The sequence below is a fragment of the Pseudomonas sp. GB2N2 genome (genome assembly GCF_054897705.1).
This window is the reverse complement of record NZ_CM142701.1, coordinates 57672-112301: the sequence shown is the minus strand read 5'-3', so window position 1 is coordinate 112301 and position 54630 is coordinate 57672. Positions and strand designations below refer to the sequence as shown.

At 56.8% G+C, this 54630-nt stretch carries 58 protein-coding genes and 3 pseudogenes (2 of these 61 running past the window's edge); 27 read left to right on the top strand and 34 right to left on the bottom strand.

The features are described from left to right. A protein-coding gene (locus ACYZT4_RS00555; protein ID WP_461984420.1) for a GmrSD restriction endonuclease domain-containing protein crosses the window boundary here: on the top strand, nucleotides 1–1041 show its 3' portion. It extends 525 nt beyond the left edge of the window; only the last 1041 of its 1566 coding nucleotides appear in the window; its start codon lies off the left edge, out of view; it ends in the stop codon at nucleotides 1039–1041. A gap of 94 nt (nucleotides 1042–1135) precedes the next feature. Further along, nucleotides 1136–2317 (top strand): hypothetical protein, encoded by a 1182-nt coding sequence (locus ACYZT4_RS00550; RefSeq protein ID WP_461984418.1) that lies wholly within the window; start codon nucleotides 1136–1138, stop codon nucleotides 2315–2317. 171 nt (nucleotides 2318–2488) lie between these two features. Here the strand turns inward: ACYZT4_RS00550 and ACYZT4_RS00545 are convergent, their stop codons facing one another. The 3 genes from ACYZT4_RS00545 to dcm form a co-directional block, all read right to left on the bottom strand. Then, nucleotides 2489–2953 carry a very short patch repair endonuclease gene (locus tag ACYZT4_RS00545; protein WP_461988826.1) on the bottom strand — a complete coding sequence of 155 codons (465 nt, stop codon included), beginning with the start codon at nucleotides 2951–2953 and terminating at the stop codon, nucleotides 2489–2491. An 83-nt stretch (nucleotides 2954–3036) separates the two neighbouring features. Beyond that, complete coding sequence (locus ACYZT4_RS00540; RefSeq protein WP_461984416.1) at nucleotides 3037–4248, bottom strand: type II restriction endonuclease; 1212 nt, start codon at nucleotides 4246–4248, stop codon at nucleotides 3037–3039. A gap of 166 nt (nucleotides 4249–4414) precedes the next feature. Then, nucleotides 4415–5851: a DNA (cytosine-5-)-methyltransferase gene (gene dcm, locus ACYZT4_RS00535; RefSeq protein WP_461984414.1), complete on the bottom strand. Its 1437-nt coding sequence runs from the start codon at nucleotides 5849–5851 to the stop codon at nucleotides 4415–4417. Between the two features lie 577 nt (nucleotides 5852–6428). Between dcm and ACYZT4_RS00530 the strand changes: the two genes are divergently transcribed. Further along, nucleotides 6429–6938 carry a BRO-N domain-containing protein gene (locus ACYZT4_RS00530; RefSeq protein WP_461984413.1) on the top strand — a complete coding sequence of 170 codons (510 nt, stop codon included), beginning with the start codon at nucleotides 6429–6431 and terminating at the stop codon, nucleotides 6936–6938. Nucleotides 6939–7094: 156 nt separating this feature from the next. Here ACYZT4_RS00530 and ACYZT4_RS00525 read toward each other — a convergent pair whose 3' ends face one another. Further along, complete coding sequence (locus ACYZT4_RS00525; protein ID WP_461984411.1) at nucleotides 7095–7337, bottom strand: type II toxin-antitoxin system Phd/YefM family antitoxin; 243 nt, start codon at nucleotides 7335–7337, stop codon at nucleotides 7095–7097. 367 nt (nucleotides 7338–7704) lie between these two features. Here ACYZT4_RS00525 and ACYZT4_RS00520 point away from each other — a divergent pair, with 367 nt between their 5' ends. Further along, nucleotides 7705–8682: a hypothetical protein gene (locus ACYZT4_RS00520; RefSeq protein ID WP_461984409.1), complete on the top strand. Its 978-nt coding sequence runs from the start codon at nucleotides 7705–7707 to the stop codon at nucleotides 8680–8682. Here ACYZT4_RS00520 and ACYZT4_RS00515 read toward each other — a convergent pair. The 4 genes from ACYZT4_RS00515 to tnpB all read right to left on the bottom strand — a co-directional run bounded on the left by ACYZT4_RS00515 (nucleotide 8679) and on the right by tnpB (nucleotide 12216). After that, nucleotides 8679–9377: a DUF6933 domain-containing protein gene (locus ACYZT4_RS00515; RefSeq protein ID WP_461984407.1), complete on the bottom strand. Its 699-nt coding sequence runs from the start codon at nucleotides 9375–9377 to the stop codon at nucleotides 8679–8681. The genes ACYZT4_RS00520 and ACYZT4_RS00515 overlap by 4 nt on opposite strands. Before the next feature lie 166 nt (nucleotides 9378–9543). Further along, complete coding sequence (locus ACYZT4_RS00510; protein ID WP_461984405.1) at nucleotides 9544–10158, bottom strand: LysE family translocator; 615 nt, start codon at nucleotides 10156–10158, stop codon at nucleotides 9544–9546. Nucleotides 10159–10256: 98 nt separating this feature from the next. Next, nucleotides 10257–11819, bottom strand: a complete 1563-nt coding sequence (tnpC, locus tag ACYZT4_RS00505; RefSeq protein WP_461984403.1) for an IS66 family transposase — start codon at nucleotides 11817–11819, stop codon at nucleotides 10257–10259. A 61-nt stretch (nucleotides 11820–11880) separates the two neighbouring features. Next, the gene (gene tnpB, locus ACYZT4_RS00500) at nucleotides 11881–12216 is read right to left on the bottom strand and encodes an IS66 family insertion sequence element accessory protein TnpB (protein WP_461984402.1); all 336 of its coding nucleotides are present in this window, start codon (nucleotides 12214–12216) and stop codon (nucleotides 11881–11883) included. Nucleotides 12217–12842: 626 nt separating this feature from the next. On the opposite strand from tnpB, the gene ACYZT4_RS00495 reads away from it, so the two are divergent. Beyond that, nucleotides 12843–13160 (top strand): helix-turn-helix domain-containing protein, encoded by a 318-nt coding sequence (locus tag ACYZT4_RS00495; protein WP_461984400.1) that lies wholly within the window; start codon nucleotides 12843–12845, stop codon nucleotides 13158–13160. Nucleotides 13161–13286: 126 nt separating this feature from the next. On the opposite strand, the gene ACYZT4_RS00490 is transcribed toward ACYZT4_RS00495, so the two are convergent. Then, a complete protein-coding gene (locus tag ACYZT4_RS00490) occupies nucleotides 13287–14732 on the bottom strand; it encodes an amidase family protein (protein WP_461984398.1) in 1446 nt (481 codons plus the stop codon). Between the two features lie 139 nt (nucleotides 14733–14871). Beyond that, a complete protein-coding gene (locus tag ACYZT4_RS00485) occupies nucleotides 14872–15912 on the bottom strand; it encodes an MBL fold metallo-hydrolase (protein WP_461984397.1) in 1041 nt (346 codons plus the stop codon). A gap of 213 nt (nucleotides 15913–16125) precedes the next feature. Here ACYZT4_RS00485 and ACYZT4_RS00480 point away from each other — a divergent pair, with 213 nt between their 5' ends. From ACYZT4_RS00480 to ACYZT4_RS00465, 4 genes are all read left to right on the top strand, one after another. Continuing rightward, entirely contained in the window at nucleotides 16126–16734 is a 609-nt protein-coding gene (locus ACYZT4_RS00480; RefSeq protein WP_461984395.1) for a TetR/AcrR family transcriptional regulator, read from the top strand. A 245-nt stretch (nucleotides 16735–16979) separates the two neighbouring features. Continuing rightward, nucleotides 16980–18299, top strand: coding sequence for a methyl-accepting chemotaxis protein (locus ACYZT4_RS00475; RefSeq protein WP_461984393.1), 1320 nt, complete (start codon nucleotides 16980–16982; stop codon nucleotides 18297–18299). A gap of 89 nt (nucleotides 18300–18388) precedes the next feature. Next, nucleotides 18389–18928 (top strand): DUF1003 domain-containing protein, encoded by a 540-nt coding sequence (locus tag ACYZT4_RS00470; RefSeq protein ID WP_461984392.1) that lies wholly within the window; start codon nucleotides 18389–18391, stop codon nucleotides 18926–18928. A gap of 91 nt (nucleotides 18929–19019) precedes the next feature. Then, nucleotides 19020–19757, top strand: coding sequence for a CTP synthase C-terminal region-related (seleno)protein (locus tag ACYZT4_RS00465; RefSeq protein WP_461984390.1), 738 nt, complete (start codon nucleotides 19020–19022; stop codon nucleotides 19755–19757). A gap of 133 nt (nucleotides 19758–19890) precedes the next feature. On the opposite strand, the gene ACYZT4_RS00460 is transcribed toward ACYZT4_RS00465, so the two are convergent. Further along, a complete protein-coding gene (locus tag ACYZT4_RS00460; protein ID WP_461984389.1) occupies nucleotides 19891–20217 on the bottom strand; it encodes a DUF2025 family protein in 327 nt (108 codons plus the stop codon). 214 nt (nucleotides 20218–20431) lie between these two features. Here ACYZT4_RS00460 and ACYZT4_RS00455 point away from each other — a divergent pair, with 214 nt between their 5' ends. The 3 genes from ACYZT4_RS00455 to ACYZT4_RS00445 all read left to right on the top strand — a co-directional run bounded on the left by ACYZT4_RS00455 (nucleotide 20432) and on the right by ACYZT4_RS00445 (nucleotide 22432). Continuing rightward, on the top strand, nucleotides 20432–21559 hold the full coding sequence (locus ACYZT4_RS00455; RefSeq protein WP_461984386.1) for a glycerophosphodiester phosphodiesterase: 1128 nt from the start codon (nucleotides 20432–20434) through the stop codon (nucleotides 21557–21559). A gap of 102 nt (nucleotides 21560–21661) precedes the next feature. Beyond that, complete coding sequence (locus ACYZT4_RS00450; protein ID WP_461984384.1) at nucleotides 21662–21970, top strand: PepSY domain-containing protein; 309 nt, start codon at nucleotides 21662–21664, stop codon at nucleotides 21968–21970. Between the two features lie 156 nt (nucleotides 21971–22126). Further along, entirely contained in the window at nucleotides 22127–22432 is a 306-nt protein-coding gene (locus tag ACYZT4_RS00445) for a PepSY domain-containing protein (protein ID WP_461984383.1), read from the top strand. Nucleotides 22433–22456: 24 nt separating this feature from the next. Here the strand turns inward: ACYZT4_RS00445 and ACYZT4_RS00440 are convergent, their stop codons facing one another. Further along, nucleotides 22457–24082, bottom strand: a complete 1626-nt coding sequence (locus ACYZT4_RS00440) for a methyl-accepting chemotaxis protein (protein WP_461984381.1) — start codon at nucleotides 24080–24082, stop codon at nucleotides 22457–22459. A 283-nt stretch (nucleotides 24083–24365) separates the two neighbouring features. Here ACYZT4_RS00440 and ACYZT4_RS00435 point away from each other — a divergent pair, with 283 nt between their 5' ends. From ACYZT4_RS00435 to ACYZT4_RS00420, 4 genes are all read left to right on the top strand, one after another. After that, nucleotides 24366–25388, top strand: coding sequence for a transporter (locus tag ACYZT4_RS00435; protein ID WP_461984380.1), 1023 nt, complete (start codon nucleotides 24366–24368; stop codon nucleotides 25386–25388). Between the two features lie 222 nt (nucleotides 25389–25610). After that, nucleotides 25611–27224 (top strand): inorganic phosphate transporter, encoded by a 1614-nt coding sequence (locus tag ACYZT4_RS00430; RefSeq protein WP_461984378.1) that lies wholly within the window; start codon nucleotides 25611–25613, stop codon nucleotides 27222–27224. A gap of 190 nt (nucleotides 27225–27414) precedes the next feature. After that, nucleotides 27415–28281 (top strand): hypothetical protein, encoded by an 867-nt coding sequence (locus ACYZT4_RS00425; protein WP_461984376.1) that lies wholly within the window; start codon nucleotides 27415–27417, stop codon nucleotides 28279–28281. After that, on the top strand, nucleotides 28278–29000 hold the full coding sequence (locus tag ACYZT4_RS00420; protein WP_054044827.1) for a TylF/MycF/NovP-related O-methyltransferase: 723 nt from the start codon (nucleotides 28278–28280) through the stop codon (nucleotides 28998–29000). The genes ACYZT4_RS00425 and ACYZT4_RS00420 overlap by 4 nt, the downstream gene beginning before the upstream one ends. Nucleotides 29001–29133: 133 nt before the next feature. On the opposite strand, the gene ACYZT4_RS00415 is transcribed toward ACYZT4_RS00420, so the two are convergent. After that, nucleotides 29134–30030, bottom strand: a complete 897-nt coding sequence (locus ACYZT4_RS00415) for a LysR family transcriptional regulator (protein WP_461984374.1) — start codon at nucleotides 30028–30030, stop codon at nucleotides 29134–29136. Between the two features lie 121 nt (nucleotides 30031–30151). Here ACYZT4_RS00415 and ACYZT4_RS00410 point away from each other — a divergent pair, with 121 nt between their 5' ends. Then, nucleotides 30152–30910 carry an SDR family NAD(P)-dependent oxidoreductase gene (locus ACYZT4_RS00410; RefSeq protein ID WP_461984372.1) on the top strand — a complete coding sequence of 253 codons (759 nt, stop codon included), beginning with the start codon at nucleotides 30152–30154 and terminating at the stop codon, nucleotides 30908–30910. 84 nt (nucleotides 30911–30994) lie between these two features. Here ACYZT4_RS00410 and ACYZT4_RS00405 read toward each other — a convergent pair whose 3' ends face one another. Next, on the bottom strand, nucleotides 30995–31432 hold the full coding sequence (locus ACYZT4_RS00405) for a multidrug/biocide efflux PACE transporter (RefSeq protein WP_461984371.1): 438 nt from the start codon (nucleotides 31430–31432) through the stop codon (nucleotides 30995–30997). A gap of 88 nt (nucleotides 31433–31520) precedes the next feature. Here ACYZT4_RS00405 and ACYZT4_RS00400 point away from each other — a divergent pair, with 88 nt between their 5' ends. Then, the gene (locus ACYZT4_RS00400; protein WP_461984370.1) at nucleotides 31521–32375 is read left to right on the top strand and encodes a LysR family transcriptional regulator; all 855 of its coding nucleotides are present in this window, start codon (nucleotides 31521–31523) and stop codon (nucleotides 32373–32375) included. Between the two features lie 118 nt (nucleotides 32376–32493). Here the strand turns inward: ACYZT4_RS00400 and ACYZT4_RS00395 are convergent, their stop codons facing one another. From ACYZT4_RS00395 to ACYZT4_RS00385, 3 genes are all read right to left on the bottom strand, one after another. Then, on the bottom strand, nucleotides 32494–33729 hold the full coding sequence (locus ACYZT4_RS00395; RefSeq protein ID WP_461984369.1) for an RNA polymerase sigma factor: 1236 nt from the start codon (nucleotides 33727–33729) through the stop codon (nucleotides 32494–32496). 56 nt (nucleotides 33730–33785) lie between these two features. Next, the gene (locus ACYZT4_RS00390) at nucleotides 33786–34130 is read right to left on the bottom strand and encodes a YciI family protein (RefSeq protein WP_461984367.1); all 345 of its coding nucleotides are present in this window, start codon (nucleotides 34128–34130) and stop codon (nucleotides 33786–33788) included. A gap of 76 nt (nucleotides 34131–34206) precedes the next feature. Then, nucleotides 34207–34632: a YybH family protein gene (locus ACYZT4_RS00385; RefSeq protein ID WP_461984366.1), complete on the bottom strand. Its 426-nt coding sequence runs from the start codon at nucleotides 34630–34632 to the stop codon at nucleotides 34207–34209. A gap of 140 nt (nucleotides 34633–34772) precedes the next feature. Between ACYZT4_RS00385 and ACYZT4_RS00380 the strand changes: the two genes are divergently transcribed. Continuing rightward, nucleotides 34773–35258 (top strand): GNAT family N-acetyltransferase, encoded by a 486-nt coding sequence (locus ACYZT4_RS00380; RefSeq protein WP_461984364.1) that lies wholly within the window; start codon nucleotides 34773–34775, stop codon nucleotides 35256–35258. A 78-nt stretch (nucleotides 35259–35336) separates the two neighbouring features. On the opposite strand, the gene ACYZT4_RS00375 is transcribed toward ACYZT4_RS00380, so the two are convergent. The 5 genes from ACYZT4_RS00375 to ACYZT4_RS00355 all read right to left on the bottom strand — a co-directional run bounded on the left by ACYZT4_RS00375 (nucleotide 35337) and on the right by ACYZT4_RS00355 (nucleotide 37784). Then, nucleotides 35337–35678 carry a hypothetical protein gene (locus ACYZT4_RS00375; RefSeq protein ID WP_461984362.1) on the bottom strand — a complete coding sequence of 114 codons (342 nt, stop codon included), beginning with the start codon at nucleotides 35676–35678 and terminating at the stop codon, nucleotides 35337–35339. After that, nucleotides 35671–35937, bottom strand: coding sequence for a type II toxin-antitoxin system Phd/YefM family antitoxin (locus ACYZT4_RS00370; protein ID WP_461988825.1), 267 nt, complete (start codon nucleotides 35935–35937; stop codon nucleotides 35671–35673). Before ACYZT4_RS00370 ends, ACYZT4_RS00375 begins: the two co-directional genes overlap by 8 nt. A 98-nt stretch (nucleotides 35938–36035) precedes the next feature. Continuing rightward, nucleotides 36036–36524, bottom strand: coding sequence for a GNAT family N-acetyltransferase (locus tag ACYZT4_RS00365; RefSeq protein ID WP_461984361.1), 489 nt, complete (start codon nucleotides 36522–36524; stop codon nucleotides 36036–36038). A gap of 44 nt (nucleotides 36525–36568) precedes the next feature. Further along, entirely contained in the window at nucleotides 36569–37054 is a 486-nt protein-coding gene (locus tag ACYZT4_RS00360; protein ID WP_461984359.1) for a GyrI-like domain-containing protein, read from the bottom strand. Between the two features lie 67 nt (nucleotides 37055–37121). Then, on the bottom strand, nucleotides 37122–37784 hold the full coding sequence (locus ACYZT4_RS00355; RefSeq protein WP_461984357.1) for a LysE family translocator: 663 nt from the start codon (nucleotides 37782–37784) through the stop codon (nucleotides 37122–37124). A 141-nt stretch (nucleotides 37785–37925) separates the two neighbouring features. Here ACYZT4_RS00355 and alaC point away from each other — a divergent pair, with 141 nt between their 5' ends. Together alaC and ACYZT4_RS00345 are read left to right on the top strand one after the other, a co-directional pair. After that, complete coding sequence (alaC, locus tag ACYZT4_RS00350) at nucleotides 37926–39143, top strand: alanine transaminase (RefSeq protein WP_461984355.1); 1218 nt, start codon at nucleotides 37926–37928, stop codon at nucleotides 39141–39143. Between the two features lie 203 nt (nucleotides 39144–39346). Beyond that, nucleotides 39347–40225: an RHS repeat-associated core domain-containing protein gene (locus ACYZT4_RS00345; protein WP_461984353.1), complete on the top strand. Its 879-nt coding sequence runs from the start codon at nucleotides 39347–39349 to the stop codon at nucleotides 40223–40225. Nucleotides 40226–40299: 74 nt separating this feature from the next. Here ACYZT4_RS00345 and ACYZT4_RS00340 read toward each other — a convergent pair whose 3' ends face one another. Both ACYZT4_RS00340 and ACYZT4_RS00335 read right to left on the bottom strand, forming a co-directional pair. Next, nucleotides 40300–41652, bottom strand: a complete 1353-nt coding sequence (locus ACYZT4_RS00340) for a GntP family permease (protein WP_461984351.1) — start codon at nucleotides 41650–41652, stop codon at nucleotides 40300–40302. 78 nt (nucleotides 41653–41730) lie between these two features. Beyond that, nucleotides 41731–42264: a gluconokinase gene (locus tag ACYZT4_RS00335; protein ID WP_461984349.1), complete on the bottom strand. Its 534-nt coding sequence runs from the start codon at nucleotides 42262–42264 to the stop codon at nucleotides 41731–41733. Nucleotides 42265–42479: 215 nt separating this feature from the next. Here ACYZT4_RS00335 and gntR point away from each other — a divergent pair, with 215 nt between their 5' ends. The 3 genes from gntR to ACYZT4_RS00320 all read left to right on the top strand — a co-directional run bounded on the left by gntR (nucleotide 42480) and on the right by ACYZT4_RS00320 (nucleotide 44892). Further along, complete coding sequence (gntR, locus tag ACYZT4_RS00330; RefSeq protein WP_461984348.1) at nucleotides 42480–43511, top strand: HTH-type transcriptional regulator GntR; 1032 nt, start codon at nucleotides 42480–42482, stop codon at nucleotides 43509–43511. Between the two features lie 20 nt (nucleotides 43512–43531). Then, a complete protein-coding gene (locus tag ACYZT4_RS00325) occupies nucleotides 43532–44164 on the top strand; it encodes a glutathione S-transferase family protein (RefSeq protein ID WP_461984346.1) in 633 nt (210 codons plus the stop codon). 179 nt (nucleotides 44165–44343) lie between these two features. Continuing rightward, nucleotides 44344–44892: a hypothetical protein gene (locus tag ACYZT4_RS00320; RefSeq protein ID WP_461984344.1), complete on the top strand. Its 549-nt coding sequence runs from the start codon at nucleotides 44344–44346 to the stop codon at nucleotides 44890–44892. A 51-nt stretch (nucleotides 44893–44943) separates the two neighbouring features. Here the strand turns inward: ACYZT4_RS00320 and ACYZT4_RS00315 are convergent. From ACYZT4_RS00315 to ACYZT4_RS00290, 6 genes and pseudogenes are all read right to left on the bottom strand, one after another. Further along, nucleotides 44944–45375, bottom strand: a pseudogene (locus ACYZT4_RS00315) (methyl-accepting chemotaxis protein); the annotation flags it as partial. A gap of 159 nt (nucleotides 45376–45534) precedes the next feature. Continuing rightward, nucleotides 45535–46158, bottom strand: a pseudogene (locus tag ACYZT4_RS00310) (PAS domain-containing protein); the annotation flags it as partial. Between the two features lie 628 nt (nucleotides 46159–46786). Then, nucleotides 46787–47800, bottom strand: coding sequence for an ABC transporter substrate-binding protein (locus tag ACYZT4_RS00305; RefSeq protein ID WP_461984342.1), 1014 nt, complete (start codon nucleotides 47798–47800; stop codon nucleotides 46787–46789). Next, a complete protein-coding gene (locus tag ACYZT4_RS00300; protein WP_461984340.1) occupies nucleotides 47797–48330 on the bottom strand; it encodes a sigma-70 family RNA polymerase sigma factor in 534 nt (177 codons plus the stop codon). The genes ACYZT4_RS00305 and ACYZT4_RS00300 overlap by 4 nt, the downstream gene beginning before the upstream one ends. A gap of 184 nt (nucleotides 48331–48514) precedes the next feature. Beyond that, on the bottom strand, nucleotides 48515–49306 hold the full coding sequence (locus ACYZT4_RS00295) for a phosphate/phosphite/phosphonate ABC transporter substrate-binding protein (RefSeq protein ID WP_461984338.1): 792 nt from the start codon (nucleotides 49304–49306) through the stop codon (nucleotides 48515–48517). A gap of 50 nt (nucleotides 49307–49356) precedes the next feature. After that, nucleotides 49357–50298, bottom strand: a complete 942-nt coding sequence (locus ACYZT4_RS00290) for a fatty acid desaturase (protein WP_461984336.1) — start codon at nucleotides 50296–50298, stop codon at nucleotides 49357–49359. A 335-nt stretch (nucleotides 50299–50633) separates the two neighbouring features. Here ACYZT4_RS00290 and ACYZT4_RS00285 point away from each other — a divergent pair, with 335 nt between their 5' ends. Together ACYZT4_RS00285 and ACYZT4_RS00280 are read left to right on the top strand one after the other, a co-directional pair. Next, entirely contained in the window at nucleotides 50634–51071 is a 438-nt protein-coding gene (locus ACYZT4_RS00285) for a GNAT family N-acetyltransferase (RefSeq protein ID WP_461984334.1), read from the top strand. Nucleotides 51072–51132: 61 nt separating this feature from the next. Beyond that, a pseudogene (locus tag ACYZT4_RS00280) lies at nucleotides 51133–51954 on the top strand (class I SAM-dependent methyltransferase). A 137-nt stretch (nucleotides 51955–52091) separates the two neighbouring features. Here the strand turns inward: ACYZT4_RS00280 and def are convergent. The 3 genes from def to ACYZT4_RS00265 all read right to left on the bottom strand — a co-directional run bounded on the left by def (nucleotide 52092) and on the right by ACYZT4_RS00265 (nucleotide 53946). After that, nucleotides 52092–52631 (bottom strand): peptide deformylase, encoded by a 540-nt coding sequence (gene def, locus ACYZT4_RS00275; protein ID WP_461984332.1) that lies wholly within the window; start codon nucleotides 52629–52631, stop codon nucleotides 52092–52094. Beyond that, complete coding sequence (locus ACYZT4_RS00270; RefSeq protein ID WP_461984330.1) at nucleotides 52628–53584, bottom strand: YihY/virulence factor BrkB family protein; 957 nt, start codon at nucleotides 53582–53584, stop codon at nucleotides 52628–52630. The genes def and ACYZT4_RS00270 overlap by 4 nt, the downstream gene beginning before the upstream one ends. A gap of 170 nt (nucleotides 53585–53754) precedes the next feature. Beyond that, on the bottom strand, nucleotides 53755–53946 hold the full coding sequence (locus tag ACYZT4_RS00265; protein ID WP_461984328.1) for a CsbD family protein: 192 nt from the start codon (nucleotides 53944–53946) through the stop codon (nucleotides 53755–53757). Between the two features lie 200 nt (nucleotides 53947–54146). On the opposite strand from ACYZT4_RS00265, the gene ACYZT4_RS00260 reads away from it, so the two are divergent. Next, a complete protein-coding gene (locus tag ACYZT4_RS00260; RefSeq protein ID WP_461984327.1) occupies nucleotides 54147–54524 on the top strand; it encodes a hypothetical protein in 378 nt (125 codons plus the stop codon). Between the two features lie 34 nt (nucleotides 54525–54558). Here ACYZT4_RS00260 and fadD1 read toward each other — a convergent pair whose 3' ends face one another. Continuing rightward, nucleotides 54559–54630 carry the end of a long-chain-fatty-acid--CoA ligase FadD1 gene (gene fadD1, locus ACYZT4_RS00255; RefSeq protein WP_461984325.1) on the bottom strand. Its footprint extends 1629 nt past the window's final position, so only the last 72 of its 1701 coding nucleotides appear in the window; its start codon lies off the right edge, out of view; it ends in the stop codon at nucleotides 54559–54561.

Here is a 54630-nt window from a genome sequence, read left to right as displayed (position 1 = left end):
CCAATTCAATGGGTAAAAGGTGATGCAGACAAAGCAGAAAGCTCTTTTTTTAAAATCAACACTAAAGGAACACCGCTCGATAGTATTGAAGAGCTGCTACTGAAAAGCAGAAAAAAACCTATATCCATTGCTGCTCGCGCAATAATTAGAGCAGGAAAAGGGCACAGATATTGGTCGTCCTTTGAGAAAACAAAAGCAGAAAGAATTGAAGAGATTTCGGGCAGACTTCATTCAATTCTCTTTGATCCAGAAATCAAGAGCCCAATAAAAACCTTGGACCTTCCTCTCGGTGGACCAAAGGGTGTAAGAACCGCATTACAAACTTTGATTGACATCGCTCTAATTGCCACAAGAAATCAGCAAGGCACACCCAAAAACGTTTTCGATACTGATGATGATGAAGATGGAACGGCCACAATCCATGTACTAACGAAAACATATGGTTTGGCCGGACGAATTACAGGCAATGAAAATGGAAGTTTAGGCTTACATCCAGCTGTATACTTTTATGGACCTACAGGACGACATTCCGGCCCCATGTTTATGGGGACGATGACGCTCGTAGGCAGAAAACTATCAAATAACGATAAGACTTTTTTTAATAAATTTACGCAGGCTCGATCAAAGCTTGAACACATACTTGTACATCACAAAGATTTAATAGCCACGATTATACAAAAACACATTGGCCCCAAGCGGGTCGACAAGTATGCAGACTTATTGAACGATCTTATTGACCATCTGAACGCTGGCGAGGATCTCAATGAGCTAGAGATAGTTAGAATATCAGGACTTGACGGCAAGATTTTTGTTGGCAGTGGCAGTGACGCCACAAAGAGCTTTAGCGATGATGCAAAAAGTGAAGCCTTTATAATGACAGCACTTCGCAGTTCTATTAAGTGCCCCATTTGCGAAGGATATTTAGATACGGACAAGTCTGTTTCTTATGACCATATAGTTAGAGCTCGCGAAGGGGGGAACGGCCGCTCTGACAACTGCAACCTCACACACCCTTACTGCAATCAGTCAATAAAAAGTTGAAAAGCGGATATGGGTAGCAATCATAGGACCATCGCACCCAGCGACAGCAGATTAATTAAATCTATTGTCAGTACGAGATAAGAGCGCGCGAAACATGCAAAACGAAAAGATATCTCTTCCAAGAAAAGCAGACTGCGTACAATATACCCCTTTAGGCTACTTTCCAGAGGAAGTGGACTTTGAAAACCTGACCAGCAACGAATCACTTTTAACTAGAGAAAAACACCAACTTCTAGAAGGCTTAGTGATTGAATATGTCGCGGAACAATTTTTCGAAACTCCCGAACTCAAAAATTTGATTAATGTTTTAGACGTTGTCACATTAATAACTAAAGGCACATCAAACGATCGTAGCAGCATGCTTGGTCAATACTGCAGCTTTATATGGAAAAAAGATGACTCCGACATTGAGGATTTCATATCAATCCTCCAAAATCTCGCTCTAGGCTGCGCTAACACCACATATATCTGCAAAGAGGAGGGAATGAAATTCTATGCAAAAAAACCCTCAAGCTCAAAATGGCTCCCACTGCAAAGCTATTTACGCAACAAAAGAGCAATAACAGATGCAAAAAAAATAAGGTTTCCACAAGTTGATAATAATTCCAGAAACAACGAGCGCCAACTGTCTTCAATATTGGGCCGATTACTCCCCGCATATAACAAAAGAATTATAAAAGAGGTCATACTTCCCAGAGTCTTTAAAAACTATATAATACAGCCGTTTTTTCGTTCCGGGTGGGATTTGGATCGTATTTTTCGATACCAGGGAAAGCTTTGGGAGTTTGAGTTAAAACACAAATACCCGATCGACAATTATAATTTTTTCGAAGAAATCAACAGTACAAACAATCGTTACTGCCTTTCCTTTGGCATCAATGAAGGGCAAGCCAATATTATTAAACTTCTGGCTAAACAAGGTCTGAATACGCTACATCTTATATTGGTAAAGCCTCGCTGGTCCGACCAAGAAAATCCTGGATACTTATTTATCGACGAAGAGGCGAGAAAAAAGACACTTGTAATCGGAACAATACTCACCTTAGAGAAAATCAATGCAATATTAGGTGGCGAATTAAAGAAAGCGCCCTCAAAGACTTCATACAACGGATCAAATGAAACTAATTACTACCGTATACCTCGAAACTTCTTCCATGTAATTGGTAGTTATGCTGACGGTAAAGACAAGCTTGCTCCAAACATCATAAAATTATTAGACGGCAAGTTAGACTCAGTTCTTACTACAAAAAACCTGATAGATAATCGCCTAGAGTAGAAAAACCCCAGACAAGGACGTCACCTCGATCCACCCCCCAAGCCAGCTCTTAACTATTTCACTTCTTCCCACTGCACATTTAAAAATTAACAATCCAAAACTATTCACACCCCTTCCCTTTTAATCATAAATTTTATTGAGAGCAGGAGCATTTGATCAACATATATAATCTCACAGCTGCTGCTTAACCCTTGGCGGGCTGTCAGGCCACACTTGAAAGTCATTATTTGTATTTTCAACCATTCCCTGCAAAACATCTATTTCGTTTAATAAATGCTTCAAACCACACTCCCAAATCACCAAAACTCTCCATCCCTCCGCACATAATTGAGATACTTGATTTTTATCTCTTAAAATATTCCCATTTAATTTTCCCTCCCAAAATTCGCGGCGATTATTAGGGGTCGTTGCATACATACAACATTGATGACGATGCCAAAAACACCCATGAACAAATATGGCAAGCCTGTACTTCGACAAAACCAAATCTGGTTTTCCAGGCAAGTTTTTACGATGAAGCCTATATCGGTAACCACAGGCATGCAGATAACGGCGGACAGTCAATTCAGGCTTTGTATTCTTACCAAGTATACCGGCCATCATTCGTGATCTCGTCGCACTACCTACTACATCTATCATTTGGCACCTATTCATAACGATAGAATTGCGCTTGCGTCTAGAACTCCTCCGCTCGCTTCTAAAGCATCCATGTCGACGTATTAGCGAATGGATTTCGTCTCCAAGATAAAATCGTACAGGGTCATTAGCTTGTCACGGACCAGTTCTGGAAATTTCGCGTGCAACGGCTTAGGAACCACCAATTTGACGTTCTCTGTCGTCATCTCGTCAAATTGGTGAGGAGAAACTCCTTCCTGAAGCGTAAACAGATGGATCCTGTCCACTCTGTTGGCTTCGTTTAGAACCTGACGCCAGCGGTCCTTGCATGTTGTCTTCACTGCCAGCATACGCAAATTCTGATCAGGGAACGCAGCGTCATGATAATCGGCGCATGAAGGGAAGATGAAGTCAGGCCGCTTGTTGCCCTCTGTTTTGCACTGATTACTGAACGCTACAAGTCCGAATTGCCGAAAGAGGTGCTCAAGATGTATCTCAAGTGATTTTCCCGACCTTGATTTTCGGCGATTGCTGACAGAGTTCGCCATCTGCATGAATTCCTCGACGGAACCAAATCCCTTCTGAACCTGGTGGAGAATGTGAAACTCTTCAATCTGACGGAATAGTTTGTATTCGTTGTCACGCCGCTCGAGGATCAGCTCATCAGGCGTTGTCTTCGCGGAACGAAATACTGCAAGTAGATAGGCAATAATCTCTTCGCCACTAGGGAATTTGTCCTCCCAAGCCTGCGGAATCGCAACATTGCTAGGCTCTTTATCCGGACTCGGAGCAAAACCGGCGAACAGACTGTCACCTCTGTCAAAAAGCGAACTGCCGGGAATTACTTCACCGATCTTGTTTTCGACAAACTCTTCCTCCTCCAAGCTCTTGCATATCCAGATATCCAAAAACTCGGAGTCGCGACCCAAATGGGGCACATGGAACGCAAAGATCGCTAATGCCCCCGTGTTCTCGGGATCTTGGGCGGGACTGTTTTTAACGTCTGTATTCCATCTCGTCAAACGGTGTTCGTTGCGTGACCCTTGCCCATCGAAATGGCGGTTGTTGTAGTAAATACCTCTCAGTGTCTGCTCTGGAAAACCATGCGAGGTGACCTGCGCGGTCAGACTGCAATCAGGATTCATACAAGAAATGCTCGAAATGGACGGTAACGCTATGCCTACAACCGCTTTGGGCACATAAATGCCTACCCCGTTTCCACCCGTGAGTCCTGTGTCGTTGGCCGAAAGTCTCTTGATGAATATCCACCATTCATCTTGATTCTTGTCTTCAATCCATTGGGAAAAGCTTGTCATGGGTAAGATCGCTGAACAATTGAGGAGTCGAAATGAAAGTATGTCAGGCAGGTTCGCAGAATTGGTTCTGCGAGATATTCCGACTCAGGAATTCTGTCATGACGTGAAGGCCTGAGTCACCAAACGAGCTTTCATTCACGGTATCCGAATAGAGATGCGCGACACGTCATTCAGGAAGAGCAAACTCCAATTGTGGTTGCTCCTTATCAGCAGTTTTTTCTTTCGCAGCTAAAATCCGGTCCTTCATCAACCGAGCAACAGCCTCAAAAACCGGGACGGCAACCGAGTTTCCGAATTGGCGATAAGCTTGAGTATCAGATACAGGAATCACAAATTTACTCTCCCCTGGCTTGTCGAAACCCATCAGGCGTGAGCATTCATGCGGAGTCAACCGGCGGGGACGATTGAGCTGATTCAGCTCACTGTTGAAGTCCAAGGTTTCCACAAACCCACGGTCAACCAGTATTTCCGAGCCGTCCTTGTGATATCTCGCCGATAGGGTACGAGCCACATCGTTTGGACGAGTCAAGCCAAAGCCAAAGCCATTGCCCTTTTCACGGTGCTTCGCGGCGTAGCGATAGAGGTAGTCCCAAAGCTTCGGCGTGAGGATGTATTTTTCATCCACATCCTTATCAAGCAAATCACCAAAGCTAGGCCGCTGCTTTGGTATCAGTTTACTGATGTCACGCAACGTGAAGCCTTGGTGAACATTGAGGTCACGACGGAAACCCACGAGCACAATTCGCTCACGATGCTGCGGCACGAAATGCTTTGCATCGATGACCTTTGGGTCTGAACCCTTCGGCGCGTTTACATCTGCGACCTCATAGTCCAACTCATTCAGCGCTTCGCAGATGATCCGAAACGTATTGCCTTTGTCATGGCTTTTCAGGTTTTTCACATTTTCAAGCAGGAATGCGGCTGGCCGCTTCGCGGCAATGATCCGGGCCACGTCGAAGAACAGAGTGCCTTGTGTCTCACACTCGAAACCGTGTTTACGCCCCAAGGAGTTCTTCTTGGAAACACCTGCAAGGGAGAATGGCTGGCAAGGAAAACCTGCTAACAGGACATCGTGATCAGGAATTTCGCGTCTGATGTTTTCGTAGGCTGCTTCGTCGCTGATTTCGGGTTTGTCTGAAAGCGTGACCGAGCGAATATCTAGATTGAAGCGATGGCGAACTGGATCACAAAAGTGGTTCGCCTTGTAGGTTTTGACAGCGTACTTGTTCCACTCGGATGTGAACAGGCATTCGCCACCGATGGCTTCAAAACCTTTTCTGATGCCGCCGATGCCGGCAAAAAGATCGATGAAGGTAAAGGAGGGTTTGTGATTCAAACGCTTGGGTAGCAGCGCTTCCAGGCGAGTGAATTCAATGTGGGAGAGCTTTGGCGAAGCCTTTCCTTTGACCCAGCGATTGATCGTTTCACGGCACCAATGAGTTGGGCTGACATCGTTGAGAATCTCGGCGAGCTGACCTTGATCGTAAATCTCAAGTAGCTTGTGCAACAGCGCAAGATCAGTCACAGGATGAGTATCCGGCTCATGGGTGACCGAGGTCGTTTCGCTCAAGGATTCAAAAGATGGTGTTTCAAATAGATTCATGAGCCCGAAATTCCTCTGGGTCAAAGCTGTGACGAATGGTCACCATTCTAGCCCCGAAAACCTCAAAGTAAATGAAATTTCTTCTGATCCGTAACATGCGGCTTAGGCAATACGGATTGAAGGAAAGGTAGAAGTTATCAGCGACCAAGTACTGGATATAAACACAGCATAATTTACTTGCTGCCATTGTCCAGATTTCGTTTTGTTTCCTGGGACGTAGGAAAAGTCGCTGGTTGACGACTCACTCTGATCCACCTACCCTCAACTCCGAGCCTAAGAAACTCTACAAACCAGAGCGGTCCTCCGCACCCGACAGTCATGCGGCTTTTTTTCGTCTGCGGTTTCTCTACGCCTGCGAGAAAATCCCCGTTATGTCGGGAGTGGGCGAATACAAGACCCGAAAGGGGAATATGTCCGGCCCGTCTCTGGTGGGTTTCTTAGCTCCCGACACCCATAACGAATGCCCTAAGAAAGCAGCCAGAGGTAAAGGAAATGCCTGACATTCCGACCTTCACGATGAAGGTGACTCGCCGTATCCCTATGTCCAATCGCGCGCTTCCGTTTCAGGAGGTTCGCCATGTCTGAACCGCTCGTTTCAACCCTCTTCCTTCGTCACGGCACCTGTCTTCGTGCCCTACTCGTGGAGAACCAGGTGTGGTTCTGTGCTCAAGACCTGGGACGATTGATGGGCAAACATCTCGACGAACGCATGTCACGCAAGCTGGATGCAGATCAGCGGCGGATGATGCTCGTGGAGGCTCAAGGTATTGCCGAAGAACGACTGATGATCAGCGAGTCTGGTGTTTATGCGTTGCTGGTTTATCACTATTGCCCGGAGTACCGGCTCCTTAGGGAATGGCTGACTCACCAAGTTGTTCCGGCGCTACGTGATGCGCGCCCATCGCGTTCAGTTGAACGGCCAACGTTGAGTGTTCTGGACTGGCCTAAGATGTCGCTCTGCATGTTGCACTGGCAGGATGAGCCTTGGATTCGGTTGCGGGACATGCCTTGCGTGTTGGCAGATGATCCGTTCAATCAGCGTGACCCGTGGTGGCGTAAGGCGTCGCGACTCCTGCGAGGGTTCTGATCGTTCATTGCCGCACAACAAATCCGCTGCTTGATTCTCAGGCGGCGGATTTTGATTAAGTGGCGTATTCACTGGCGCAATCGCGAGCAGGCTCACTCCTACAGGGGATCGGCGGTGAAGTCTTAGACGTCATTGCTCCGACCCGAAACTATTGCTTCAGAGAACGCCTTCAAAACTGGCGATGTCCTGAAGAGCTTTGTCAAAATCCGCAGACATCCGAATCTTTCCCCTAAATCGCCCAGGCTTGCGCTGCCGAACCATTTCGGCGTGAGGCACCAGATCTAGATAAGGCTTGCCGTCCTTCAGGATAACAACCGAATCTCCAAGCCACGCGCGCTCAGCGAGTTTATCGAACTGGGATTTTGCTTCTTGCAGGGTTACTTGTATCCGTTCAGTCATACGGCGCCTCTCCAGAGTTAGCCACGCTAGCCGAGGTTTGAGATGTCGATAGGCAAGAAGTCGAGCTGATTGTCCACCGAAAATGAAGTCTCAAGCCCTTGTTTCTCGTCTTCCCCGAGCATTCTAACCACCCGTTCAATCAATTGATCAAGCCCAAACCATGTAGGAGCGAGCTTGCTCGCGATGGTCGTGAACGGTATCGCGTGGAGACAGATGCCCAGTGGTGTTCTTGAGTTTTTCGCGAGCAGGCTCGCTCCTACAGGAACGGTGAGTAGCCGTGAATTTGTGGTGTGTTTTAAAGAGTGGGTGCAACGTGTCCCGCCTCCCGCTATTAATACCCTTCTCCCCTCAAGGACCCGAGCCGCCCATGAAATTCGATCTCGCCTACTGCCTCAGCCTCGACGACAAGCTGTCGATCTATGACGTGCGGGATTTGAATTTCGACGAGACGATGGATTTCGATTCCGCGAAGGAGCACTTCCAGTGTCCCAATGACGCCTGCCGGGCGGCGTTTGATGCGGCAAACGTATTGACGACGTTCAACGCCAAGAACGTGAATTACATTCGCACCCCGCACTTCAAGAACACGCCCAGCACCCGGCATGTAGCGGACTGTCCCTATGTCAGTCTCAAGGCGTCGGTAGCAGGTGTAGACGCGGAAACGGATGACAGCCGCGAGGAGCATTTCCCGTCGGAGTTGTTGCTGACTCGGCGTCAGTATGTGCGTAAGCCGGCGAACTCCGCGCTGGCGGCGGATGTAACGGGGGACGATCCGAAACCTCTTACACCGCACAGCGATACCGAGCACCCAAGCCACGACTCCGCGCCGGACAAGACCAGTGTCTTCGCCCATCCGGTGGAGTGTTTTGTGTCGAACTTCGAAGACAAGGACCTGCTCAAGCGCATGCCGCTGAAAGTTGGCGAGCACACCGCGCCTTATGGGTCGTTCTTCAAGAAAATTGAATACCTGACGGACAACAAGGGGCTGATTTACTGGGGCAGGATCAAGGAGATCAAGGATTACACGCAGAGTTTTCGCATCGATTTCGAGCAGAAGGTCTGGTTCAAGCAGGCAAATGAGGCGAAGAAGAAGCCCTATTCGGTCAACGTTTACTTGAGCAAGAAGTTGATCGAGAACTACCGCAAGCGCAAAGCGTTTCTGGAGGAGATCAAGCATGCCATCGACAGTGGAGCGCAGTTGTACTGTTTCTTTTATGGCGTGACGCCGGAGTTGAAGCAGGTGCCCAGCAAGAAAAACCCCGAGCAGACGTTCGGGGTGTTCAGTGCGAATATCGAGAACCTGGATCACTTTATTATTCGTGAAGCGGCGGGGTTGATAGGTTAGTTGGCCTCGTCTTGAGCCAACTGCCGTTCGTAAGCGTATATCCCACGCCTCACTTCCAGACGATGTTCCCGTGCTGCCTGAGCGCGAGGCTCATCCAGGCCGGCATAACGCCGCAACCAGTGAACAACCATTTCCTCATCAGGAAAGTAATAATCCTTGTGCCCTTTGCTACCTCTGGGCGTGTCGTTCATATCACCATCGAAGCGCCCCGCCGAGAACTCGTCCGAGGGTAACGTTCCCCACTCAGCCGCGCAGTCCTCAAACACCCAGGAAATTTCATTGATGTGTTTTTGCGCACCGCGATGACCGCGTTTGTAGAAAGCGAATTCGCGACAGCTCTCCTGAAAGCGCTCCATCATCGGTTCGTCATCAACCCATTGAAGGAGGTCGTACTGCCCTGCATGGCGCATCAGCCCATAGATCCAGCGCTCAGCAAACCGATGAACAAAACCTTCAACGTCAGCCTTTTTGGCATCCGCGAAAATCATGCAATAGCGGGTTTGCACGTGGATGACGTACAGCACATGTTTGCGTTGCACGGTGGTGGCGTGGACCAGCCATTGCTCCGTGAACTCACTTTGCTCATCGTCCTCGATAACGGGCGATGGCGGCTTCTCCACCGGCGTGATTTTCTTGCCCTTGTGGACGCGGCTGAAGAAGTTGCTGGCCGCTTCGGTGCAGTTGAAGATCAACATGCGCGTTCCTTACTTCAATAGGGGAATGTCGCTCAGTCATTCCACACGATCTCATCTACCCATTCGAGCCCATAGCCATGTGAAGGTCTATTTTCGCGAATAATCTGACTGATTGTATGCGTCCAGCGAAGTCACCTACCCAGCCCAGTTTTCAGTCACAGGATTGCTAAACCAGCTGGCGGATTCCCAACGACAAAATCAACCCACCGCACAGGCGGTCAATTGCTTTTTTCCTCCCTTGATAAGCGGAAGCAATCTTAGGCTGCGAAAGAGCGATTGCGACCATTCCATACCAAGCCATTGAAACCACCACTACAACTGCCAGCATCGACAAAAACGTGCCTAGCGAAACGTGGGCGGGAGCTGCGGCTGAAAAAACAGCGGCATAGAAGGCCATGGACTTGGGGTTACCAATGTTGGTGATCACCCCTTGAGTAAAGGACTGTCGGCAACTGCCGGCGACGGCATCATTTAGCGGGCCGAGAGCGTTCCTCCCTGCGTTGATTAGCAATCGGAGCCCGAACCACATCAGATAGGCTGCCCCCAGCACCTTTACAACAAGCGCAGCCCAGGGGAGCGCAGCAAATACAATCCCAAGCCCTGCAATCGCACAGGTTGACCAGAACAGGTTGACCACCACGATTCCCGCTACCAAGGCCAGGGCTTCAGACCGTGTCGCAGCCACCGCCTTATGGACGACTGCAACGAAATTCGGCCCAGGAATAACGACACCAGCCAAGTAGACCAAAAACACTGTCAAAACAGCGGAACCGTCGATCATATGATTTCTCGCGAGGTCTGTAGGCGGTGATCGTCACCAAAGTAAGAGTTTTACACAGCACCTTCAGATTAGGGGCTTTTTACGTATACGTCCGGGCATCAAGCCTTGCGTAACAAGATAGGTTGCCACCTATGCGGCAACAACTGATCGATTTCACTCGCCCGCTGCGTCGGCAGCCGCGTGAGCACGTCCTTCAAATATGCATACGGATCATGACCATACAGCCGCGCAGACTGGATCAAACTCATGATCGCCGCAGCCCGCTTGCCGCTGCGTAGCGACCCTGCGAAGAGCCAGTTCTTACGTCCAAGAGCCCAGGGCCGGATCTGGTTCTCGCACCAGTTATTATCAATGGGTACAGTCCCGTCATCGAGGTAGCGCGACAGCGCTGCCCAGCGTTTCAGGCTGTAATCCAGTGCTCTGCTTATTGCTGAGCCTTCAGGCACGAGATCGCGCTGGGCGATCATCCACGCGTGCAGCATATCCATCACCAGCACGGCTTTTTCTTGGCGTATTCGGCGCCGTAAATCCGGCTCCAGGTCGCGGACTTCGCTCTCGATTTCGTACAGCAACTGGATGTAGCGCAAGGCTTGCTCTGCGAGCGTGCTTTTGTTGGTGGCGTGCAGTTCGAAGAACTTGCGCCGTGCATGGGCCATGCAGCCGATCTCGGTCACGCCGAGTTCAAAACTGGCCTTGTAGCCACCAAAATCATCACACACCAGCTTGCCCTTCCAGTCTTGCAGGAAGTTGCGAGCATGCTCCCCAGCGCGGCTCGGGCTGAAGTCGTAGACGACAGCCGCTGTTTCGCAGAACTGGCTGGTGGCGTAGGCCCACACATAAGAGCGATGGGTTTTCTTTGAGCCCGGAGCAAGCATCTGCCCCGGCGTTTCATCGGCATGGATAACCTGCTGCCCGAGCACTAGGTCGCGCAGCGCATCGACCAAAGGCTGCAACTGCACGCCCGTCATGCCAACCCATTGAGCCAACGTTGAACGTGGAATCGCCAAGCCGGCACGACCGAAAATCGATTCCTGACGGTAAAGCGGCAAATGGTCAGCAAACTTCGCGATCATGACGTGGGCAAGTAGCCCGGCGGTCGGGATGCCCTTGTCGATGACTTGCGCCGGAACCGGCGCCTGGATCAGTGTTTCGCAGTCATCACAGACCCACTTGCCACGGACATGGCGCTCAACGGTAAACACGCCGGGCGTGTAGTCCAGCTTCTCGTTGACGTCTTCACCGATGCGTTTCAGTGCGCAGCCACATGGACAGTGAGTGTTGTCCGGTTCGTGATGGATCAACGTGCGTGGAAACTCTGCTGGCAATGCAGTGCGCTTGGGCTTTTGCTTTTTCTCGGTCGGCGTCGGAGCTGTTTGCAACGCCTGAAGCTCTGCTTCAATTGCCGCGATATCGGTATCGATCAGGTCATCGAGCAAGCTGGCCTGCTGCGGATTCATCTGCTCGCTACGCTTGGCAAACTTCAATCGCTTGAGTTGAGCGATCTCGTGGGTCAGCTTCTCGATCACCGTTTGATCGCGGTTGATCTTCTTGCCCATGGTCTCGATTTGCTGGTCGAGCGTCTCGACACGCTGTATCAACTGCGCCGCCAAAGCGCGCAGTTGTTCAGGGGTAAGGTGGTCGGGATTGGGGAGCGAAGTCATGGTGCCGATTTTGCCAGACCAGACAATTCACGGCGATAGATCGATAGGCTAATGGCAGCTGTTAAAGCAGTGTGATTGCGCCGCCGGAGCCCGCGCGCTGCCATGGCAGGCCCAACACCAACGCCTGGAGTTGCTCGATACCCAACTGCATGTCAGAACCCTGGCGAATGCCTGGCCAGTGGAACTTGCCTTGATTCAAACGGCGAGCCGCCAGCCAGATCCCGAAGCCGTCATGCACCAGAACTTTCATCCGAGTGGCCCGGCGGTTGGCGAACAGATAAGCACAGTGCGGCTTCGCCGCACCGAACACCGCGATCACCCTGGCTAACGCGGTTTCGGTGCCCGCTCGCATGTCCATCGGCTCAGTAGCGAGCCAGATGAAGTCGATGCGGATCATCGCAGCAGGTCTCGAAGAAAGGTCGCGCAGGCAGCAGCATTTTCGCTTGGCCAGTTCACTTTGACGGTGCCGCTCGGGTGCTGGATCTCAACGCAGATGTTCGAGGATGCCGCTTGCGAATTTGCTCCGGCCAACTGGATGGGTAACGGAATGAATGCAGGTTACAGCGCCGTGCTTTTCTGCGCATGAACCCGAATCCATTTGTGGACGAGGTTTGCGTTAGGCTATGGCTGAGGGCGACGCTGGCAATCGAGGCACGAGGCTGGGCGCACTCTTGGATGACCTGGACTTTGAAGGAGTTGGAGTAGGAACGGCGTTGTGGCTGCATGAAATACCCGCTTAAAAGGCTAGAACTGGTGTCCACTTAAATTAAGTGCACACCATGTCTTGGCTTTGCAGCGCTGGGTAGATGACTTGGCCGGACGGATACGACTGATTGAAACATTGGCGGGAACTGCACGTCGGCGTGTTCGACGATGTTTCGTCGTGCGCTGGGTCAGGCGCCGTCCGTCTGGATGGACGGGGCGAAATAGCAAATATCAAAAAATCAATTTGATCCGGGCGTAAAACAACTGTACAAAAACACAGTACATTTTGAATCAGCACTTTTGAGCCCGGAGAACACCATGGCTTCTTATGCGATGAAAATCACCCTGGAACGTATCGCCCTCTTCCAATTCACCCCCGCGCATAGCGCCCAGGCACGGGCGATGTTGGGTTGGAGTGTGGATGAGCTGTCCCGGGAGTCTGGCGTTTCAGTTGATGTGATTGAACGATTTGAAGCCAGGCGCGATGTGCCGGATGCCGATCGGCTGGCGTTGGCGTATCGGTTTGAATCGCAGGGGTTGGTGTTCTTCCCGGGGTTCGCGCCGGGGCGGGGGATGAGTGTTAGAGGGGCTGCGCCGGATACGGTGGGCCGCGGGGATTTTGCGATGGTTGAGTAAAACAGTCGCTGCCCACTTCTCTCTGGGTAAACGCGCTTTTTGTAGGCGCCAGGCTTGCCGGCGAAGGCGATCTCAGGGGCGCCTTCGCCGGCAAGCCTGGCTGCTACAGAATGGAATGTTCAGCGATTATGGCTTGAACGCAGGTACCAGCCGCGCATGGGAAATCTGTTCATACCCATACGCCAATGCCAGAAGCGTGGCTTCACTCCACTTCGGGCCATGGAAGAAGATTGATGTCGGCACGCCGTCTTCGTCGATTCCGGAAGGCACCATGACGCCGGGGTATCCCGCCAGCGGTACGATGTTCATGGCAGGAGAACCGACGTCAGAGACAATGGCATCCAGTTGATGTTTGACCAGCCATGGGTCGATGGCAGCGGCGTTTTCGCTTTGAATTGTGTGCCAGAGGGTGTTGTAGGTTTGCTCGTCGAAGACAACCTTGCTCGCAGCGATCAACGTGTCCTGGCCATGGCCTTCGACGTTGGGTGCATTGAACAATATAAGGTCTTCCAGTGTGTGGGCAGGAACGCCCGTTCGGCTCGCCAGGTAACGAGGCAGGTCTCGCTTGATGCCCATGTGGAACGCTTCTTCAACCCGCGCGGAGACGGGATCACTCAGGTCTACGGGGATCAACGTCGCACCTGCTGCCTGCATCAGCTCCAACGCTTGAGAAAATTGAGGGTCACTCAGGAGCGGCAAATCGCTGCGGTCGAATTTGGCGGGGTAGCCAATTCGCCGGCCCGCCAGAGTATTTGGACGCAGCAATGCGGTGTAATCCACATTGTCCTGGCCATGGGGCTTTTTGACCGGGTCAGCGGGATCACTGCCAGCAATAGCGTTCAACAACAGTGCGGCTTCGCGAACCGTACGTGCCATGGGTCCGGGTGTATCCAGTTTTTTAGTGACGGGAATGATGCCGCTACGGCTTAACAGGCCGACCGTTGGCTTTATGCCTACTACGCCGTTCAACGAAGCAGGACAAATGATCGAGCCGGCGGTTTCTGTGCCGACCGAGAGCGGGGCAAAACCTGCAGCGACGGCGGCGGCAGAGCCTGAGCTGGAACCACAAGGGTCGCCGCTCAGCAGGTGTGGGTTTTTGGTCTGCCCGCCCCGTCCACTCCAGCCACTGGGGAGCGCCTGATCGCGAAAGTTGGCCCATTCACTGAGATTGGTTTTCCCGAGAATGACCGCGCCGGCAGCCCTGAGGCGTTGCACGATGAAAGCATCTTGCGCGGCCGGCCTGCCGACCATGGCCAGTGAACCCGCGCTGGTCTGCATCTGATCGGACGTATCAACATTGTCCTTGAGCAACACCGGTATGCCATGCAGCGGTCCCCGGATGTACCCGGCTTTTCGTTCGCGATCCAGGGATTCGGCGATGTCTAATGCATCAGGATTCAGCTCGATGATTGCGTTGATCATCGGTCCCTGTTTATCCAGTGTGGCGATGCGCTGGAGCAGATGCTGGACGAGTTCGACGGCGGTTAGCTGATTGCTTTCCATCCGCCGATTGATTTCATCGACGCTTAGATATTCAAGGCGCGCCTCGCGTGCCGGTGCCGTGACTTCCATATGAAAAAGATCCATTTTGATGAGTGACTGTAGGAGTGAAGGCGTTCACTCCTTTTCCAGCCTACAGACGCCGCTGGAAAAGTCCGTCATCACTCACCGCTGGATCATGTACGAATGTTCGCGATCACCTGTAGCCGCATCAACCAACGCTCTGTTGATACACCTGTTGCTCAACCTCATACCACCACGCACTGCCCCGCTGCGGGTACATCACGTTAAAGGCCTCACCCATTTGCGGCGTGGTGATCGACACATTGCGCTCCCAGGCCAGTGCGAGAATGCGGTCGAACGGTTCGTACCAGGCGTGCATCGACAGGTCGAATGTGCCGTTGTGAATCGGCAGCAGCCAACGGCCTTTGAGGTCGATGTGCGCTTGCAGGGTCTGTTCGGGTTGCATGTGCACATGCGGCCACTCTACGTTGTAGGCGCCGGTTTCCATCAGTGTCAGGTCGAACGGGCCGTAGCGTTCGCCGATGCGTTTGAAGCCGTCGAAATAGCCGCTGTCGCCGCTGAAGAATATTCGTGTGGCGCCGTCGATCATCACCCATGAAGCCCAGAGCGTGCTGTTGCCATCAAACAAACCACGGCCGGAAAAGTGTTGCGACGGTGTGGCGACGAACTGAATGCCGGCGACTTCAGTACCCTGCCACCAGTCCAGTTGCCGCACTTTGCTGGCGTCGATGCCCCATTTGATCAACGTGTCGCCGACGCCCAGGGGCGTAAGGAAATATCGAGTCTTCTGCGCCAGTTTGAGCACGGCGCGGTAATCGAGGTGGTCGTAGTGATCGTGTGACAGGATGACCGCTTCAATCGGCGGTAATTCTTCGAGGCTGATCGGCGGTTGGTGGAAACGTTTCGGACCGGCCCATTGCACCGGCGAGGCGCGTTCGGCGAAGACCGGGTCGGTGATCCAGAATTTGTCCTGCAGTTTCAGCAGGACCGTGGAGTGGCCGAGGCGGTAGACGCTGTGGTTTGGCGCGGCGATCAACGCATCATGGGTCAGGCGTTGCACCGGAACAGCAGCGCTCGGCCGGGTGCTGCGCGGTTTGTGGAAGATCATGTTCCACATGATGCGCAGCATTTTACGAAATCCTTCTCGTTGCACGGGTGCATGGTTTCGGAAATGCCCTTCTGCCTGACGGGAAGCTTCAGGTGTAGAGGCGTCAATGGAATTGGCCATGACGGAATGACTCCAGGAAACCGCACGATGCGCGGTTTCTGCGGTGGGACGATATTTGGCCAAGGCACGCACGCATCAGCCGGACGTTCAAGTATTGACTGCACAGGATTAACGAAACATTACACTGCACAGTGTAGTTTCTAGGTTGCATCAAAGCCGATCACAAGTAAACTGCTGAGTGTAATTCCTGAATTCTTCTGCCGAAGCGTACTTATGACAGCTCCACAGCGCCTGACCGACCGAAAACGCGAAGCGATCATCCAAGCGGCGATCACCGAATTCCGTGCCAACGGTTTCGACATCACCAGCATGGACAAGATCGCCGCCACCGCTGGGGTGTCGAAGCGCACGGTGTACAACCACTTTCCCAGCAAGGAAGAATTGTTCGCCGAAATCCTCAATCAATTATGGACACGGGTGACGGCCGTACAGGATATGTCCTACAGCCCCGCTCAACCGCTGCGGCACCAGATGCGCCTGATGCTGATGGCGAAAATGCAGATGATGGCCGATAACAATTTGCTCGACCTCGCACGCGTCGCCATCGCCGCCACGATCCATTCGCCGGAGCGTGCGCAGGACATGGTTGCGAGAATGGGCCAGCGCGAAGAGGGCCTGACCGTGTGGATTCGCGCCGCTCAGGCCGATGGACGCTTGAAGCCGGTCGATCCGGAGTTCGCCGCCCAACAGATTCATGGATTGCTCAAATCCTTTTCATTCTGGCCTCAGATATCCATGGGTTTGCCCGGTCTCTCACCCGAGATGCAGACCACTGTCGTGGAGTCTGCGCTGGATATGTTCCTGGCCTGCTACCAGCACTAGACCCAGCTTGCGCTGCGCACCCTCAGCGTTAAATGGCTTTGAAAAAGACAACGCTCAAAACTTGTACAAAAAATCAAAAAATACGCTTGTTGTACAAGTTTATGAAGTTTTGTATAAGTATTTCCCTGTCAGTCATGGACCGCTGACATTGAGCAGACAACGCCGAAGGCCGCCATGGTCTTCGGTTCGCAGGCGCAGAATCAGGGATGGACCACGTGGTTTCCTCCTTCCAGAGCCTTGCCGCCATGCTATTCAATCGCCATAAATCCGCCATTGACGCCCTTGAACAAAACCTCGACCACAAAAATGCTCTGCTGGAAGCGATCGATCGCTCGATGGCAGTGATTGAATTCGACCTGAATGGCACCGTGCTGCGCGCCAACGACAACTTTCTCAAGACCACGGGTTATCAACGCGATCAGGTGCAGGGGCAACCTCATCGCCAGTTCTGTACACCCGAGTTCGCCCGCAGCAACGAATACACGCAGCTGTGGGCGCGGCTGAAAAACGGTCAATTCGAGTCGGGGACGTTTGAGCGGGTCGACAGCAAGGGGCAACCGATCTGGCTGGAGGCCAGCTATAACCCGATCAAGGACGCCTCGGGAAACGTCATCAAGGTGGTCAAATTTGCCATGGACGTGACTGCCAGGGTGCAGCAGGAAAGCGAGTCCGCCGCCAGATTGCAGGCCATCGACCGCGCCATGGCGGTCATTGAATTCAACCTCGACGGCAGCATCATCAACGCCAATCAGAACTTCCTGACTCGCATGGGTTACAGCCTCGCCGAGCTCAAAGGCAAACATCACCGGCTGTTCTGCACCGCCGAGATGGTGAACAGCAGCGCTTATCAGGATTTCTGGCGCCGGCTCAATCAGGGCGAGTTCTTTCACGGTCAATTCGAGCGAGTCGACAAGCGCGGGCAAACCGTGTGGCTGGAGGCCAACTACAACCCGGTATACGACGCGGCCGGGCGCCTGTGCAAAGTGATAAAGTTCGCCTCCGACGTGACGGCGCGGGTCGAGCAGCATGAGCGCGATGCCCGTAGTGCCAGCGAGGCTTATCACATCTCGGTGGAAACCCGCAGAGTCGCCGAGCACGGTACTCAGGTGATCCAGCAGGCGGCCAGTGAAATGCATGAAATCGCCGCCAACATTGAGCAGTCGTCGACCCTGATTGCGCAATTGGGCGAGCGTTCGGAGCAGATTACCGCCATCGTCAACACCATCCGCGGCATCGCCGACCAGACCAATCTGTTGGCACTCAACGCGGCCATCGAAGCCGCCCGCGCCGGTGAGCAAGGCCGGGGATTCGCTGTGGTGGCGGACGAGGTGCGCCAGTTGGCTGCGCGCACCAGCGGGTCAACCACGGAAATTTCCACCATGATCGGCTTGATCCAGAGTGAAACCCGGCAAGCGATCAAGAGCATGGACGGCACCCGCGACCGTGCAGCGGAAGGTGTCGAACTGGCCAACCAGGCCGGCACCGTGATCCTGCAGATTCGCGATGGCGCAAGCAATGCCGTCCAAGCGGTCAGCATGTTTGCCAATGAGCGTCAGCCGGGCTGAAACGCACAAGGGTTCAACATTGATTCAGCTTCCCCGCTCTTGCGCAGGGCTATAGTGACGCTCAGTCCCGCAGCCCTGCCGAGAGCGTCATGACTTCAATCAAATCCGACACCAAAACCGCCGCCCCCGTCGATCACCTGCGCTTCCATCGCGCTCACGCGCACCTTGCGCCGACCTTCGGCAACGACACGTTTGCCCTGCGTGCCGAGGCCTTCGCGCGGTTCTTCGGCACGCCAACTTTTCTCGGCGCGCAGACGCTGATCGTGGTGGTGTGGGTATGCCTGAACCTGTTTGGTGTGGCGCACTTCGACCTCTACCCGTTCATCCTCCTCAACCTGGCGTTCAGCCTGCAATCGGCTTACGCCGCGCCACTGATACTGCTGGCCCAGACCCGGCAAGCGGCGCGGGACAAAGCCCAATCCGACGCCGACGCGCAGCATCGCGAAGCGCTGGCCGTGGCCAACAGTGAACGCCAGGCCCAGGCCGCGCAGAACGCCGCGCAAATGATCGAGTTGCTTGAGCAGAACACTCGCCTCACTGAAATGACCAAAACGCTGACGGAACGTATCGAAGGCCTGACGTCGGAAATGCACCAGCATTTTGTGCGCAAGGATCAGCCCGCGCGTTGATCCATGTTGATCCATTGAGGTTGAAGTCTTTTTGCCCGCTCAATGCCCCTCTATAGTGAGCGACAGGAATCAACACGCATCGAGAGCACTCATGGAAAACCTCACGGAAAACCTCACGGGAAACACCGCAATCCGCATTGCCCTCATCGGCGATTACGACCCGAACGTCACCGCCCACCAGGCCATCCCCGTCGCTCTCGGCATGGTTGCCGAACACACCGGGTTGGATGTGCAGTTGCTGTGGTTGGCCACCGACCAGATCGACGCTAATACGCCATTGGCAGCATTCGACGGTTTCTGGTGCGTGCCGGCCAGCCCGTACCGCAAGGAGGACGGTGCACTGCGCGCGATTCGCTTTGCCCGCGAACAACAGCGACCTTTCCTCGGCACTTGCGGCGGTTTTCAACACGCAGTTCTCGAATATGCGCGCAACGTGCTGGGTTGGACGGATGCCGAACACGGTGAGACATCGCCGGAGGCGGCGCGGGCGTTGCTCACGCCGCTGACCTGTTCGCTCGTGGAAGCCGTTGACAGCATTCATCTGGTCGAAGGTTCGTTGATCGCCAAGGCGTATGAAAATGCCGAGATTCGTGAAGGCTATCGCTGCCGTTATGGTGTGAATCCTGAGTTTGAACCGACACTGTTGAGCCACGATTTATGGGCCGTCGGGCACGACTCGGCGGGGGATTTGCGGGCGGTGGAATTGCGTGGGCATCCGTTTTTTGTGGCCACGCTGTTTCAACCGGAGCGTTCAGCACTGAAGGGGATTTTGCCGCCGCTGGTGCTGGGGTTGGTCGAGGCGAGTGCGTTGGCTGCGCGTTCGCGTTGACACGGTAGAGCATGCGGTGTCGTTAAGACCCCATCGCGAGCAGGCTCACTCCTACAGGGGGTATAGGTCGTGCACAAAACCACTGTAGGAGCGAGCCTGCTCGCGAAGAGGCCGGCACAAACACCGCAAAAACTCAGCCCTGCACCAAACTGCGCACCGCCGAAATCTCCGGCACTTCCCGCCGATTCATGTACACCCGCAACAGCTCGGTGATGTTGATCCGCTCATCGATGTTCTGGTCCAGCAACAACTGAATCAACTCGCGCTTGAGCGTCATGGCCTGCCCCGCCCCCGGCGCCCAGACGAATTCACTGACCGGAATAATGCCGTCATCTGCCACATCCATGCCGAAGGAATCTTCGCTGAAGCGCACGATGTATTGGCCGGTCTTGCGATTGAGGCCGACGAAGCCTTTGAGTTGGTCGGCGGCCTGGCAGATGAGTTCGGAAGTGATGCGCATATAAACCTCACTGAAGTGATCGATGGTTTACACGCAGGGCATTGAATGGCTTTCCCTCTGCCGGGGAAATTTCGTGGCCAAGAGTACTGCAAAGAACCGCACAAAAGCGCTGAATAAATCCGCTTTAAACACGTTTATGTCGGTCTCGCGATAGCACAAGCGGCGCTCAGTTGTTAAAAGGGACGTCTTTACTCTCCGCGAAAGGATCTCGACCATGCCAGCTACTGTCACCAAGAGTGCTTTGCTGTTGAGCGTACTGCTCGGCCTCGGCCAGACACAGGCAGCGAGCGAGCCAAGCCCTGTCTCACTGGCGGCGCACTCGGGCATTCCGCACCCGGCGGTGATCGCTCATCGCGGTGCGTCCTTCGATGCCCCGGAATCCACCGCCGCCGCGTATAAACTCGCCCGTGATCTCGGTGCCGACTACCTGGAAATGGACCTGCAACGCAGCAAGGATGGCGTGCTGTTTGCCCTGCACGACAACAACCTTCAACGCACCACCGACGTCGCCAGCAAATTCCCCGATCGCAAAGACAGCCCGGCCAACGCGTTCACCCTCGCCGAGTTGAAAACGCTGGATGCCGGCAGCTGGTTCAACACGGCGTTCCCTGAGCGTGCGCGTCCTGCCTATGCGGGGCTGAAAATCCTGACCCTCGACGAAATCATCGACATCGCCCAGGGCAACCCGCTGCACAAACCCGGCCTGTACATCGAAACCAAGGAGCCGAAGCAGTTTCCCGGCATCGAACGTGACCTCAAGGAGAAACTTCACGATCGCGGCTGGCTGAGTCCGGTGGGTTCGAAACTGGCGAAAAGCGAGCTGGCCGTCGGCCAGGGCAGAGGCAAAGTGGTGTTGCAAACGTTTGAGAAGAGCAGCCTCGAACTGCTGGAAAAAGAGATGCCGCAGGTGCCGAAGATCTTGTTGCTGTGGGTCGGCGAAGGCAGCATCGAGCCCAAGTCCAAAATGACGTTCGCCGAGTCCGGCGACAAGGACAAAGCGGCGTACTACGCCAGACAGGAACCGAAGGACAAGGCCGAATTTCAGCAATGGGTCGAGTACGCCAAGGCCCAGGGCGCGATCGGTACCGGCCCTTCCGCCGCGTTGACCAAGGGTGGCGACCAGAGCTACTCGGATCTGGTGAAACCGTGGATGAACCAGTTCACCCACGATCAGGGTTTGTTGGTGCACGTCTACACCGTCGATGATGCGGTGGACTACCAAAAGGTCATGGACGCTGGCGTCGACGGCATCTTCACCAACCGCGCCAGCGAATTGTTGAAGTTTTACAAACGCCCGGCGGCGGGCACCGTTGCGCAGTTGTTGCAGAACAACGGGTATTGATTCAACGCCGGTGTGCCGGCGATGCTGTCGGAATTAAGCCTGAATTAAGTTGCCACATTTAATCTGGCCCCACTTAAACGGCTCACCCAAGGAAAGAACCCCATGAAGACGTTGACTGCCCTGTTCACCGCTGCTGCCCTGACACTCTCCGCGGGCCTGGCCCAGGCCGCCGATGTTCCAGTCGATCAGATCCCGCAGCTGGTCAAGGACAAAAAGATCAAGTCACTGGAAGAGCTGAACCAGAGCGTTCTGAAATTGCACCCGGGCGCCACGATCACCGACAGCGACCTCGACCAACACCCCGGCCTCTACGAGTACGAAGTGGAACTCAAGGACGCCAAAGGCGTTGAATGGGACGTGGACCTGAACGCCGCCACCGGCGAAGTCCTGAAAAATAAACAGGACGACTGATGCACAAATCCAGCCGCACGATTTTCGGATCGTGCGGCTTTTTTGTGCCTGATCACTTGTAAGAGTTTGATTCATAGCGAGTAATTTTAAGGATGAGTTAAGTTGCCGCGACTAAGTTGCCCTCGCTAAACCTCACTTCATCAAGGAATGAACAGCATGAAAACACTGACTGCTTTTTTCGCCGCTTCCAGCCTGACCTTCATTGCCAGCATGGCCCAGGCGAGTGAAGACGATGTTCTGCTGCACCAGATTCCCCAACTGATAAAGGAAGGCAAGATCAAGCCGCTCGAAGAGTTGAACCTGATCGCGTTGAAGGCGCACCCAGGTTCAAGAATTGCCAAGACTCAACTGGAACATCGCCTCAACGGCTATATCTATGAAGTCGACTTGATCGACTCGAACAAAGTCGAGAAGAACGTGGACCTGTTAGCCGCCACCGGCGAAATCCTGAGCATCAAATAAGGCCACCAATGCACCCTCACGGCATCAGGCGCTGAGGCGGGCCGTCACTTCGTTCAACTGCCCCGATAACCCGTGCAGGTTGTGGCTGGCCGCTTCGGTGCGTTGCACGTTGTCGAGGTTGGTACTGGCGATGCTGGTGATCTCGGTGAGGTTGCGCGAGATGTCTTCGGCGACCGAGGTCTGCTCTTCGGCAGCGGTGGCGATCTGGCGGTTCATGTCGCGGATGGATTCCACGGCATGGGTGATGCGCTCCAGCATCGCGCCGGCTTCAGTGACTTGCTGCACGCTTTCTTCGCTGCGCGACTGTCCGCTTTCAATCGCTTGGGCAGCGTCCACCGCACCGGTTTGCACGGTCTGAATGATCTGGTTGATCTCGATGATCGACGCCGCCGTGCGCTGGGCCAGGCTGCGCACTTCATCGGCCACCACGGCAAAACCGCGCCCCGCTTCACCGGCACGCGCGGCTTCGATCGCCGCGTTGAGCGCCAGCAGGTTGGTCTGTTCGGCGATGCCGCGAATCACTTCCAGCACCTTGCCGATGCGGCCGCTGTCGGTTTCCAGTTGGCGAATGACCATCGCGGTGTTGGCGATTTCGCTGCGCATCCGGGTGATGGTGTGAATGGTGCCCTGCATGACTTTCTCGCCTTGCTGGGCGGACTGGTCGGCGTCGTCCGCCGCACGGGCGGCGTCGGCAGCGTGACGCGCGACTTCCTGCGCGGTGGCGGACATTTCATTCATCGCCGTGGCCACCTGATCGGTGCGGTTGAACTGTTCGTTAGTGCCACAGGCCATCAGGCTGGCAATCGCCTGCAGTTCACCGCTGGCGCTGTCCAGGTCCTTGGCGCTGATTTGCAAACGAGTGAAGGTGTCGGCGAGGAAATCGCGCAGCGTATTAGCCGCGGTCGCCAGTTTGCCCAACTCATCCTGGCGGGTGCTGGCCACACGTTCGGCAAACTTGCCTTGGCTGAGTTGCGCCACGTAGTCGATCAGTTTGCGGATCGGTTCCACCAGGTTGCGGTTGATCAGCCACAGGCTCAACAACCCGATCAGCAGACCGGATGCGAGCATCACGATGATCCCCAGCCACACCGTGCGATCGGCACTGGCGCTGATCACCTTCGACTGCTCGGCGCCCTGCTTGCGTAACTGGCTGACCAGTTCACTCATTTGATCGCTGGTCGCCCGGTCCACGCCCTTGACCGCGGTGTCGCCCGCAGTCGGGTCGGCACCGGCCGCCACGTAAGCATCTCGGCCCTTCTGGTACGCCGAGCCTAACTGGCGATGTTCGTCACGCAGGCGTTCGATGCGGGTCCTGAGTTCTGGCTCGATGCCTTTCTGCGCGGCCAATTCGCCGAGGATGCCCTGCACGTCGCGCTGACGGTCTTCGAATTGTTTCCAGTATTTATCCAGATCCGCCGGTTGCTTGCCACGCAGCAGTACGTTTTTCCATTCCTGAACCTGCACCTTGAATTGCAGATTGGCTTCATCGATCAATTGCGAAGTGTGCAGTGGGCCATCAATGAGATTCGCGTAGCTCTGAACGCCATTCGACAGAAAGTGAAAGCAAGCCAGCGCGATCAACAGCATCGCAAAAAGACTACCGCTCAGCAGGGCGAGAATTTGCGCTCTCAGGGACTTTTGCAAAAACATCGGGAAGTACTCATGACAGGAATGAGGCACGTCTTGGGCAAGGCGTGAAAGTGGTCCGGACATCCCTGTCAGCAGCATCGAACTCGTGCATTTGTAAGAGCCTGCGTTCTGGCTCCTACGGGAGATCGGCGTGTCAGGTCCGTTCTTGAGCGGTTCCGACCGCCGGTAGAAGGCACATGGCCAGCGCCACGAAGCCGTCACAAAACTGTCAAGATACCTTGCGATGATGCGGCTCAAGTGAACCTGTGAAACCCGCGACAGGCGCCTCCCCTTGCGAGCCCTCATGAACCACAGCATCGACATCAGCCATCGCGATCCGGACCTGTTCGGCCTGCTGTACGGTTTCAGTTTTCGCCCTGGCGAACGCGGCCGGGAAATCGATTCGGCCATGGCGCTGCGCTGCCTGCAACAGCCGGACGACAGCGACGAGTTTTTGTGGCTGCACCTCAACCTCGCCCACGCCGCGTGCGAGCGCTGGATGAAAAGTCATCTGGAATTGCCCGACGAGTTTTTCGAAGCCTTACATGAAGGGTCGCGTTCGACGCGCATCGAGCATGTGGATTCGGCGTTGCTGGCGGTGGTCAACGATGTGGTGTTCAACCTCAGCAGCATGGTCTCGTCGGATGTTTCGACGCTGTGGGTGTGCGCCCGCAGCCGGCTGATCATCAGCGCGCGCCTGCAACCGCTGCACTCGGTGGACAAGTTACGTTCGTCGGTAAAGGCCGGCGAACGCTTTCGCTCGCCATTGGAATTGCTCGTGCATTTGCTGCGTGATCAGGGTGAAGTGCTGACGCAGATCGTGCGCAAGACCAGCCAGAGCGTCGATCAGATCGAAGATGAATTGCTCTCCTCGCGTCTGTCGACCAACCGCGCAGAACTCGGCGCCAACCGTCGCGTACTGGTGCGCCTGCAACGGCTGCTGGCGCTGGAGCCGGGTTCGTTGTTGCGCCTGCTCAACCGTCCGCCGCAATGGCTGCAAAAGGAAGACGTGAAGGAACTGCGCAAATCCACCGAGGAGTTTGCGCTGATCATCAACGACCTCACGGCGCTGGGTGAGCGGATCAAGCTGTTGCAGGAAGAGATTGCCGCCAACCTCAATGAACAGAGCAACCGCACGCTGTTTACCCTGACGGTGGTGACGGTGCTCGCGTTGCCGATCAACATCATTGCCGGTTTTTTCGGGATGAACGTGGGCGGTGTGCCGCTCTCTCAGGACCCGGAGGGGTTCTGGATTCTGGTGGCATTGGTCGCGACGTTTACCGTGATTGCCGGGCGCTGGGCGTTCCGCAAGCGCCAGGATCTGTAGGAGCGAACTCGCTCGGGAAAAAAATCTGAGCGCGACGCAGGGCATCTGGCTGTACGCGTCATCGTTAACGACCTTCGCGAGCAAGCTCGCTCCTACAGGGGATCGCGTTGGATTCAGATCGACGGAACAGCAATCACCGCAAACACTGACCCAACGCAGCCTCTCTGTAACATTTAGCAACGACTATGACTGACACTCCTTCCCGCCACAGGATTGTCCGTCATGGCTACTCCTTCCTACACCGCCGCCCAGGCGCCCGCCAACAGCGCGAGGCCGCATTTCGACAAAAAACCCGGCCTGCTCACACTGGTGATTTTCTTCGGTGTTTTGGCCAGCGGTTTGCTGTTCACCGCCTACAGCCTGATGCACGACATGAAAGAACTCGGCACGGTGGTCACCACCTGGACGCCGTTTCTGTTGCTGGGCGTGGCGCTGCTGATCGCGCTGGGTTTCGAGTTCGTCAACGGTTTCCACGATACCGCCAACGCGGTGGCCACGGTGATTTACACCAATTCGATGCCGCCGAATTTCGCGGTGGCCTGGTCCGGGTTCTTCAACTTCCTCGGCGTGCTGCTCTCGAGCGGCGCGGTGGCGTTCGGCATCATCGCTTTGCTGCCGGTGGAGCTGATTCTGCAAGTCGGATCGTCCGCCGGTTTCGCCATGATTTTTGCCCTGCTGATTGCGGCGATCCTGTGGAACCTCGGCACCTGGTGGCTGGGTTTGCCGGCGTCGTCGTCGCACACGTTGATCGGTTCGATCATCGGCGTCGGCGTGGCCAATGCCCTGATGCACGGTCGCGATGGCACCAGCGGCGTGGACTGGGCGCAGGCGACCAAGATCGGTTATGCGCTGCTGCTCTCGCCGCTGGTCGGCTTTGGGTTTGCCGCGCTGTTGCTGCTGGCCTTGCGCGCCTTCGTCAAGAATCGCGCGTTGTACAAGGCACCGGAAGGCAACACGCCGCCACCGTGGTGGATTCGCGGCATGTTGATCGTGACCTGCACCGGCGTGTCGTTTGCCCACGGTTCCAACGATGGCCAGAAAGGCATGGGCCTGATCATGCTGATCCTGGTGGGCACTCTGCCGATGGCCTACGCGCTGAACCGCACGATGCCGGCGGATCAAGCCTTGCAGTTTGCCGCCGTGGCCGAAGTCACCCAGCAGGCGCTGGCAAAAAATTCGCCGCTGCCGGCGCCTGCCGATCCGCGTCCGGTGCTGTCGGAATATGTGCGCAGCAAGGAAGCCACGCCGCAACTGGTGCCGGCCCTCGCCGCGCTGGCTGGCAGCATCGGCAACGAAGTGAAGGGTTACGGCTCGCTGTCGAAAGTCCCGGCCGAAGCCGTGGGCAACGTGCGTAACGACATGTACCTGACCAGCGAAACCATTCGCCTGATGGACAAGAACAAGGTCGGCAATTTCGACGCTGACACCAGCAGCAAGCTGCAACTGTTCAAGCAGCAGATCGACAACTCGACGCGGTTTATTCCGCTGTGGGTGAAGATCGCGGTGGCGATTGCCCTGGGCCTCGGCACCATGGTCGGCTGGAAACGCATTGTGATGACGGTCGGTGAGAAAATCGGCAAGACCCACCTGACGTACGCGCAGGGCGCCTCGGCGGAAACCGTGGCCATGCTGACCATCGGTGCGGCAGACATGTTCGGGCTGCCAGTGTCGACCACCCATGTGCTGTCGTCGGGCGTGGCCGGGACCATGGTCGCCAACGGCGGCGGCTTGCAGATGAAGACCATCCGCAACCTGCTGATGGCCTGGGTGCTGACCTTGCCGGCGGCGATTCTGTTGTCGGGCAGCCTGTACTGGCTGTTCACCCAGATTTTCTAGCCCCAACCCCCGCCCCCTGTAGGAGCGAGCCTGCTCGCTCCTACAGGGGGATTTTTTTGCCTGCGAGAAAGCATTTCGTCGCAAATTCAGGGGATTGCACTTTTATTGATCCACCGCCCGCCTGATTGCACTTCAGTTTGCTAACGTGTGGCCGACTCTTAAGAGACTCGATGCATTCAGGAGTGGAATCGTGAATCTGTACATCAATCAGCTTCAACAGAAAGCTGACTTCAAAGAAGCCATCTACGCCGGCGACATCTTCCTGAACACCCAACTGCGCGCCGCCAAAGAGCTGTGTGCGTTTGCTCAGGAAAGCATCACCGCCGCCTTTGACGGCGAGACCCGTCACCAGGCCCTGCACACGCTGATGCCGGTGGAAGAATTCGTGGTTCTGGTGACACGCCTCAAGGGCCAGTTCACCAACAGTCAACGCGCCAAGGACCTGATCCTGTCGTTCATCGACGAGATCGGCGTCGACCCGCGTGAATACATTTTCGACGTGCCGCGCATTCGCGTGGTGCCGAACTATGACTACCTGCACGCCGGTGTCAGCTATGCCTACAAACCGCATCGCGACACCTGGTACGGCAGCGTCGATTGCCAGATCAACACCTGGATGCCGGTGCACACCATCCGCCCCGACCAGACCATGATGATCAACGCCGGCTACTTTGATGTGCCGGTGAAGAACACCTCCAGCGAATGGAGCCTCAACGACTGGATCAGCAACCAGCGGCACAAGGCCAAGGACAACCTCAAGGAGGAAGTCCGCGTGCACCCGGTGCCGATGGAAGCGATCAACAGCGCGTCCGAAGTGCGCATTGCCGGCAACACCGGCGAGATGCTGATCTTCTCCGGTTCGCACCTGCACGGCACGGTCGCCAACCACACCGAACAAACCCGCTTCAGCGTGGACTTCCGCCTGATGCACCTCGACGACCTCAAGCACAAGCGCGGCGCGATCAATGTCGACAGCGCCTGCCCTGATGTCGGCGCCGGCTTCAAAGACTATTTCCACGCCCACGACTTCTCGAATTTCCAAGGAATCCAGCAATGACTAAGCGTCGCATCACGCCTGCCGAGGCCCAGTACAACGAAACCCGTGCCAACGTTCTGAAACGGGTCGATGCCGAGTACGTGGCCGACGCGCCGTTCGTCTTCGCCAACCGCATCGGCGTGACCGCTGCCCTGTCGCGCATGGAGCTGTTCAAGAAAGTCGCTGAAGTCCCCGGCGCGATCATTGAGTGCGGCGTGTACAAAGGCAATTCGCTGATGCTGTACATGCACTTGTCGATGATTCTGGAGCCGTACGCGATCAACCGTTCGATCGTCGGTTTCGACACCTTCGAAGGTTTCCAGAGCATCGACAAGAAAGAAGACCCGGCCGACGTCAACGAGACCATGTTCTCCGACACCGACCAGTCGCTGATCCAGGACATGATCGATGCCAACGACCTGCTGCGCCCGGTCAACCGCATCCCGCGTTGCGAGCTGGTCAAGGGTGACATCGTCAAGACCGTGCCGGAGTGGGTCAAGACCCGTCCGGACCTGGTCGTGGCCATGCTGATTCTCGACACCGACCTGTACGAATCGACCAAAGTCGCGCTGGAAACTTTCCTGCCGTACATGCCAAAAGGCGCGGTCGTGGTGCTGGACGAAGTGGCCTACCGCAACTTCCCGGGCGAAACCAAAGCCCTGCGTGAAGTGCTCGACCTGAACAAGATCGAGCTGAAGCGCTTGCCGTTTGACAGCTGCGTGGGCTACTTCCACGTCTAAACGCAAAACCCCTTGTAGGAGTGAGCCTGCTCGCGATGCGGCCATAACATTCAACATCACTGTTGACTGAACCACCGTTATCGCGAGCAGGCTCACTCCTACACATAATCTGCCTCAGGTTTTGTGTTGTGCTTCAGGTGGTGGACTGGATCACATCGGCCAGCCAGTCCATGAACGCTCTGACCCGCAGCGGCAAATGCCGTTGCCGGGCATAGAGCAGCGACACCTGCATTGACGGTGCATTGAACTGCGGCAACACCGCCACCATCTCCCCGCTGAGCAAGTGCTTTTGCATGCCCTTGAGCGGCGCCTGAATCAAGCCAAATCCCCCCAGACACGCCGCTTCATAAGCATCGGTGCTGTTCACCGTGACGCTGCCCGCCATCGGTAATCGCTGCTCGACGCCTTCCATTTCGTACAAAAAACCGTCCGAACGCGAACCCAGTACACCGACGTAATGCACCATTCGATGCTGCGCCAGGTCCTCGAGGCTGTGCGGCATGCCGTAGCGCTGCACGTAGGCGGGACTCACGCAATTGACCATCACAAAATCACACACGTGACGCGCGACCACCGATTGATCCGGCTGCGCGCCGACCCGCACCACGCAATCAAAACCCTCGCGCTGCAAATCGACCCGGCGATCCGTGGTGCTGATTTCCAGCTCCAGGTTGGGGTGCTGCGCCATGAATTCCGGCAAGCGCGGCAGCACCGTCTGGCGGCCGAGAAAGTTCGGCATGTCGAAGCGAATCCGCCCGGTCAGCGACGCCGCATCCTGACGGAACAAGCCTTCGATTTCGTCCATGTGCGAGAGTAAATCCCTGCTGCGTTCGTACAACACCAGGCCGTCCTGCGTGGCCTGAACCCGGCGCGTGGTGCGTTGCAACAGGCGCGTGCCCAACAACGCTTCCAACGCCTGAATGTGCTCGGAAACAGTGGACCTTGGCACGCCCAGACTCTCGCCCGCCAACGTAAAACTCGACATCTCGCTGACACGAACGAAGGTGCGCAGCAGTTCCAGCTTGTTCATGAGCCGACCCTCTATTGTTCGGATTAACCGACCAGTGATTCCAGTTTCACTCTGTTTATCACCCTGCGCCGGATAAATAAACTGCCTCCACTCAGTTACCCGTCACCCTTGAGGAAGTCCCATGTCCCGTAAAATCGCACTGATCACCGGCGCCAGCCGCGGCCTCGGCAAGAACGCAGCACTGCATCTGGCCGCCCAGGGCATCGACGTCATCGGCACTTACAACAGCAAGGCAGATGAAGCGCAGGCACTGGTCGCAGAGATCGAAAGCCTCGGCGGTCGCGCCGCGATGCTGCAACTCGACGTGGGCCAGAGCGAGCGTTTCGCCGATTTCACCACCCAGGTCGCCGACGTATTGCGCAGCCACTTTGACCGCCACCACTTCGACTTTCTGCTCAACAACGCCGGCATCGGTGTGTACGCGAACTTCGTCGACACCACGGTCGCGCAGTTCGATTTGTTGATGAACATCCATTTGAAAGGGCCGTTTTTCCTTACCCAGAATTTGCTGCCGTTGATTGTCGACGGTGGGCGCATCCTTAACGTGTCCAGCGGGCTGACCCGCTTCAGCCTGCCGGGTTACGGCGCTTACGCAGCGATGAAAGGTGCGATGGAAGTGCTGACGCGTTATCAGGCCAAGGAGCTGGGTACGAGGGGAATTTCAGTGAACACGTTGGCGCCTGGCGCGATTGAAACTGATTTCGGTGGCGGGACCGTGCGCGACAGTGCCGAGGTGAACCGGATGGTCGCCAGCAATACCGCATTGGGTCGCGTCGGTTTGCCGGACGACATTGGTTCGGCGATTGCGCTGCTGCTGGCGCCGGGTAGCCAGTGGATCAATGGGCAGCGCGTTGAAGCGTCGGGCGGGATGTTTTTGTAAGACCAACAGATCGCAGCCTGCGGCAGCTCCTACAGGGAATCGCATTCCAATCGTAGAAGCTGCCGAAGGCTGCGATCTTTTGCTTCACCCTTCACAGGCCTGGCGCATCACCACACGCTCGCGTACCCCGTCGTACACCCAGTGATAAACGTAGGTATAAGGCAGGAAAAACAGCAGCACCCCCGCATCCAGCAAGAATGCCTGCCACAGGCTAATGCTCAGCCACCAGGCAATCAACGGCACGCCGACCGCCACCAGCCCGCCTTCAAACATCAACGCATGCGCGACTCGGGTCCAGGCGTTGTGCGCAATGGCAAAGCGTTGCAGTACGCGGTCGAAAATCCCGTTGAACACCACGTTCCACGCCAGTGCCAATGCCGCGATCACCACGGTGACGACGCCCATCTCGAGCATCGGTTTGTCCATGATCCACGCCAGCAACGGCGTGCAAATCAGGATGGCCAGCAGTTCGAAGCCGATGGCCTGAAAAATACGTTCAGTGATGGATTTTTGGATGTTCATGGTCAGAACTCCTCAGTGACTGTGTTGCCATGATCCCGCCTCGCACCGATACTTCATAACCAATAACCATCGATCAGAGCGATAGTTCATGGCCTCTCAGGAAGTGTTGCAGGCGTTTGTGCAAGCGGCGACTCAGGGTTCGTTTTCTGCGGCGGCGCGCAAGTTGGGCCGCAGCCAGTCAACCATCAGCGCGGCGGTGGCGAGCCTGGAGATCGATCTGGACCTGATCCTGTTCGACCGTAGCAGCCGCAAACCGGCCCTGACTCCGGCCGGGCATGTGATGTTGCAACGGGCCGAGGAGATTCTGGCGGCCACCAGCCGCCTGGAAATGACCGCCAGCCAGTTGTCGCAAGGCGTCGAACCGAAGCTGACCGTGGCGATTTCCGACACCTATCAATCTGACCGTTTCGAAGCGGCGCTCAGTGCCTTCGAACATCGTTACCCGGACCTGGAACTCGAATGCCTGATCGCGGAATGCGACGATCTGATAGCGCTGGTGCAAAACGGTCGAGCCCACGTCGCGTTCGCCGAGCAGCAGGACGGCTACCCGCCGGACCTGGTCAGTTCAACGGTGCAGGAGCGCACGGAGATCGCGCTATTCGTGTCCCGCGAGCATCCGTTGGCGGCGCTGGCGGGGATTGATCAGGAACAGTTGCAACAACACCGGGAGTTGCGGTTGGCGACGATCGTCAATCCGTATGAAATCCGCGCGAAGGGGCGTGTCTGGTCGGCACCGAGTTATTTGATGCTGCTGGAAATGGCCCAGGGCGGGTTTGGCTGGGCGCCGTTGCCGCGCTGGCTGGTGGGGCGGTTTGGTGCCGGGACGTTGCAGGAATTGAACGTGCGTGGGTGGCCGAAACCGCTGTTTGTCGATGCGCTGTGGTCGCGACTGCATCCACCGGGGCCGGCGGGTAGCTGGTTGTTGGGCAAGATGTTGGAATAGCGGCGCGGCCATCGCGGGCAAGCCCGCTCCCACAGGGATTGCGATGTGCACAAAATTTGAGACCGGCACAAGCCCCTGTGGGAGCCGGCTTGCCGGCGATGGGGCCCGCAAAATCACCTTACTTTAACGCCCTGATCCGCGCCTCGATAAACCGCCGCTCCGGCACCTGTTGCGTCAATGCCAATGCCCGCTCATACGCCGCCCGCGCTTCATCCACGCGACCCAACTGCCGACAAAACTCCGCCCGCGCCGAATGCGCCAAGTGGTAATCCTGCAATGCCCCGCGCGCCAGAATGCCTTCGATCAACGTCAACCCCGCCAAAATCCCATCGCGCCTGGAGATCGCCACCGCGCGGTTCAACTCGATCACCGGCGACGGCACGGCCGCCAGCAGAACGTCGTACAGCCCGACGATCTGCAGCCAGTCGGTCGCCGCCGGTGTCGTCGCCTCGGCGTGCACCGCCGCGATGGCGGCTTGCAGGCAGTAAGGCCCGAATCGTCGCGTGCCCAGCGCCCGTTCGATCAGCGCACAGCCCTCGGCAATCAGGTCGGCGTCCCACAGCGAACGGTCCTGATCATCCAGCAGGATCAACTCACCACTCGCCGACGTCCGCGCCGGACGCCGTGACTCGTGCAGCAGCATCAGTGCCAGCAGGCCCATCACCTCGGGCTCGGGCAATAATTCCATCAGCAGGCGCCCTAGACGAATGGCCTCGCGGGTCATTTCATCGCGGGTCAGCTCGGTGCCGATGGACGCCGAGTAACCTTCGTTGAACACCAGGTAAATTACCCGCAGCACACTGTCGAGTCGCTCGGGCAACTCCGCCAGCGTCGGCACTTGATAGGGGATTTTTGCGTCGCGGATTTTCGCTTTGGCCCGCACGATCCGCTGGGCAATGGTGGCCGGCGCGCAAAGAAACGCCCGGGCAATTTCCTCGGTGGTCAGGTCGCAGACTTCGCGCAACGTCAGCGGCACTTGCGCATCCGCCGCCAGTGCAGGGTGGCAGCAGGTGAAAATCAGGCGCAGCCGATCGTCTTCCACGTCTTCGTCACTCCAGTCAGCCTGCTCCAGCGCCTCCAATTGCGCGATCAACAGGGGCCGTGACGCGGCAAACCGTGCGCGGCGGCGCAACACGTCGATGGCCTTGAAGCGCCCGGTAGACACCAGCCAGGCCCGCGGATTATTCGGCACGCCGTCACGCTGCCATCGCTCCACCGCGATAAAAAACGCCTCGTGCAGCGCTTCTTCAGCGAGGTCGAAATCGCCGAGCAAACGGATCAGGGTCGCCAGGATCCGCCGCGACTCTTCGCGGTAAACCTGCTCGACCCGAGCCTTGACCGCCACGCCCGACATCAGTCCTGCATGCCTTCAATCTTAAACGTCACCATGGGAATCTCCTTTTCTGCGCGTCAGGGATTCAATTGACGAATCGGGCGCACCTCGACACAGCCGACCCGCGCCGCCGGAATGTTCCCCGCGACCTGCAGCGCTTCATTGAGGTCCTTGGCGTCGATCAGGTAGAAGCCGGCCAACTGCTCCTTGGTTTCGGCGAAGGGGCCGTCGGTGATCGACATCTTGCCGTTGCGCATGCGCACGGTGGTGGCGGTCTGCACTGACTCCAGCGCTTCGCCGGCGAGCATCCGGCCGCTGCCGTCGATCGATTCGGAGTAGGCGATGCACTCGGCGTCCTTGGGGCTTTCAGGCAGGGAGTGCAATTCCTGTTCGTTGCTGTAGACCAGGCATAAATACTTCATCGGACACTCCGCATCGGACTGATCAACCTGATTAACTATGGCTGCCGTATGGCGTTCTGGCACCGCTTCCCGACGATCAGGGCTGCAGACCGAACAGCGTCGAGCCGCTTTCCATGTCAAACGGCGCCGACCAGTGCTCGTGGACAATGCGCCATAACCCGGCCTCGCGCCGATAGCAGGCGGTCACGCGCATCCAGCAGGCCTGGGTTTCGCCCTTGTCGTTGGTGCCGCCGCAATGGGCCAGCCAATGGGCGAAGGCAATGTGTTCATCCGCCACGACGTTCATGTAGTCGAAGTCGAAGGTTTGCGGGCCCGGGCACATTTCCATGCATTCCAGCCAATGCGCGCGATAGGCAGGCTTGCCGCGAATTTGCAAGGCCTTGACCGCGTCGTAGGAGACAATCTCGTCGGCGTACAGCGCCATGATTTTCTCGACATCCTTGGCGATGACCGCCTGGCGATAGGTGTCGATCAAGGTTTCGATATCGTGGGTAGCGCTCATGGTGGTTCTCCGTGGTTTTTAGTGTGAAGACACCCTTGGTCGTCTGGCGAAATGCCAAATCGACCTTCAGATAAAAATAAACCATGGGCGCAAACTCGCTAGAATCCGAGGCTTGTTTATCTTGGAAAAAGGACACTCCAGTGACCACCCGACTCGTGCCTTACGACAGCCTGAATGCGCACCAGCGCCAACAGGTCGAGGCCATTGAAGTTCATCAGGAACAGATCAAATTCTCCGGCGACATCCACGGTGCGCTGCACAGCTTGCTGTCCAAACCCGGCCCTGGGGTCAAAGGCTTTGCCCTGCTGGTGAATGACATTCCCGTCGCGTTCCTGCTGCTCAAGCGTCCGCCGGTCTTGCCCGTCTGGGCCGACGAACACAGCGCCACGCTGCATGCGCTGCAAGTCGACCAGCATCATCAAGGTAAAGGTTATGGCAAGGCCTGCCTGCAAGCGTTGCCCGAGGTCGCACGCGAGGCGTTTCCGCAGATCAAGGCGCTGGAGTTGTCGGTGGATGCGGACAATGCGGCGGCGATTGCGCTGTATGCGAAGTTTGGTTGGGTCGATAGCGGGGAAGCGTACAGGGGCCGAATTGGCTACGAGCGCCGGATGGGCCTGATTTTCTGATGGGCTAGGCGAGAAAATATCAATTGAACACCAATAGAAAGGGTTGCCTCGAGACAACCCTTTTTGTTTTGAGTGGCTTCAAAGTAGAAGGCAGTAGTCGAGCAGTTGCTTCTCAATACTTTGGCGCTGACCGATGACCAAAGCGACTACTACAAGGCGCTCGCTCGGAAACACCTCATACAAAACTCGCTGCCCCAAAGGCAAGTATTCACGAAAATGCGTGACCCCAAGGGACGCCGCCTCCTGACAAACACCATAAACACCGGCCTGGGTGCTCAGCGCTGTAACGATCTGCATTACCAGTTTATCCACCATCTCCGCCGCTTTTTTGCGACCGTACCGCTGCGTCAGATAGTGCTCCAGTGAAACAACCCCATGTTCCGCAGCAGTCGCGAACTCTACCTTGAAGGCCTCAGGCATCGTTATCGTCTGATTGCAATTGGCGGCGCTGTGCCAGCCGGGCCAACAACGTATCGCCGGAAATCAACTTTCCCTGTTCCTTGTCGCGAGATGAGAACGAAAGAAGTTTGATTAGGGCAATCGCTTCATCTCGTCGCTTGCGCTCCTCATAAGACTCGATCACATAGGCCGGAACGCCATTTTGCGTAACGAGCATCGGCTCGGAAAGGTCCAGCGCCGCTGCGTTCTTTTTAACGAAACTGATAGTTTCCACTCGCATCATTCACTCCTCTGCTAGCCGCCAGGACAGTTCGGCCAGCACAACAAGGTCTGAATTTAGGCCATTAAAAACCTAATCTCAAGGTTTCATTTTTCCCGTCACAACGCCAATACCATCTCATGCCACGCCATCCCGCCATGATCCGACGCCGACGGTTTGACATAGGCAAACCCGAATCCGGCATACAACGGAATATGCCGCTCCTTGCACATCAGGTGAATGTGGGTTTTGCCCAACCCGCGCATGCGCTCGATGAACTCACCCATCAAGCGCTTCGCCACGCCCAGGCCCTGATAATCCGGGTGCACCACCACCGACATGATCACTACCTGCGGGCCGGCAGGGTCGTGGCCAATCAGCTCCTTGAACGCTTCGTCCGACATTTCCACCTGAAACGCCGCCCCGGCGTTGATGAAACCGGCGACGACGCCATCCACTTCGGCGACGATAAATCCCTCGGGCCAGGTGGCGATGCGGGTGGCGATTTTCTCGCGGGTGGCGGCTTCGTCGCCTTCGTAGGCTTCGGTTTCGATGGCGAAGCAGCGGTCGAGGTCGGTGGGTAGAACGTGACGGATAACGGTGGTCATGGCGGCTCGGTTTCAGCGTTGAACAGGCCGCCAATCATAGGGCATCACGCCTTGAGCGGCAGCCATATTTCCAGCACGCCGGTGTTGAGCTTCGGGTTGAAGTCTTCGCTGTAGCGTTCGAATTCCGGGGCGTCTGCTGCCTCTTTGCCGGACTGCGGCAACCAGGTTTTCCAGATGTACTGGAAGGTGGCGGGCAACTGGTCCAGCGAACCTTTGTGCTCGAACACAGCGTAATGCTGGGGTTGAATCTCGACCCAGCGGTATTTTTCCGGAAGGTCATCGAGCTTGTCGATTTCGACGCCGGCAATGTATTCGAAGCCGCCGTTGCCATCCGGATTGCAGCAGATGCCGTAGGTCGCTTCGTCTTTCTGGCCTGGAATTTTACCGATGTGCGGGATGAATTGTTCCCAGAGTTCAGGGATGCGTTTCACGGTGTCCTGAGTGAATCGTCCGCCAAGCCCGGCGATGAGCAGGAAGTGCCCATGTTCGAAGCGTGGCTCGGCCGGTTTGCTGTCTGTTGGAGCATCCATGACTCGACTCCTGGATCAAAAAAATGGGTTCGGCTAGGAGTATAGAAGTCAAACCCGATTCGCCCAGTCAGAGGGTGTGCAGCGCCTCGACGGCGCCCGCGCCAATAAACTCGTTGTAACCCGATAGGATCACGTACACCGCGAAATAGCAGAAGATCGCCGCCGATGCCATATAGCAATAGCGCAGCAGTTTGTCGCCGAGCAGCTTGCCGCCATGGCTCGCCGCGAAACACAGGCCGGCGGACCACAGCAGGCCGGCGCAGAGAAACCCGCCGAGAAACAGTGCCGAGCTGAGCGGCCCGCCACCACCGGAACGCGCGATCAGCGTGCCGCCCACCGCGGCGAACCAGAGAATGGCGCTGGGGGACGACATGGCGAGGAAGATCCCGCGAAAGAATTCCTTGCGATGGGAGTTGTGTCCCACATCGGCGGTCTCGGCCAGCAACGCCTCGTGATGGATCGCCGAATAGATCATCTTCGCCGCGAAATAAATCAGCAGCGCAGAGCCGCCAATCCACAGTACCCAACGCACGGTTTCGTATTGCAGCAAAACGGTCATGCCGGCCAGCGCCAGCACGGCGTAGATCAGGTCGCCGACACAGGTGCCCAACCCCAGCGCAAAACCTTGAAAATAGCCGCGTTGCATCGCCAGGGTGATCATCGCGATATTGGCCACACCAATGTCCAGGCACAGAGAAAGGCTCAGCAAGAAGCCACTGCTAAATTCCATCAACCGATTTCCTTCGGAAAAAATTGTTTACGTAGAGGCTGGACAGTCTGCCACAGCTGCCCTTACATTCCGCCACAGGTCACCGCAGTGACCAGCGTCGCTCGGACGGTTCCGGGCGCTTACGTACCGAGGCACCCCTCAATGGCCGAACAAGGTTCGCCGCGCCGCTTTGCGCGCATAGATCGACTCCCCCCTTACGTTTTCAACATCACCGCCGAGCTGAAGATGGCCGCCCGTCGTCGTGGCGAAGACATCATCGACTTGAGCATGGGCAACCCCGACGGCCCGACGCCGAAGCACATTGTCGAAAAACTGGTCACCGTCGCCCAGCGCGAAGACACCCATGGCTACTCCACGTCCAAGGGCATTCCGCGTCTGCGCCGGGCGATTTCCAACTGGTACAAGGATCGTTACGAGGTCGACATCGACCCCGAAACCGAAGCCATTGTCACCATCGGTTCCAAGGAAGGCCTGGCGCATTTGATGCTCGCCACCCTCGACCAGGGCGATACCGTGCTGGTGCCGAACCCGAGCTACCCGATTCACATCTATGGTGCCGTGATTGCCGGCGCCCAGGTGCGTTCGGTGCCGCTGATCCCGGGCGTGGATTTCTTCGACGAACTGGAACGGGCGATTCGTGGCTCGATCCCGAAACCGAAAATGATGATCCTCGGATTCCCGTCCAATCCGACCGCACAGTGCGTGGAGCTGGATTTCTTCGAGCGCGTCATCGCCCTCGCCAAGCAGTACGACGTGCTGGTGGTGCACGACCTGGCGTACGCCGACATTGTCTACGACGGCTGGAAAGCCCCGTCGATCATGCAAGTACCCGGCGCCAAGGACATCGCGGTGGAATTTTTCACCCTGTCCAAGAGCTACAACATGGCGGGCTGGCGCATCGGCTTCATGGTCGGCAACCCGGAACTGGTCAACGCTCTGGCGCGGATCAAGAGCTACCACGACTACGGCACGTTCACCCCGCTGCAAGTCGCGGCAATTGCCGCGCTGGAAGGCGATCAGCAGTGCGTGAAAGACATCGCCGAGCAGTACCGGCAGCGGCGCAACGTGCTGGTCAAGGGCCTGCATGAACTGGGCTGGATGGTCGAGAATCCAAAAGCGTCGATGTACGTCTGGGCGAAAATTCCCGAGGCGTATGCGCATTTGGGTTCGCTGGAGTTTGCCAAGAAACTGCTGGCCGACGCCAAGGTCTGCGTCTCGCCGGGTGTCGGGTTTGGCGAGTATGGGGATGATCATGTGCGCTTCGCACTGATCGAAAACCAGGACCGGATTCGCCAGGCCGTGCGCGGGATTCGCGGGATGTTCCGGGCGGATGGCTTGGTCAGCAAATCCAACGCATAACCCTGTAGGAGCTGGCTTGCCAGCGATTGGCGTCGACCCGGTTCTAGGTCAGCCCGAGTCGCCTGCATCGCTGGCAAGCCAGCTCCTGCATTCGGTTTTGGTGCTTTCAGGAAAACCTGGTAGTTCTGTCAGTTCCTGGCACTTGAACAACGTGAAATGCTGGGGGCCTTTATTGACGTGTCGCCAGGCACAAGGCCTTACCAATGCCCACATCAAAACCTGCCCGCATCCAGATAATAGCCGGCGACAATAAAAGCACGGTGCTAGCCGAGATGGCTGGCAGCATTCACCACCTCGCGTATTCCCCCTATGGTCAGCGATCCTCCCGACAGGAGGTCATGACGCACTTGGGGTTTAACGGCGAACTGCGCGAAGCGAAGGCTGACTGGTATTTTTTGGGGAAGGGATACCGCGTCTATAACCCGCGATTGATGCGCTTTCATAGCCCGGACAGATTCAGCCCGTTCGCAAAGGGTGGATTTAATGGTTATGCGTATTGTGGGTGTGAGCCGGTGATGCGTGCGGATCCGTCGGGGGAGGCCTGGTTTAGTAGGGTTTTGAATGTCATTTCGGACAAGTTTGCGGATTATGTTTGGCCCATTTTCTCGCCCGTCGGAACTGGTAGTGCAAGCGCGGGCAGAACGGCAACAAAGGTCAGTCAAGTTGAGTATTTGCAAGTCGCTGTTGAGTCTAGAAACACTTTCAGTTCGCGTCCTCACGCTACTGCGCCTGGAAGAAAAAGAGCACAAACGAAGCTGACATGGAAAGGCCCTCAAAATCACTCGAGCTCTGCAGTTACGAGCAGTTCCTCGGGGACAAGACAAACACCCTCCGTACAAGTTACTGCTCCAACTTCTTCGCCAAGCAGGGCCGTGTCTCGCAGTACTTCTACATCCAGCTTCGTCTCCAAGAGCTCATCAAACAGTCACTATTCCGACACCAGCTCCGCTACCACACCCAGCAGTGTCAACATCTCACTTCCTAGCTTCTCAAGCGGTGAATCGGGTTTTGCCAGCATGCGATCTGATTCGTCTCTTCGATCAAATCTTCTCAACCGAAATAATGAAGTACGGCGGATGTGAAGCTGACTCTCACCATCAGGATCAATGCCAACAAAAAAACCGCATCGCTGCGGTTTTTTTTCTGCCGAATGTGCTTAAACGAACAACGACAACAACAGAATAAAGCCCAACCCCACCACCGACAGGATGGTCTCCATCGCTGTCCAGGTCTTGAACGTTTCCGCCACGGTCATGTTGAAATACTGCTTAACCAACCAGAAACCCGCGTCGTTAACGTGGGACAGGATCAACGAGCCGGCACCGGTGGCCAACACCAGCAGCTCACGGTTCACACCCGGAATCATCCCCACCACCGGCACCACGATGCCGGCACCGGTAATGGTCGCCACGGTCGCCGAGCCGGTTGCGATACGGATCACTGCCGCCACCAGCCACGCCAGCAAGATCGGCGAGATCTGCGCGTTCACCGCCATGTGGCCGATCACGTCACCCACACCGCTGGTCACCAGCATCTGTTTGAAGCCACCACCGGCACCGATGATCAAGATGATCGCGGCGGTCGGCGCGAGGCTGGAATCCAGCAGTTTCAGGATTTGACTGGAACCGATGCCCTGGCGATGGCCAAAGGTGTACAGCGACAGCAGCAACGCCAGCAACAGCGCCGAGATCGGGTGACCGATCAGGTCCATGAAGGAACGGAAGAAGTTGCCGTCCGGCAGCACCACGTCAGCGAACGTCTTCAGCAGCATCAGGAACACCGGCAGCAGCACGGTGATCAGGGTGATGCCGAAGCTTGGCAGTTCTTTCGCGTCCGGTTCGCGGGCCAGTTGATCCACCAGCTCCTGATTAGGCGTGCCGGGAATGTACTTGGAAATGAACGTGCCGTAGATCGGACCGGCGATGATGGCCGTCGGCAGCGCCACGATCAGACCGTACAGAATGGTTTTACCGATGTCGGCACCGAACACGCCGATGGCCAGCAGTGGGCCCGGGTGCGGTGGCACCAGGCCGTGCACGGCGGACAGACCGGCCAGCAGCGGGATACCGATCTTGATGATCGACACACCGGTGCGCCGGGCGACGATAAACACCAGCGGGATCAGCAACACGAAACCGATTTCGAAGAACAGCGGAATGCCGACCAGGAACGCGGCGAACATCATCGCCCACTGCACCTTGTCTTTACCGAACGCGCGAATCAGCGTCTGCGCGATCTGATCGGCCCCGCCGGACTCGGCCATCATTTTGCCGAGCATGGTGCCCAGCGCCAGGATGATCCCGACAAAACCGAGCACGCCACCGAAGCCGTCCTGGAACGCCTTGATGATGGTGCCGATCGGCATGCCGGAGGTCAGCCCGAGGAAGGCTGCGGCAATGATCAGGGCAATGAACGGATGGAACTTGAACTGGGTGATCAGGAAAATAAGCCCGATCACCGTGACCACTGCATCGAGCAGCAGGAACGTCTCGTGGGACATGCCAAACATTGGGGGTGTCTCCTGGTTGTTGTTATTAAAGCGGGTAATTCGAAAGTCGTAAGGACAGCGCTATCTCTTCAAGCAAAATCAACCAGCGCGTTTCAGCCCATGCGCCAGCCACCAGTGGTGCGCCTCGACCGCCAGTTCGTCGACGCTCTGGATCGAAGCGTCGAGGGCCAGGGTCAGCGGCTCGCCAACGGGGGATTCAAGGGTGGCGAACTGACTGTCGATCAGGGTCGACGGCATGAAGTGCCCCGGCCGATGGGAGACACGGTCGGCGGCCACTTCAGGCGTGAGTTCCAGAAACACGAAACCCAGGCCCGGCAAGGCGCTGCGCAATACTTCGCGGTAACTGTGTTTGAGGGCCGAGCAAGTCAACACCGGGCGCTGGCCCGTGGCGTCGACGCGGCGCAATTCATCGCACAGGCTGTCGAGCCAGCCGGCACGGTCGTCGTCGTTCAGGGGAATGCCCGCGCTCATCTTTTCGATGTTGGCGGCAGGATGGAAAGTATCGCCTTCAATGGCTGTAGCGCCGCTGAGCTCGCACAGGGCATCGCAGACGCTTGTCTTGCCGCAACCGGCAACACCCATGATGACCAGGGCGGTGATGGGATGATTCATGTAACACCTCAGCGCGCAGACAGCGCTACCTTTGTCGGTTATGACACCAGAGCAAAAGCAGAAGTTGCCGACGCCTTCTTGTCATTTTTGTGGGTTGCAGCATGTTCGTTCCCAACGCCGAAAAGCGAGGTTCAGGCAAAACTCGCTTACGCATTTGCAGCTGCTTCGGGACAGCGCTACCTTAGTGCCTTGAATTTTGTTTGGCAAGCCGCCCGATGACCTCCTCTAAAAACGATAAAAATTCGCGCACCACTGGCCGTCCTACCCTCAATGAGGTGGCGCGACTGGCCGGGGTCAGCCCGATTACCGCGTCCCGCGCCTTGCGTGGCGTCAGCACGGTCGCCACCGAACTGCTGGAAAAAGTGCAGAAAGCCGCGCTGGAACTGAACTACGTGGTCAACCCCGCCGCCCGCGCACTGGCCTCGGCCCAGAGCCATTCGGTGGTGGTTTTAGTGCCGTCGCTGTCCAACTTGTTGTTCATCGACACCCTGGAAGCCATTCATCAGGTTTTGCGCCCCAAGGGCTTCGAAGTGCTGATCGGCAACTTCCACTACTCGCGCGATGAAGAAGAAAACCTGCTGCGCAATTACATGGCGTATCAGCCGCGCGGCTTGCTGCTGACCGGGTTTGACCGCACGGAAAGTTCGCGACGGATGATCGAGGCGAGCAACATTCCCTGCGTGTACATGATGGAACTGGACAGCGCCGCCGGCCTCAACTGCGTGGGTTTTTCGCAACTCGCTGCCGGCGAAACGGCGGCGGAACATTTGTTGTCTCGCGGTCGCAAGCGCCTGGCGTATATCGGTGCGCAACTCGACCAACGCACCTTGTTGCGTGGCGAAGGGTTTCGCAAAGCGCTGCAGAAAGCCGGTCTGTATGACCCGGACCTGGAAGTGCTGACGCCGCGTGCGTCTTCGGTCGGCCTGGGCGGCGAGCTGTTCCTGCAATTGCTCGCCAGTCACCCTGATGTCGATGCGATCTTCTTCGGCAACGACGACCTCGCACAGGGCGCCCTTCTTGAAGCGATGCGCTGTGGGATCAAGATCCCCGAACAAGTGGCGATCCTCGGTTTCAACGACCTGCCGGCCTCGGCGCACATGGTCCCGCGCCTGAGCAGCATCAGCACGCCGCGCGAGGCCATTGGCCGCCGCGCGGCGGAGCAGATGCTGACCTTGATGGCGGGCAACACGGTGGCGAAACCGGTGCAGGACATGGGATTTGAACTGAAGGTGCGCGAAAGCACCTGACCTTTCAGAGGAGTGTTTCCATGGAACACGTATTGAAAATTCTCGGCAAGGCGTCCTCCATCAACGTCAGAAAAGTCCTGTGGACCTGCGACGAACTGGGCCTTTCCTACGAGCGCGAAGACTGGGGCAGCGGGTTCGCATCGACCCACAGCCCGGAATTTACTCGACTCAACCCCAACGCCCAAGTGCCAGTGATCATCGACGATGCCGGCGTGCTGTGGGAGTCCAATACCATCTGCCGCTATCTGACCGGCAAACACCAAAACACTGATCTGCTGCCGCACGAATCGGCCGCGCGCGCGCGGGTGGAGCAGTGGATGGATTGGCAGGCCACTGATCTCAACACGTCCTGGAGCTACGCATTTACCGCGCTGATGCGCAAAGATCCGGAATTCCAGGACGCGCATCGGATTGCCGTCGGCCTGCGCGGCTGGAATCAGAAGATGGCGATTCTCGAACATCAACTCGCAGCCACTAAAGCCTTCGTTGTCGGGACGCACTTCACCCTGGCCGACATCGTCATCGGCCTGTCGGTCAACCGCTGGCTGATGACACCGATGGACCGCCCCGACTTCCCGGCTATCGACGAGTATTTTCAACGGTTGGCGCAACGTCCGGGGTTTCTGAAGCACGGCTGCAACGGATTGCCGTGACGGAACGGGATGAGGCCAACATTGGCGCAGGGAGCGGTCATCCGCTGCCGCCACCCGGCAGCGGATGACCGCTGTGCATGCTCGATGCGAAAGCCAACCATTGAAATACAAGGACTTATCAAGCAGGCATGGTAATTGCTCCGGCATGGCGACCACCCACTCCCACAGGTCTACCTATCATGTTGGTCAGTGCTAAACAGAACCTAACAACGCCGCTGCCGAAGAAGCCGGGTGAGGATCCGACCGTGGACGCCGCCGCCGGTCTTCAAGCCGCGTTGATGCAGAACGTACAGAACAATCTGCAGATCCAGACTTCGAAGTACGCGGGCCCGATTCAGGCTCCCGTCTCCGCACTCGCCACGGAGCAGGTCAACGCCGCCAGCAAGATCAGCGACAACGTCGATGAAGCGTTTGCGAAAACCCGCGTGGCGTTGCAAGCGACCGATGCCACGTCCCTGCCCAAGGCCGGAGAAAGCAAGGCCATGGCCGACTTCAAGGACTACATGAGCAAAACGCCGGAACAGCGATTGCGCGACAGTATTCTGGATGAGATGGGCATTACCGAAGAAGACCTGAAAGCCATGCCGCCGGAGAAACAACTGGCGATCAGCAAAGAGATTGCCGAGCGTCTGCAAGACAAGATGAAACTGGCGCAGGCTGACAAAGCCGACGGCAGCAGCGAGAAAGGCACCGCGCAAGTAGTCGATAAATTCCTAGCGGCGCTGTAACAACGCACAACCTGTAGCAGCTGGCGCAGCCTGCTGCTACAGGGAGTGGGGCTAATTCAACTGCAGCGTTGAATTGAACTGGCTGATCGCATCCACCACATGCCGCGACCCTTGCTGAATCTCCAGGATCACTTCCCCCGCCTCGTTCGCCAGTTCAACGCCAAGCCCGGTTCGGCTCAGGCTCGACTGCATGCTCGACACCGCACTCAATGACAAATCATGGTTCCTGCGCACCACGTCGACGATCTCCAGCGTCGCCTGGCTCGTGCGGGCGGCGAGGCTGCGAACCTCGTCGGCAACCACTGCAAACCCGCGCCCGTGCTCCCCGGCTCGCGCGGCTTCGATGGCGGCGTTGAGCGCCAGCAGGTTGGTCTGATCGGCAATGCCGCGTATGGTCTGGACAATGGTGCCGATGATGTCGGACTGCTTGCTGACCGCATCGATGCTCAGCGCCGCCTCGTTCAAATCCCTGGAAATGTCCTGAATAATCTGCACCGTTTGCTGCACCACCTGCGACCCTTTTTGCGCGCAGGCGTCGTTTTGTACCGACGTGCTGTGGGCGGATTCGGCGGCGGTTTGCAGCGTGGTCACTTGATTCGTGATGTCGCTGGCGAACTTGACCACTTTGTACAGCCGGCCCTTGGTGTCGAACAACGGGTTGTAGGACGCTTCGAGGAAAATGGTGTGGCCGTATTTGTCTCGTCGTTCGAAACGGTGCGAGTGATATTCGCCGCGATTCAGTGACGCCCAGAACGCTCTGTACGACTGGGATTCGGCTTCGGCGCGATGGCAAAACAGGCTGTGGTGGTGACCGACCACTTCATTGAGCGCGTAATGCGTGGTCTTCAGAAAGTTTTCATTGGCGGCAATCACATTCCCCTCGGGGGTGAATTCGATCACGGCCATGGAACGGCCTATCGCCGCGAGCATGCTTTCGTTTTCGTGTTCTTTTGAAACTCTGGCAGAAATGTCCGACGCCACTTTGATCACACTTTTCACTTGACGATCCGCACCCAAAACCGGCATGTAACTGGCTTCAAGCCAGATCTCCTTGCCGCTCTTGTTCACGCGCAGGAACGTGCCACTGACCGGTTCGCCTCGTGCCAGATCGCGCCACAATTTGGCGTAGGGTTCACTGCGGTAATACGCCTCTTCGCAAAAGATCCGGTGATGTTTGCCACGCACTTCTTCGGCGCTGTAACCCATCGTGGCGCAAAAGTTTTCGTTGGCATCGATGATGATGCCTTCGGGGGTGAACTCAATCATTGCCATCGAACGGCTGACGGCGGCCAACTTGGCGTTGGCTTCGGTCAGCGCACAGCTGTAGCGTTCGATTTCCAGCAGGTCAGCCTTGTGATGTAGGTTAAACATGGTCGTATCACCCTAAGCGCGGTCTTTTGATTGATGAAAGTTCTTCGGTCTTTCAACGTATCCACCACAACGTTCCATGGAACAGGCACACGCATTCCTCCATAGGAGGAATTGTCAGGTGATCAATGATGTTGAATCGGAGAGTCCAGGTTGCAACGCTCTTATCAAGACATCCGTCTCTTGATAGCCCGGGACCGGGCCAGCCCTAACTTTTTCATAAGTAACTCCATCTACGTAAAACTTCCTTGATGCTCAGCACCGGTGCCTTGGATTGCACACTCTTGAGCCTGAACGACGGCCTTCACGGCGACCGACATAGTTAATTATGACTGAGCATAGACAGCCGCAATGGGCTTGCAAGGCCATTAGTCGGCCAGTATCTAGGCCAAAAACGTCAAAAGAAGGGGGTTCTCGACCTGCCGTAATTGCGGCATAGACAGCTGAATCTTCGTAAGCCTTAAGACCATCGCGGGCTCGCCCCGGGCGGCGATCCGACGATGGCAATCTTTCAGTCACAGCAACATTACAGACTCGCACTCACCTTGGTAGCCACCTCCCCCGGCACCCAACCCTTCCAGATCTGCGGCTGATCGCGCAGGAACGCTTCAGCGACCTGACGCGGTTGCAGGCGTTTTTCACTCATCTGCGCCAGCGTCTGGTTCAGCAAATCGATCGGAAAATCGACTTTCTCGAAGAACGACACCAAGTCCGGGTACTGCGTCTTGAACGGTGCGGACACGCCAATCGCCAGGCTCGCTGGCATCGATCGCGTACCTTTTGGATTGGGGTTGTTGGCATCCGCCAGGGTTTTCCAGGCTTCGGCGTCGAACGGCGGTTCCTCGAGTTTCACCAGTTTGAAGCGACCCAGCAACGGCGTTGGCGACCAGTAGTAGAACAACACCGGTTTGCCACGACGGATCGACGAGGCCACTTCGGCATCCAGCGCCGCGCCGGAGCCGGTGCGGAAGTTGACGAAGCTGGCAGTCAGGTCGTAGGCCTTGAGTTTCTGGCTGTTGACGATCTCCGACGTCCAGCCGGTGGGGCTGTTGAGGAAGCGCCCGCGGCTTGGGTCTTCCGGGTCGCGGAACACGTCTTTGTAGCGCGCCAGGTCAGCGACGGATTTCAGCTCCGGCGCGAGCGGTTTGATCCCCCGCTCCGGGTCGCCCTTGATCACGTATTCCGGTACCCACCAGCCTTCGGTGGCGCCTTTGACGGTGTCACCCAGGCCGAACACTTTGCCCTCCGACGCGGCTTTGACCCACGCCGGGCTGCGTCCCGCCCACTCTTCGCCGATCACTTGAATGTCGTTCTTGGCCAGCGCCGCTTCGAGGCTGACGGTGCTGCCCGGCAACGTGTCTGTCGGGTAGCCGTAACCTTTTTCGACGATCAACCGCAGGATCTCGGTGATCAGGCTGCCGCTTTCCCAGGTGATGTCGCCGAAGTGGATCGGCGCGGTTTTTTCCGCAGCGGGCACGTGGCCAGCCACGAGGCTGAGGGCCAGCAGCGAACTGCCAAGCAGGGTTTTTATTGTGTTCATGCGGACCTCTGGTGCAAGGGTTCATTGGCGCTGTGCTGGACGCACAACGCTTGGGAGCGGGTCATGTAGACGCTGACCGAACGCTGGGAAATGCCCAGTTCGGTGGCAATTTGCGGGTAGGTCAGACCATCGATGCGCGACAACAGGAAGGTTGCCCGGACCTTGCCCGGCAATCGCTCCAGCGTTCGGTCGAGGCCATGCAACGCCTGGGTCAGTTGCAGCAGTTTTTCGGGCGAGTTCGCGTGCGGCTGATCGAAGTGGTGCAGTTGCTCGAGGTGCCGACGTTCGAGGTCGCGGCGGCGCCAGAGCTGATAGATCAGCCGATGGGCAATGGTGGTGAGCAAGGCGCGAGGCTCGCGGATCGGCATCAGGCCGGGCGATTCGAGCAATTGCGCAAAGGTTTCGGCGGCGATGTCTTCGACACTGGAACTCGCTCCCAGATGTCGGCGCAGGCTTGCGCACAGCCAGGGGTAATGGGCGCGGAACAATCCGCCCACGGCATTACGATGGGAAAGGTCGGTGCCGGACATAGAGGCTCCAGGGGTTAGGGTCGCTGAATGTCCGGTGTTCCGGTGACGCGAATCCTAGCAAGGAGCCTTATTCTTTAATAAGACTTAAAAAGTATTTTTATATTCTATTTAGCAATTTCTGCGGTGTCTGGAGGGACGCTTTCGTTGGATCGCCGCCCGAGGCAAGCCCGCGAAAAATCTCCCGTCAACGCAACCGCCCAAACCCCAACGCCTCGGCCTCTTGCTGATAGTCGAGAACAATCTGATAGACACTTTCGCTGGCCGGCAGCACCTCCTGTAAACCGAGGACCTCCGCCACCTCAGGCAACTCGCGCAACGTCTCGTTCATCACCCGCCGCAACGCCTCAACCTGTTCATCGCTAGCCGTCGCCACAGTGATATACGGCAACGTCGGGCTGAACGCGCTGCGCACCACCACTCGCAGACCTGCCACTTCCTCTTCGGCGTGCCGTGCCAGATAGGCAAAGGTCACGCTGTCGATGGCCGCAAGGTCAGCCTGGTCTTCGCGCAACCAGCGCAGGCTTTCACGGTGACCGCCACTGATGCCGACACTGGCGAAGAACTGCCCGTCGCGGTGCAGTGGCGCCAGTCGCTGACGCAGCAGGTTCATGCCGCTATTGGAGTCTTCGCTATTGATCACCCCACGGCTGCCAAGAAATGCGGGCAACATCCGGCGTGGATCATCGGCGCGACTCAGCAGCAGGCTGCAATGGATGCCGCCGCTGCTGTCCGGCAGTTCATAACGGGGCCGACCGACCACCCGCACCTGCCCACGCAAAGCGGTCATCAACGGATACCCGCAGGTTTGCGTCAGCAGCAAGTGCGCAGACAACCACAGCTCCATCAGCGACACAGATTCGGCGTTGCGGCGGGTGGCGCCCAGACGCTCCACGATCCGCGTCAGCCAGCGCTCGTTAGCCTGGCGGATGGGGGCGGGGGCGACGTACATCAGTAGTTCGGCGATGTCATGGGTCATCAAAATCTTCCATACAGCGAATTCAATTGTACGGGGGATCGCATGTGCAATCAGTGGGAGGGATGTCTCGGGCTGTCGATCGCCTTGACCCCGTTCTCCCGCCACAACTGCCCATAACCCTGCACCAGAAAGCCGCCGCTGCGCGCCAGCCATTGCTCGCGACGGCTGTGATAGGCGCGAGGCAAGTCGTACCACGGCAAGCCAGGCAAGTCATGATGCACCAGATGAAAATTAAGGTTCAGGAACAACCAGCGCCACGGCCAGGCGGCTTCATTGAGCACGGTGCGCTGTTCGGGTTGCGCATGCGGACGGTGTTCATAGTAAGAGCGGATCATCGCAATCGACAGCGCCGGCACACTGATCAGCAACAGGTAATGCCACACCGGCAGCACGCTGTAGCGGGCAACGATCAGCAGCATCAGCAGGGTCAGTGCGCCGTGGCTCAGCCACATCAACCAGGCCTGCCGATCACCCGATTTCAGGCGTTTCAACTCGTCTTTCGCCAGCGCCAGCAAGCCCAGCGGCGCGCCGAGGAGGAAGCGCCCGAGCACGGTTTTGTTGAGCCAGTGCAGGCTCTGCTCGAACAGAGAATGACCTTGCCACTGTTCGGCGCTCAGGTAACGGCTTTCCGGATCGATGCCGGGCAGGGTCAGGTCTTCGTCGCGGTGATGCAGCAGGTGACTGTCGCGATACAGGGTGTAGGGATACCAGACGGCGAACGGTGCGTAGCCGAGGATTTTGTTCAGCGAAGTCCAGCGGGTCGGATGCCCGTGGAGCAATTCGTGTTGCACCGAGAGCCAGAGCACCACCAAGGGGATCAGCAGCAATGTGCTCCACCACAAGCCCAGACGATCGCTGCCGAGCACGATGCTGAACCAGCCGGCGTACACACCGATCAGCAGCAGCCAGGTCGGCCACTCGGTGCGAGCCGTCAGGCGTTGGCGCAGGGATTCGATTTCTTTTCGGTGGGCACTATCGAAGTAATGGGGCATGGCGATGCTCAGATCGGGGACCAGTCCCCCTCTGTGCAGTGGCGCAGGGAAATCTTGCAGATTATTTCATGTTGATGTGATCGTTCCCAAGCAAAGCGTGGGAACGATCGTCAGAGCAGGATCAATGACCGAACACATCCACCTTCTTGGCCTTCTTGTCCGCGCGCTTTTCATCGGCGGTTTTTGCCGGTTTTTTCTTTGCCGCTTTTTTTGAATCCATGCCTTTGGCCATGATACGTACTCCACTCATACGGGATGTGAGATCAGGTATACACCTATCCCCCGCCGCGCGTTCTTTTATAATCGCGCGCTTCACGCACACATAGACCTCGCCCATGCCCGTCACCCAGTACGCCCTGCTCGCCGAGCCATCATGGCCCCTGATGAACAAGTTTTATCGCGCTCACCAATCGTCGATGAAAGCCGTCCGCGACGCTCGGCTCTGGGTCGCCCGGCGCGACGAGATCGTTGGCGCCCTGTGCCTGAGGCCGGTCTCGGGCGGGCATTGGTTGACCGGTTTGTTCATCGATCCGGCGTGGCGCGAACAAGGGATCGCGGCGGCATTGATCGCCGAGGCGGTAAACGGTCTCGACCAGCCGGTCTGGCTGTTTTGCCACCCGGATCTGCGTGGCTTTTATGAGCGCCGCGGCTTCAGCTTCGACCCTCCCATGCCTTTCGCCATGGTCGACCGCCTGAACCGTTACGCGCGCAGCAAACCGATGATCGCCATGGGCTTAGAACCGTTGGTGAGGTCGACCGTCGATAATGTGTGATCGGGCGAAGATTGCTGCGTGCTAGCCTCGGGGTCGACTTCGACTCCACTCAGGACGCTTCATGAAACCTGCCCTCCTCGCTTTGACGCTTGCCGCCCTTATTGCTCCTGTCCTCGGCCACGCCGCCGAACCGCCAACGGTCACCGCCCAGCAATATGCCGAGGTGTTGAAAGGCACCTAGCGCGCACCGGAGAACGTCGCCCGCGATGGCTATCGTCATCCGCAACAGACATTGCAGTTCTTCGGTCTGGCGCCAAAACAGACCGTAATTGAAATCACCCCCGGCAACGGCTGGTACAGTGAATTGCTCGCGCCGCTGCTCAAGGAACACGGGCATTACGTGGCCGCGGTCCAGGCGCCGACAATCAGCGACTACGCGCGCAAGAATGAAGAAAAACTCAAGGCCAAATACGCCGCTGTCCCCGCGCAATATGCGAAGGCGCAGGTGCTGGAGTTCGATCCAAAAAACCCTGAATTCGGCAAACCTGGTTCCGCCGACACCGTGCTGACCTTTCGCAACGTGCACAACTGGGTGCTCGCCGATACCTCAGCGAAGACTTTCGCAGCGTTTTTCAAGGTGCTGAAGCCGGGCGGCGTACTGGGCGTGGTCGATCATCGGGCCAAGGACGGCGCATCGCTGGACGACATCAAGCACAGCGGTTACCTGACCACCGATTACGTGGTCAAACTGGCGACAGACGCCGGGTTCAAGCTGCAGGCTCAGAGCGAGATCAACGCCAATCCGAAGGACACCAAGGATTATCCGGAAGGCGTCTGGACGCTACCACCGACGTTGACGCTGGGGGAGAAGGACAAGGCGAAATACCTGGCGATTGGCGAGTCGGATCGCATGACATTGCGGTTCGTCAAACCCGCGAATTGATGCACTAAAGGCTCATGGAGATCCCTTGTGGGAGTGAGCCTGCTCGCGATAGCGGAGAATTAGACGACACAATGTTGAATGACACTCCGCTATCGCGAGCAGGCTCACTCCTACAGGGGATTGGTGCTGCGTTGGCTTCAATCGTCAGCGTTGGGATCGAGGTCCGGGAACATCACTTCGGTGAAGCCGAATTTGCTGAAGTCAGTGATCCGTGACGGGTACAACCGGCCGATCAGGTGGTCGCATTCGTGCTGAACCACGCGGGCATGAAAGCCCTCGGCAATGCGCACGACCGGCTCGCCCTTGGGATCGAAACCCTCGTAACGAATCTGCTGGAAACGGTCCACCGCGCCACGCAGGCCGGGCACCGACAGGCAACCTTCAAACCCCTCTTCCAGCGCAGGGCTCAACGGCGTGATCAGCGGATTGATCAGAATCGTCTGCGGCACCGCTTCGGCATCCGGATAGCGTTCGCTGTGCTCGAAACCGAAAATCACCAGTTGCAGATCGACACCGATCTGCGGCGCGGCCAGGCCGACACCACCGACGCTTTCCATGGTCTGGAACATGTCGTCAATCAGTTGCCATAGCTCGGGGCTGTCGAACATTTCGGCAGGTACTGGCGGAGCGATTCGCAGCAGGCGCTCGTCGCCCATTTTCAGGATTTCACGGATCATTTGGTGACTTCGTCAGTGTTCGGGTGGATCGAGTGGTCCCGACCCAATCCCGAAACGTGGTGTTTGTGTTCATGGTCGAGTTCGCCCGGGACTTTTTCACCAGGGTCCTTGCCTTCGCTCGACATGTGTTCGATCACGGCATTCATCTCCGCGCCAAGCAACAGCACCGCGGCGGAAATGTAGAAGTACAGCAACAGCACGATGATCGCGCCGATACTGCCATACATGGCGTTGTAGTTGGCGAAGGTCTTGACGTAAAACGCAAAGCCCAACGACGCGATGATCCACACCACCACCGCCAGCACCGAGCCAGGGGTGATGAAACGAAACTCCTGTTTGACGTCGGGCATCACGTAATAGATCAGCGCCACGGCAATCATCATCAGGATCACGATCACCGGCCAGCGCGCAATGGTCCAGACCGTAACGATAAAGTCTTCGAGGCCGACCTGCGCGGCGATCCAGCCCATCACCTGCGGCCCGAGCACCATCAGCGCCGCAGCGATCAGCAACATCCCGGCAATGCCGATGGTGTAGAACACCGACAGCGGAAAACGTTTCCACAGCGGACGGCCTTCGACCACGTCGTACGCGGCGTTCATCGCGCTCATCATCAGGCGCACGCCGGACGAAGCCGTGTACAGCGCAACGACGATACCCACCGACAGCAAGCCGCCCTTGGATTGCTGGAGCTGGTCGATGACCGGGTTGACCTGCTCCAGCGCCTGGGGCGGCAGGACCAGTTCCGATTGCAGGCGCAGCCAGGAAAAGAAGTCCGGCAGGTGCAGGAAACCGATCAGGGCAATCAGAAACAGAATGAAGGGGAACAGCGAAAACAGCATCTGGTAGGCCAACGCCGAGGCATAGGTCGACATCTCGTCGTCGACGAACTCGGTGACCGTGCGAACCATCACACGATGGATGGGCAGACCTTTCATGTTCGGGAAAATCACTAGCGTCTCCTTTCGCCGCAAATTGGTCGAAGTCGGGGCGACTCAGGAACCGTTTTCTACATCAAAGTAACCTACTTGGCGACTTTGAAACAATTTCCGCCTGCAAGTTCAGGCTGACACAAAAACGGCCATCCGTGGATGGCCGCTACTGGTATTCACCCAAGGCCGGATCAAGCCTTGTCGACGCCTTTCTTGATTGAGTCCTTGGCTTTGCCCACTGCTTGCTGAGCTTCGCCTTTCTTTTCCTGCACTTTGCCCTCGGCTTGCAGCTTGGTGTTATCAGTGGCCTTGCCGACGCCTTGTTTGACGTTGCCGACGGCTTCGTTCGCCATGCCTTTTACTTTATCGCCAGTGCTGCTCATGGTGTTTCTCCTGTGAACAAATCAATGAGTAAAGTCGTTACAGAAAGATTGACCGAAGGCGTTTGCGCGGAGTTTCATTTATTTTCACAGCGACATTTCATCGTTGGGTGCAGGTTGGGCTTTATGTTTGCCGGCCAACCCCCGAGAATACGCAACGAATTCAGGCCATGGCGCTGAAGATCCAATCCCGTAGGAATGTTATGAAACTCGATAAAAAGCAGGCTATTGCCCGCAGAAACCTGGAGCTCGGCGGTGCTGTGCTTGGCGTTAACAATTGCCATTTCGCCGAATTGAACCGCAACCGCAACATCTGGTGGTTCGATCTGCCCGTGGCACGCCTGGCCGTTGGTCAGTACGAATGGATTCACCTGCTGATGCACACGCCGGACACCGACGAACTGCTGCACCTGAAAGTGCCGACGGTGTTCCTGCGCGAGAAACTTGAAGGGCTGGTGGTGCGCAATGAAGGCAAGCGCAAGGCGGCGTTGAGTCTGGAATTGAGTGCGGACAAGGATTCGTACCTGCAGGACATGCGCCCGGCGGGTACCAACGTCAATTTCGCACCGTTCCGCCTATAACAAAAAACCCCGCATCGGCGGGGTTTTTTGTGGGTTACGCGGTGGCTTTCTTCGCGTTGATTTTCTTCAACTCTTCATCGCGCAACTCACGACGCAAGATCTTGCC

Bases quoted from the DNA above. Each gene is read 5' to 3' on its own strand.
- ACYZT4_RS00550 (WP_461984418.1), top strand. From the start codon at position 1,136: ATGCAAAACGAAAAGATATCTCTTCCAAGAAAAGCAGACTGCGTACAA.
- ACYZT4_RS00540 (WP_461984416.1), bottom strand. From the start codon at position 4,248: ATGACAAGCTTTTCCCAATGGATTGAAGACAAGAATCAAGATGAATGG.
- dcm (WP_461984414.1), bottom strand. From the start codon at position 5,851: ATGAATCTATTTGAAACACCATCTTTTGAATCCTTGAGCGAAACGACC.
- ACYZT4_RS00530 (WP_461984413.1), top strand. From the start codon at position 6,429: ATGTCTGAACCGCTCGTTTCAACCCTCTTCCTTCGTCACGGCACCTGT.
- ACYZT4_RS00525 (WP_461984411.1), bottom strand. From the start codon at position 7,337: ATGACTGAACGGATACAAGTAACCCTGCAAGAAGCAAAATCCCAGTTC.
- ACYZT4_RS00520 (WP_461984409.1), top strand. From the start codon at position 7,705: ATGAAATTCGATCTCGCCTACTGCCTCAGCCTCGACGACAAGCTGTCG.
- ACYZT4_RS00515 (WP_461984407.1), bottom strand. From the start codon at position 9,377: ATGTTGATCTTCAACTGCACCGAAGCGGCCAGCAACTTCTTCAGCCGC.
- ACYZT4_RS00510 (WP_461984405.1), bottom strand. From the start codon at position 10,158: ATGATCGACGGTTCCGCTGTTTTGACAGTGTTTTTGGTCTACTTGGCT.
- tnpC (WP_461984403.1), bottom strand. From the start codon at position 11,819: ATGACTTCGCTCCCCAATCCCGACCACCTTACCCCTGAACAACTGCGC.
- tnpB (WP_461984402.1), bottom strand. From the start codon at position 12,216: ATGATCCGCATCGACTTCATCTGGCTCGCTACTGAGCCGATGGACATG.
- ACYZT4_RS00495 (WP_461984400.1), top strand. From the start codon at position 12,843: ATGGCTTCTTATGCGATGAAAATCACCCTGGAACGTATCGCCCTCTTC.
- ACYZT4_RS00490 (WP_461984398.1), bottom strand. From the start codon at position 14,732: ATGGAAGTCACGGCACCGGCACGCGAGGCGCGCCTTGAATATCTAAGC.
- ACYZT4_RS00485 (WP_461984397.1), bottom strand. From the start codon at position 15,912: ATGGCCAATTCCATTGACGCCTCTACACCTGAAGCTTCCCGTCAGGCA.
- ACYZT4_RS00480 (WP_461984395.1), top strand. From the start codon at position 16,126: ATGACAGCTCCACAGCGCCTGACCGACCGAAAACGCGAAGCGATCATC.
- ACYZT4_RS00475 (WP_461984393.1), top strand. From the start codon at position 16,980: ATGCTATTCAATCGCCATAAATCCGCCATTGACGCCCTTGAACAAAAC.
- ACYZT4_RS00470 (WP_461984392.1), top strand. From the start codon at position 18,389: ATGACTTCAATCAAATCCGACACCAAAACCGCCGCCCCCGTCGATCAC.
- ACYZT4_RS00465 (WP_461984390.1), top strand. From the start codon at position 19,020: ATGGAAAACCTCACGGAAAACCTCACGGGAAACACCGCAATCCGCATT.
- ACYZT4_RS00460 (WP_461984389.1), bottom strand. From the start codon at position 20,217: ATGCGCATCACTTCCGAACTCATCTGCCAGGCCGCCGACCAACTCAAA.
- ACYZT4_RS00455 (WP_461984386.1), top strand. From the start codon at position 20,432: ATGCCAGCTACTGTCACCAAGAGTGCTTTGCTGTTGAGCGTACTGCTC.
- ACYZT4_RS00450 (WP_461984384.1), top strand. From the start codon at position 21,662: ATGAAGACGTTGACTGCCCTGTTCACCGCTGCTGCCCTGACACTCTCC.
- ACYZT4_RS00445 (WP_461984383.1), top strand. From the start codon at position 22,127: ATGAAAACACTGACTGCTTTTTTCGCCGCTTCCAGCCTGACCTTCATT.
- ACYZT4_RS00440 (WP_461984381.1), bottom strand. From the start codon at position 24,082: ATGTTTTTGCAAAAGTCCCTGAGAGCGCAAATTCTCGCCCTGCTGAGC.
- ACYZT4_RS00435 (WP_461984380.1), top strand. From the start codon at position 24,366: ATGAACCACAGCATCGACATCAGCCATCGCGATCCGGACCTGTTCGGC.
- ACYZT4_RS00430 (WP_461984378.1), top strand. From the start codon at position 25,611: ATGGCTACTCCTTCCTACACCGCCGCCCAGGCGCCCGCCAACAGCGCG.
- ACYZT4_RS00420 (WP_054044827.1), top strand. From the start codon at position 28,278: ATGACTAAGCGTCGCATCACGCCTGCCGAGGCCCAGTACAACGAAACC.
- ACYZT4_RS00415 (WP_461984374.1), bottom strand. From the start codon at position 30,030: ATGAACAAGCTGGAACTGCTGCGCACCTTCGTTCGTGTCAGCGAGATG.
- ACYZT4_RS00410 (WP_461984372.1), top strand. From the start codon at position 30,152: ATGTCCCGTAAAATCGCACTGATCACCGGCGCCAGCCGCGGCCTCGGC.
- ACYZT4_RS00405 (WP_461984371.1), bottom strand. From the start codon at position 31,432: ATGAACATCCAAAAATCCATCACTGAACGTATTTTTCAGGCCATCGGC.
- ACYZT4_RS00400 (WP_461984370.1), top strand. From the start codon at position 31,521: ATGGCCTCTCAGGAAGTGTTGCAGGCGTTTGTGCAAGCGGCGACTCAG.
- ACYZT4_RS00395 (WP_461984369.1), bottom strand. From the start codon at position 33,729: ATGTCGGGCGTGGCGGTCAAGGCTCGGGTCGAGCAGGTTTACCGCGAA.
- ACYZT4_RS00390 (WP_461984367.1), bottom strand. From the start codon at position 34,130: ATGAAGTATTTATGCCTGGTCTACAGCAACGAACAGGAATTGCACTCC.
- ACYZT4_RS00385 (WP_461984366.1), bottom strand. From the start codon at position 34,632: ATGAGCGCTACCCACGATATCGAAACCTTGATCGACACCTATCGCCAG.
- ACYZT4_RS00375 (WP_461984362.1), bottom strand. From the start codon at position 35,678: ATGCCTGAGGCCTTCAAGGTAGAGTTCGCGACTGCTGCGGAACATGGG.
- ACYZT4_RS00370 (WP_461988825.1), bottom strand. From the start codon at position 35,937: ATGCGAGTGGAAACTATCAGTTTCGTTAAAAAGAACGCAGCGGCGCTG.
- ACYZT4_RS00365 (WP_461984361.1), bottom strand. From the start codon at position 36,524: ATGACCACCGTTATCCGTCACGTTCTACCCACCGACCTCGACCGCTGC.
- ACYZT4_RS00360 (WP_461984359.1), bottom strand. From the start codon at position 37,054: ATGGATGCTCCAACAGACAGCAAACCGGCCGAGCCACGCTTCGAACAT.
- ACYZT4_RS00355 (WP_461984357.1), bottom strand. From the start codon at position 37,784: ATGGAATTTAGCAGTGGCTTCTTGCTGAGCCTTTCTCTGTGCCTGGAC.
- alaC (WP_461984355.1), top strand. From the start codon at position 37,926: ATGGCCGAACAAGGTTCGCCGCGCCGCTTTGCGCGCATAGATCGACTC.
- ACYZT4_RS00345 (WP_461984353.1), top strand. From the start codon at position 39,347: ATGCCCACATCAAAACCTGCCCGCATCCAGATAATAGCCGGCGACAAT.
- ACYZT4_RS00340 (WP_461984351.1), bottom strand. From the start codon at position 41,652: ATGTTTGGCATGTCCCACGAGACGTTCCTGCTGCTCGATGCAGTGGTC.
- ACYZT4_RS00335 (WP_461984349.1), bottom strand. From the start codon at position 42,264: ATGAATCATCCCATCACCGCCCTGGTCATCATGGGTGTTGCCGGTTGC.
- gntR (WP_461984348.1), top strand. From the start codon at position 42,480: ATGACCTCCTCTAAAAACGATAAAAATTCGCGCACCACTGGCCGTCCT.
- ACYZT4_RS00325 (WP_461984346.1), top strand. From the start codon at position 43,532: ATGGAACACGTATTGAAAATTCTCGGCAAGGCGTCCTCCATCAACGTC.
- ACYZT4_RS00320 (WP_461984344.1), top strand. From the start codon at position 44,344: ATGTTGGTCAGTGCTAAACAGAACCTAACAACGCCGCTGCCGAAGAAG.
- ACYZT4_RS00305 (WP_461984342.1), bottom strand. From the start codon at position 47,800: ATGAACACAATAAAAACCCTGCTTGGCAGTTCGCTGCTGGCCCTCAGC.
- ACYZT4_RS00300 (WP_461984340.1), bottom strand. From the start codon at position 48,330: ATGTCCGGCACCGACCTTTCCCATCGTAATGCCGTGGGCGGATTGTTC.
- ACYZT4_RS00295 (WP_461984338.1), bottom strand. From the start codon at position 49,306: ATGACCCATGACATCGCCGAACTACTGATGTACGTCGCCCCCGCCCCC.
- ACYZT4_RS00290 (WP_461984336.1), bottom strand. From the start codon at position 50,298: ATGCCCCATTACTTCGATAGTGCCCACCGAAAAGAAATCGAATCCCTG.
- ACYZT4_RS00285 (WP_461984334.1), top strand. From the start codon at position 50,634: ATGCCCGTCACCCAGTACGCCCTGCTCGCCGAGCCATCATGGCCCCTG.
- def (WP_461984332.1), bottom strand. From the start codon at position 52,631: ATGATCCGTGAAATCCTGAAAATGGGCGACGAGCGCCTGCTGCGAATC.
- ACYZT4_RS00265 (WP_461984328.1), bottom strand. From the start codon at position 53,946: ATGAGCAGCACTGGCGATAAAGTAAAAGGCATGGCGAACGAAGCCGTC.
- ACYZT4_RS00260 (WP_461984327.1), top strand. From the start codon at position 54,147: ATGAAACTCGATAAAAAGCAGGCTATTGCCCGCAGAAACCTGGAGCTC.